Annotated in this window: 50 protein-coding genes (2 of these 50 cut by a window edge); 18 read left to right on the top strand and 32 right to left on the bottom strand. The window is 73.6% G+C overall.

Annotation, left to right across the window (positions count from 1 at the left end):
• Positions 1-1,238 carry the 3' portion of a hypothetical protein gene (locus tag ABEA42_RS11820; RefSeq protein ID WP_345503530.1) on the top strand. The gene continues 10 nt to the left of window position 1, outside the view, so 1,238 of the gene's 1,248 nt are visible here — the last part of the coding sequence; its start codon lies beyond the left edge, outside the window; it ends in the stop codon at positions 1,236-1,238.
• Between the two features lie 5 nt (positions 1,239-1,243).
• Here ABEA42_RS11820 and ABEA42_RS11825 read toward each other — a convergent pair whose 3' ends face one another.
• The 3 genes from ABEA42_RS11825 to mtrA are packed head-to-tail and all read right to left on the bottom strand — an operon-like array spanning position 1,244 to position 5,477.
• Positions 1,244-3,013: an LpqB family beta-propeller domain-containing protein gene (locus ABEA42_RS11825; RefSeq protein ID WP_345503531.1), complete on the bottom strand. Its 1,770-nt coding sequence runs from the start codon at positions 3,011-3,013 to the stop codon at positions 1,244-1,246.
• Entirely contained in the window at positions 3,010-4,797 is a 1,788-nt protein-coding gene (gene mtrB / locus ABEA42_RS11830; protein ID WP_345503533.1) for an MtrAB system histidine kinase MtrB, read from the bottom strand. Before mtrB ends, ABEA42_RS11825 begins: the two co-directional genes overlap by 4 nt.
• 2 nt (positions 4,798-4,799) lie before the next feature.
• A complete protein-coding gene (gene mtrA, locus ABEA42_RS11835) occupies positions 4,800-5,477 on the bottom strand; it encodes an MtrAB system response regulator MtrA (protein WP_345503535.1) in 678 nt (225 codons plus the stop codon).
• Between the two features lie 233 nt (positions 5,478-5,710).
• On the opposite strand from mtrA, the gene ABEA42_RS11840 reads away from it, so the two are divergent.
• Complete coding sequence (locus ABEA42_RS11840) at positions 5,711-6,211, top strand: TadE/TadG family type IV pilus assembly protein (protein ID WP_345503536.1); 501 nt, start codon at positions 5,711-5,713, stop codon at positions 6,209-6,211.
• Entirely contained in the window at positions 6,202-7,461 is a 1,260-nt protein-coding gene (locus ABEA42_RS11845; RefSeq protein WP_345503537.1) for a pilus assembly protein TadG-related protein, read from the top strand. The genes ABEA42_RS11840 and ABEA42_RS11845 overlap by 10 nt, the downstream gene beginning before the upstream one ends.
• Positions 7,462-7,528: 67 nt before the next feature.
• Here the strand turns inward: ABEA42_RS11845 and ABEA42_RS11850 are convergent, their stop codons facing one another.
• Positions 7,529-9,382, bottom strand: coding sequence for a hypothetical protein (locus ABEA42_RS11850; protein WP_345503539.1), 1,854 nt, complete (start codon positions 9,380-9,382; stop codon positions 7,529-7,531).
• Positions 9,383-9,482: 100 nt separating this feature from the next.
• Complete coding sequence (locus ABEA42_RS11855; RefSeq protein WP_345503540.1) at positions 9,483-11,252, bottom strand: hypothetical protein; 1,770 nt, start codon at positions 11,250-11,252, stop codon at positions 9,483-9,485.
• Between the two features lie 213 nt (positions 11,253-11,465).
• Here ABEA42_RS11855 and ABEA42_RS11860 point away from each other — a divergent pair, with 213 nt between their 5' ends.
• Entirely contained in the window at positions 11,466-11,912 is a 447-nt protein-coding gene (locus tag ABEA42_RS11860; protein WP_345503541.1) for a GtrA family protein, read from the top strand.
• A gap of 79 nt (positions 11,913-11,991) precedes the next feature.
• Here ABEA42_RS11860 and ahcY read toward each other — a convergent pair whose 3' ends face one another.
• The gene (ahcY, locus tag ABEA42_RS11865; RefSeq protein WP_345503542.1) at positions 11,992-13,425 is read right to left on the bottom strand and encodes an adenosylhomocysteinase; all 1,434 of its coding nucleotides are present in this window, start codon (positions 13,423-13,425) and stop codon (positions 11,992-11,994) included.
• Between the two features lie 216 nt (positions 13,426-13,641).
• On the opposite strand from ahcY, the gene ABEA42_RS11870 reads away from it, so the two are divergent.
• Positions 13,642-13,881, top strand: coding sequence for a hypothetical protein (locus ABEA42_RS11870; RefSeq protein WP_345503543.1), 240 nt, complete (start codon positions 13,642-13,644; stop codon positions 13,879-13,881).
• Positions 13,882-13,884: 3 nt separating this feature from the next.
• On the opposite strand, the gene ABEA42_RS11875 is transcribed toward ABEA42_RS11870, so the two are convergent.
• Complete coding sequence (locus tag ABEA42_RS11875) at positions 13,885-15,552, bottom strand: glycosyltransferase family 39 protein (RefSeq protein ID WP_345503545.1); 1,668 nt, start codon at positions 15,550-15,552, stop codon at positions 13,885-13,887.
• A gap of 21 nt (positions 15,553-15,573) precedes the next feature.
• A complete protein-coding gene (locus tag ABEA42_RS11880; RefSeq protein WP_345503547.1) occupies positions 15,574-16,560 on the bottom strand; it encodes a cation diffusion facilitator family transporter in 987 nt (328 codons plus the stop codon).
• A gap of 182 nt (positions 16,561-16,742) precedes the next feature.
• On the opposite strand from ABEA42_RS11880, the gene ABEA42_RS11885 reads away from it, so the two are divergent.
• Genes ABEA42_RS11885 through ABEA42_RS11895 form a run of 3 tightly spaced genes read left to right on the top strand, consistent with a single transcriptional unit; the run spans position 16,743 to position 20,949 of the window.
• Complete coding sequence (locus ABEA42_RS11885) at positions 16,743-18,995, top strand: hypothetical protein (protein ID WP_345503549.1); 2,253 nt, start codon at positions 16,743-16,745, stop codon at positions 18,993-18,995.
• Positions 18,992-20,395: a hypothetical protein gene (locus tag ABEA42_RS11890; RefSeq protein WP_345503550.1), complete on the top strand. Its 1,404-nt coding sequence runs from the start codon at positions 18,992-18,994 to the stop codon at positions 20,393-20,395. The genes ABEA42_RS11885 and ABEA42_RS11890 overlap by 4 nt, the downstream gene beginning before the upstream one ends.
• A 20-nt stretch (positions 20,396-20,415) precedes the next feature.
• A complete protein-coding gene (locus ABEA42_RS11895) occupies positions 20,416-20,949 on the top strand; it encodes a YbaK/EbsC family protein (RefSeq protein WP_345503551.1) in 534 nt (177 codons plus the stop codon).
• 34 nt (positions 20,950-20,983) lie between these two features.
• Here ABEA42_RS11895 and ABEA42_RS11900 read toward each other — a convergent pair whose 3' ends face one another.
• Genes ABEA42_RS11900 through ABEA42_RS11915 form a run of 4 tightly spaced genes read right to left on the bottom strand, consistent with a single transcriptional unit; the run spans position 20,984 to position 24,287 of the window.
• A complete protein-coding gene (locus ABEA42_RS11900) occupies positions 20,984-22,183 on the bottom strand; it encodes an SIS domain-containing protein (RefSeq protein ID WP_345503553.1) in 1,200 nt (399 codons plus the stop codon).
• A gap of 14 nt (positions 22,184-22,197) precedes the next feature.
• Positions 22,198-22,401, bottom strand: coding sequence for a Trm112 family protein (locus ABEA42_RS11905; protein ID WP_345503555.1), 204 nt, complete (start codon positions 22,399-22,401; stop codon positions 22,198-22,200).
• Positions 22,401-23,858 carry a phosphomannomutase/phosphoglucomutase gene (locus tag ABEA42_RS11910; protein ID WP_345503557.1) on the bottom strand — a complete coding sequence of 486 codons (1,458 nt, stop codon included), beginning with the start codon at positions 23,856-23,858 and terminating at the stop codon, positions 22,401-22,403. Before ABEA42_RS11910 ends, ABEA42_RS11905 begins: the two co-directional genes overlap by 1 nt.
• A gap of 18 nt (positions 23,859-23,876) precedes the next feature.
• Entirely contained in the window at positions 23,877-24,287 is a 411-nt protein-coding gene (locus ABEA42_RS11915; protein ID WP_056882561.1) for a DUF3499 domain-containing protein, read from the bottom strand.
• 60 nt (positions 24,288-24,347) lie between these two features.
• On the opposite strand from ABEA42_RS11915, the gene ABEA42_RS11920 reads away from it, so the two are divergent.
• A complete protein-coding gene (locus ABEA42_RS11920) occupies positions 24,348-24,794 on the top strand; it encodes a metallopeptidase family protein (RefSeq protein WP_345503564.1) in 447 nt (148 codons plus the stop codon).
• Positions 24,795-24,835: 41 nt separating this feature from the next.
• On the opposite strand, the gene ABEA42_RS11925 is transcribed toward ABEA42_RS11920, so the two are convergent.
• The 9 genes from ABEA42_RS11925 to ABEA42_RS11965 all read right to left on the bottom strand — a co-directional run bounded on the left by ABEA42_RS11925 (position 24,836) and on the right by ABEA42_RS11965 (position 33,765).
• Positions 24,836-26,326 carry a DUF5719 family protein gene (locus ABEA42_RS11925; protein ID WP_345503566.1) on the bottom strand — a complete coding sequence of 497 codons (1,491 nt, stop codon included), beginning with the start codon at positions 26,324-26,326 and terminating at the stop codon, positions 24,836-24,838.
• Positions 26,323-29,640 carry a glycosyltransferase gene (locus ABEA42_RS11930; RefSeq protein WP_345503568.1) on the bottom strand — a complete coding sequence of 1,106 codons (3,318 nt, stop codon included), beginning with the start codon at positions 29,638-29,640 and terminating at the stop codon, positions 26,323-26,325. Before ABEA42_RS11930 ends, ABEA42_RS11925 begins: the two co-directional genes overlap by 4 nt.
• Positions 29,641-29,673: 33 nt before the next feature.
• A complete protein-coding gene (locus ABEA42_RS11935) occupies positions 29,674-29,889 on the bottom strand; it encodes a WhiB family transcriptional regulator (RefSeq protein ID WP_200949197.1) in 216 nt (71 codons plus the stop codon).
• Positions 29,890-30,106: 217 nt separating this feature from the next.
• A complete protein-coding gene (locus ABEA42_RS11940) occupies positions 30,107-30,337 on the bottom strand; it encodes a ferredoxin (protein ID WP_345503571.1) in 231 nt (76 codons plus the stop codon).
• Complete coding sequence (locus ABEA42_RS11945; protein ID WP_345503573.1) at positions 30,315-31,421, bottom strand: NADH-ubiquinone oxidoreductase-F iron-sulfur binding region domain-containing protein; 1,107 nt, start codon at positions 31,419-31,421, stop codon at positions 30,315-30,317. The genes ABEA42_RS11940 and ABEA42_RS11945 overlap by 23 nt, the downstream gene beginning before the upstream one ends.
• Complete coding sequence (locus tag ABEA42_RS11950; protein WP_345503574.1) at positions 31,418-31,978, bottom strand: hypothetical protein; 561 nt, start codon at positions 31,976-31,978, stop codon at positions 31,418-31,420. The genes ABEA42_RS11945 and ABEA42_RS11950 overlap by 4 nt, the downstream gene beginning before the upstream one ends.
• The gene (locus ABEA42_RS11955) at positions 31,975-33,009 is read right to left on the bottom strand and encodes an FAD:protein FMN transferase (protein WP_345503575.1); all 1,035 of its coding nucleotides are present in this window, start codon (positions 33,007-33,009) and stop codon (positions 31,975-31,977) included. Before ABEA42_RS11955 ends, ABEA42_RS11950 begins: the two co-directional genes overlap by 4 nt.
• A complete protein-coding gene (locus tag ABEA42_RS11960) occupies positions 33,009-33,284 on the bottom strand; it encodes a hypothetical protein (RefSeq protein WP_345503577.1) in 276 nt (91 codons plus the stop codon). Before ABEA42_RS11960 ends, ABEA42_RS11955 begins: the two co-directional genes overlap by 1 nt.
• Before the next feature lie 139 nt (positions 33,285-33,423).
• Entirely contained in the window at positions 33,424-33,765 is a 342-nt protein-coding gene (locus ABEA42_RS11965; RefSeq protein WP_345503579.1) for a hypothetical protein, read from the bottom strand.
• Positions 33,766-33,874: 109 nt separating this feature from the next.
• On the opposite strand from ABEA42_RS11965, the gene cofD reads away from it, so the two are divergent.
• On the top strand, positions 33,875-34,849 hold the full coding sequence (gene cofD, locus ABEA42_RS11970) for a 2-phospho-L-lactate transferase (RefSeq protein WP_345503581.1): 975 nt from the start codon (positions 33,875-33,877) through the stop codon (positions 34,847-34,849).
• Between the two features lie 3 nt (positions 34,850-34,852).
• Entirely contained in the window at positions 34,853-35,908 is a 1,056-nt protein-coding gene (gene cofE, locus ABEA42_RS11975) for a coenzyme F420-0:L-glutamate ligase (RefSeq protein WP_345503583.1), read from the top strand.
• A gap of 42 nt (positions 35,909-35,950) precedes the next feature.
• Here cofE and ABEA42_RS11980 read toward each other — a convergent pair whose 3' ends face one another.
• A complete protein-coding gene (locus ABEA42_RS11980; protein WP_345503585.1) occupies positions 35,951-36,895 on the bottom strand; it encodes a DNA-3-methyladenine glycosylase family protein in 945 nt (314 codons plus the stop codon).
• Between the two features lie 88 nt (positions 36,896-36,983).
• Between ABEA42_RS11980 and ABEA42_RS11985 the strand changes: the two genes are divergently transcribed.
• A complete protein-coding gene (locus tag ABEA42_RS11985) occupies positions 36,984-37,685 on the top strand; it encodes a DUF3105 domain-containing protein (protein WP_345503587.1) in 702 nt (233 codons plus the stop codon).
• A 144-nt stretch (positions 37,686-37,829) separates the two neighbouring features.
• On the opposite strand, the gene ABEA42_RS11990 is transcribed toward ABEA42_RS11985, so the two are convergent.
• The 5 genes from ABEA42_RS11990 to ABEA42_RS12010 form a co-directional block, all read right to left on the bottom strand.
• On the bottom strand, positions 37,830-38,696 hold the full coding sequence (locus ABEA42_RS11990; RefSeq protein WP_345503588.1) for a class I SAM-dependent methyltransferase: 867 nt from the start codon (positions 38,694-38,696) through the stop codon (positions 37,830-37,832).
• A gap of 10 nt (positions 38,697-38,706) precedes the next feature.
• Positions 38,707-39,687, bottom strand: a complete 981-nt coding sequence (locus tag ABEA42_RS11995) for a lysylphosphatidylglycerol synthase transmembrane domain-containing protein (RefSeq protein ID WP_345503590.1) — start codon at positions 39,685-39,687, stop codon at positions 38,707-38,709.
• Positions 39,687-41,645, bottom strand: a complete 1,959-nt coding sequence (locus ABEA42_RS12000; protein WP_345503592.1) for a glycosyltransferase family 4 protein — start codon at positions 41,643-41,645, stop codon at positions 39,687-39,689. Before ABEA42_RS12000 ends, ABEA42_RS11995 begins: the two co-directional genes overlap by 1 nt.
• 79 nt (positions 41,646-41,724) lie before the next feature.
• Positions 41,725-42,804: a glycosyltransferase family 2 protein gene (locus ABEA42_RS12005; protein ID WP_345503594.1), complete on the bottom strand. Its 1,080-nt coding sequence runs from the start codon at positions 42,802-42,804 to the stop codon at positions 41,725-41,727.
• A 143-nt stretch (positions 42,805-42,947) separates the two neighbouring features.
• Positions 42,948-43,910, bottom strand: a complete 963-nt coding sequence (locus tag ABEA42_RS12010) for a type IV toxin-antitoxin system AbiEi family antitoxin domain-containing protein (RefSeq protein ID WP_345503595.1) — start codon at positions 43,908-43,910, stop codon at positions 42,948-42,950.
• 230 nt (positions 43,911-44,140) lie between these two features.
• On the opposite strand from ABEA42_RS12010, the gene ABEA42_RS12015 reads away from it, so the two are divergent.
• A complete protein-coding gene (locus ABEA42_RS12015) occupies positions 44,141-44,932 on the top strand; it encodes an inositol monophosphatase family protein (protein ID WP_345503596.1) in 792 nt (263 codons plus the stop codon).
• 310 nt (positions 44,933-45,242) lie between these two features.
• Here ABEA42_RS12015 and ABEA42_RS12020 read toward each other — a convergent pair whose 3' ends face one another.
• Positions 45,243-47,360, bottom strand: coding sequence for a hypothetical protein (locus ABEA42_RS12020; protein ID WP_345503597.1), 2,118 nt, complete (start codon positions 47,358-47,360; stop codon positions 45,243-45,245).
• A 34-nt stretch (positions 47,361-47,394) separates the two neighbouring features.
• Between ABEA42_RS12020 and ABEA42_RS12025 the strand changes: the two genes are divergently transcribed.
• Positions 47,395-48,132 carry a TIGR03089 family protein gene (locus ABEA42_RS12025; RefSeq protein ID WP_345503599.1) on the top strand — a complete coding sequence of 246 codons (738 nt, stop codon included), beginning with the start codon at positions 47,395-47,397 and terminating at the stop codon, positions 48,130-48,132.
• Here the strand turns inward: ABEA42_RS12025 and ABEA42_RS12030 are convergent.
• Positions 48,129-49,781 carry a peptidoglycan-binding domain-containing protein gene (locus ABEA42_RS12030; RefSeq protein WP_345503601.1) on the bottom strand — a complete coding sequence of 551 codons (1,653 nt, stop codon included), beginning with the start codon at positions 49,779-49,781 and terminating at the stop codon, positions 48,129-48,131. The genes ABEA42_RS12025 and ABEA42_RS12030 overlap by 4 nt on opposite strands.
• Positions 49,782-50,067: 286 nt before the next feature.
• Between ABEA42_RS12030 and ABEA42_RS12035 the strand changes: the two genes are divergently transcribed.
• Together ABEA42_RS12035 and ABEA42_RS12040 are read left to right on the top strand one after the other, a co-directional pair.
• A complete protein-coding gene (locus tag ABEA42_RS12035; RefSeq protein WP_345503602.1) occupies positions 50,068-50,853 on the top strand; it encodes a CoA transferase subunit A in 786 nt (261 codons plus the stop codon).
• A gap of 3 nt (positions 50,854-50,856) precedes the next feature.
• Positions 50,857-51,495: a CoA transferase subunit B gene (locus ABEA42_RS12040; protein ID WP_345503604.1), complete on the top strand. Its 639-nt coding sequence runs from the start codon at positions 50,857-50,859 to the stop codon at positions 51,493-51,495.
• Between the two features lie 81 nt (positions 51,496-51,576).
• On the opposite strand, the gene ABEA42_RS12045 is transcribed toward ABEA42_RS12040, so the two are convergent.
• The gene (locus ABEA42_RS12045; RefSeq protein WP_345503605.1) at positions 51,577-53,712 is read right to left on the bottom strand and encodes a SpoIID/LytB domain-containing protein; all 2,136 of its coding nucleotides are present in this window, start codon (positions 53,710-53,712) and stop codon (positions 51,577-51,579) included.
• 320 nt (positions 53,713-54,032) lie between these two features.
• Here ABEA42_RS12045 and ABEA42_RS12050 point away from each other — a divergent pair, with 320 nt between their 5' ends.
• The gene (locus tag ABEA42_RS12050; protein WP_345503606.1) at positions 54,033-54,698 is read left to right on the top strand and encodes a glycosyltransferase family 2 protein; all 666 of its coding nucleotides are present in this window, start codon (positions 54,033-54,035) and stop codon (positions 54,696-54,698) included.
• Complete coding sequence (locus tag ABEA42_RS12055) at positions 54,695-55,087, top strand: DUF2304 domain-containing protein (protein ID WP_345503607.1); 393 nt, start codon at positions 54,695-54,697, stop codon at positions 55,085-55,087. The genes ABEA42_RS12050 and ABEA42_RS12055 overlap by 4 nt, the downstream gene beginning before the upstream one ends.
• On the opposite strand, the gene ABEA42_RS12060 is transcribed toward ABEA42_RS12055, so the two are convergent.
• Both ABEA42_RS12060 and ABEA42_RS12065 read right to left on the bottom strand, forming a co-directional pair.
• Positions 55,037-55,441, bottom strand: coding sequence for an adenylyltransferase/cytidyltransferase family protein (locus tag ABEA42_RS12060; protein ID WP_345503609.1), 405 nt, complete (start codon positions 55,439-55,441; stop codon positions 55,037-55,039). The genes ABEA42_RS12055 and ABEA42_RS12060 overlap by 51 nt on opposite strands.
• Positions 55,442-55,532: 91 nt before the next feature.
• On the bottom strand, positions 55,533-56,277 hold the 3' portion of the coding sequence (locus tag ABEA42_RS12065) for a glycosyltransferase family protein (RefSeq protein WP_345503610.1). It continues 248 nt past the right edge of the window; 745 of the gene's 993 nt are visible here — the last part of the coding sequence; its start codon lies beyond the right edge, outside the window; the stop codon is at positions 55,533-55,535.

A 56,277-nucleotide genomic window follows, 5' to 3' on the forward strand; every position in this document is an offset into this window, starting at 1 on the left:
GACCCGCGACCGTCCGTGACCGGTTCGCCACCTCGGCGCGGCACTACGGCGCACCGCTGGCGATCTACGCCCTGAGCCGCGTCGTCACGACGGTGTTCATCCTCGTGGCGGCCCCCGGGCGCACCGTCCGGATGGAGAAGCTGGTCGGCTACCACTCCACCGTGCCCGCGCGGCTGCCGGCCGACTACGGGTCGGTCGTCACCTCGTGGGACGGCCAGTGGTACTGGGACATCGTCCTGCACGGCTACCCCAGCACGGTCGTCGACACCAGCGGCCACGCGGTCCAGTCCTCGCTGGCGTTCTTCCCCCTCTACCCCGCCCTGGTCAAGGCGGTCATGGCCGTCACCGGTCTCGGGTTCGAGGTGGCGGCTCCCACACTGAGCCTGGTCCTCGGCGCCGCCGCCGTCCTCGTGGTGTTCCGGCTCCTCGAGGTCACCGTCGACCGTGGTCGCGCGCTCGCCTGCACCGCCCTGCTCTGCTGCTTCCCTGCCACCGCGGTGCTGCAGTCGGCCTACACCGAGAGCCTGGGCCTGCTGCTCGTGGCCACGACGCTGTTGCTGCTGGTGCGGCGCCGCTACCTCTGGTGCCTGGTGCCGGTCGTGCTGCTCGGCCTGACCCGCAACATCACGGTGGTGCTCGCCCCCGTCGTGGCGCTGCACTGGCTGGTCGCGGTGCGGCAGCAGCGGCGCGACGACTCGCAGGCGCCCGCACCCGTCCAGCACGGGCGGCTGGCCCTGCTGGTCGTCGCGTGCGTCGCCGCGACGGCGGAGTGGCCACTCCTGGCCGGCCTGCTGACCGGTGACGCGCGGGCCTACTTCCGGACCCTCGCCGTGTGGCCGGGCTACACGCAGTCACCGCTGCACCCTCCGTGGCTCAGTGCCGCAGGAGGGCTCGGTGTCGGGGGCTGGGTCGGGGTGGCCGTCCTCGTGCTGGCGTTCGCGGCCCTGCTCGGTGGCCGCACCCAACGCGCCTGGGGACCGGAGCTGTGGGGCTGGACGGTCGTCTACCCGGCCTACATCTTCCTGGCGTCGGGGGTCACGAGCAGCCTGATCCGCTACCTCATGCTGGCGTTCCCGTTCGGCCTGGTGCTCATGCCGCCCGCCACCACCGCTGCGGACCGCAGGTCGCGTCTGTGGGTCGTCGGCGTCTTCTGCGTGCTCGAGCTAGTCGGCCAGTACGTCTGGGTCGACCAGTTCCTCGTCTTCAGCGGCCCCGAGGGCGGGTTCGGCTACCCCTGACGGGGCTAGCGGGCAGCGACGAGGAGGTCGCTGCCCTCGCCCACGGGTTGCCAGCGGCTGCCGGCCCGAATGAGCACCTGCCCGGCGTCGGTGGTGACGATGAGGCCGCGCTCGCCGTTGATCGTGGTGATGGTGCGGGCACCGGCGATCTCCGGACCGGCGGCGACCTGGCCACCGAGCGGCACGGTCCAGGGGCGGATGACCTGGCCGGAGTTCTTTCGCCCCAGCGCGACCAGGGTGGCGTCGTCGACCCAGACCACGTCGCGGACCAGGGTCAGCGTCGGCGCCAGGGTGAGGGGCGGGGCCAGGCTCAGGGGCAGGTCGTTGGTGCCACGCACCACGCCGGCGACGTCGACGCGGGGCGCGTTGCCCTCGGCGTCGGTGCTGACGACGGCGACGCGCTGCCCGTCCGGGGAGACCCGCAGGCTGACCACGCGCCGGTCGGCGAGCCACCCGACGGAGACGGTCTGCGGCACTGCCTTGGCGGTCGAGGCCGGGTCGCCACGGGTGTCGAGGGTCCAGATGCGGGTGGCGCCCTTGTCGCGACCGGCGACCCAGAGCAGCTCGTGCAGGTCGTAGGTCGGCCGGGTCAGCAAGGACCCGAAGGTGAGCAGCTGCACCTGCGTCTTGCCGCGCCACCGGGCCAGCTGGGTGCGGTCACCGCCCACGGCGGCGACCTCCTTCCCGTCGGCCGACAGGGCGGGGTACGCCCACCCGGCCTGCAGCGACGGCAGCGAGACGGTGCTGGGCGGCGGTGGCCGCTCCCCGGGGTCGCCGACCTCGTCCGGGTCGACGGGGACCAGCGTCGAGCCGATGCGCAGCAACGGCTTGGCGGTGGGGTCGCTCGTGGAAGGGAACCCGAGGGCCGACAGCGAGCGCAGCGGGCCGTCGGCCCCCGGCACCTGCAGGGCGGCGCCCTCGAGCTGCAGGGCGACCTGGCTGACCCCGGGCGCCTGCGTGACCGTCGCGAGGAACTGCGCACCGAGGTTCTGGCGCTGGGCGGGGTCGGTCGCGAGCTGGGTGGCGGTGAGGTCGACGGTCGCGGTGCCGGAGTCGATGGTCACCGAGTCGACGGCCAGCCGCGTGCCGGGCGGCACGTCGGTGCGGACCGCGCCGCGCAGGTATTCGGGCACGCCGGCGATGAGCGACCGCGCCAGTCGGGTGGCGAGGCCGGTCCCGAGGGGGAACCACCGGACGTCGGGCACGAGGCGCCGCTGCGTCGTGGAGAGGAAGTAGATGCGGTAGGGGTCGTAGAGGCGGTCGAAGTCGGACTCGCTCAGCCAGGTGCCGAACTGGTCCGGCAGGGCGGTGATGCGCCACTCCCCGCCGCTGCGCTGCACGCCGAACGTCACCTCGTCGGTCGAGTTGGCGGGCAGCTCCTGGTAGCGGCCGTTGCCGTCGACCCGGGCGGTCGCGGTAGCCGTGGCGGTGACGGTGCCGGCTCCGGTCTGCCTGACGCGCAGCTCGGAGTCGTTGGAGAAGATGACCACCGAGGTGTCGGGGCGCCAGCCCGTCGCGGGACCGCTGGTGAGGTACGAGCGCGCCACCTGGTACTGGTCGTCGCTGGCTGCCGCGGCGCGGATGAAGCCACTGACGACCTGCTCGGGCGACGAGCCGGGGGCGATCGGGTTCGCCTCTACGCGGACCTCGTTCTCCTGCACCGACCCGACGTCGAGCCCCGGCTGGATCGGGGCACTGGTGGACAGGCCGCCTCCGCAGGCGGACAGCACGGTCGCGACGCAGCCGGCGACCGCGACGGCGTACCGCGCCCTCACCGTGCGCTCCCGGGGAGGGTGGGCGCCTGCTCCGGTGCGGCCGGGGTGGCGCCTCCCAGCGCGACGGGCCGGCCGGGCCCGTCGCGGCGAGCGGGCGGGTTCGCGGACGTGGGTGCCGTCGCATGGCTGGGGGCGTCGTCCGGGCGTAGTGGAAGGGGCGAGTCGCCAATGGTCCCGCCGGCGCGCCGGGGCAGCGTCAGCCGGAAGCAGGAACCCTGGCCCGGCTCCCCCCACGCTTGGAGCCAGCCGTCGTGCAGGCGGGCGTCCTCCAGCGAGATGGCGAGGCCCAGGCCGGTGCCGCCGGTCGTGCGCGCGCGGGCCGGGTCGGCGCGCCAGAACCGGTTGAAGACCAGGGCGGCCTCGCCGGGCCGCAGCCCCACACCGTGGTCGCGGACGGTGACGGCGACCGCGGTGTCGTTGGTGGCCAGGTGGATCTCGACGGGCCTGCCCTCGCCGTGCTCGACGGCGTTGACGATGAGGTTGCGCAGGATCCGCTCGACGCGGCGGGGGTCCATGTCGGCCTGGCAGGGGCCGTCCGCCGTCACGGTGATCGTGCTCCCCCAGCGTTCGGCCAGCGGCTGGGCCGAGTGCACGGCCCGCGCGACGGTGTCGCGCAGGTCGATGAGGTCGACGTCGAGCGCGGCCGCACCGGCGTCGAACCGGCTGATCTCGAGCAGGTCGGCCAGCAGCTCCTCGAACCGGTCGAGCTCGTTGTGCAGCAGCTCCGCCGACCGCGAGACCGTGGGGTCGAAGTCGCGGCGGGAGTCGTGGATCAGGTCGGCCGCCATGCGGATGGTCGTCAGCGGGGTCCGCAGCTCGTGGGAGACGTCCGAGACGAACCGCTGCTGCACCCGGGACAGCCCCTCGAGCTGGCGGATCTGGGTCTGCAGGCTGTCTGCCATCTCGTTGAACGACTTGGCCAGCCGGGCCAGGTCGTCCTCGCCCCGGGCCCGCATCCGCTCGTTGAGCCGGCCGGAGGAGAGCCGCTCGGCGACCACGGCCGCCCGCCGCACCGGGTTCACGACCTGGCGCGTCACGACGTACGCGATGGCACCGACGAGGGCGACGAGGGCGAAGCCACCGATCGCGAAGGTGCGGGTGATGAGGTTGAGGGTGGCCTGCTCGCGCTGCATCGGGAACACGACGTACAGGTCGTACTTGCCGGCCACCGGGAGCTCCACCTGCGAGCCCACGAGGACCGCCGGGACCTGCTGCTCGGTCTGGGGGTCGGTGATGCCGATGAGGGTGACCTGCTGGCGCCGCGGGTCGGCCCTGATGGCCTGGCGCATCTCGGCCGGGATGCTCGAGAGCCCGACCTCACCGCTGAGGACGGTCTGCACGGTCTGGACCGAGGTGTTGCCGAGGCTGCGAGCGAACACGAGGTAGCGCTCGTTGTCGCCCCCGGGAGCCGCGACGCTCTTGATGGTCTGCTGGGCCAGCAGGTTGAGGGCGGGCTGGCTGCTCTGGTCGCTCTCGTCGAACCGGTCCTGCACCTGGCTGGTGAGCCGCGAGGTCTCGAGCTGGGCCGTCGTGATGCGGTCCTGCTCGAGCCCGTCGGAGATCGAGGAGTAGAGGTAGGAGCCGAGGCCGAGGACGACGAGCAGCCCGAGGAGCATGGTGGTGCTGACCACCCGCACCTGCAGCGACGAGCGCCACGCGTGCACGAGCCACCTCAGCGCGGTGGTGAGCCGTTGCCGCAGGGAGCGGAGCAGGCGGCGTACCGCGCGCAGCACCTCCTTGCGGTCGGCAGGCCACCGCGGGGAGGACGTGCCCGGGGTGGACATCGTCAGCTCGGACCGGCCTTGTAGCCGACGCCGCGGACGGTGACGACGATCTCCGGGTGCTCGGGGTCGTGCTCGATCTTGGAGCGCAGGCGCTGCACGTGGACGTTGACCAGGCGGGTGTCGCCGGCGTGGCGGTAGCCCCACACCTGCTCGAGGAGGACCTCCCGGGTGAAGACCTGCCACGGCTTGCGGGCCAGGGCGACGAGGAGGTCGAACTCCAGGGGCGTGAGCGACAGCGCCTCGCCGCCGCGCTTCACCGAGTGGCCGGCCACGTCGATGACGAGGTCGCCGATCTCGAGGCGCTCGGGCTCGGGCTCGTCACCCCGGCGCAGGCGGGCACGGATGCGGGCGATGAGCTCCTGCGGCTTGAACGGCTTCACGACGTAGTCGTCGGCGCCGGACTCGAGCCCGACCACCACGTCGACGGTGTCGGTCCGGGCGGTGAGCATGACGATCGGGACCCCGGACTCGGCACGGATCCGGCGGCACACCTCCATGCCGTCGAGGCCGGGAAGCATCACGTCGAGCAGCACGAGGTCGGGCTTGGCGTCACGGAAGGCGCCGAGGGCGTTGCTGCCGTCGGCGACGTGCGAGACCTCGAGGCCCTCGTTGCGCAGGACGATGCCCAGCATCTCCGCCAGCGCCAGATCGTCGTCGACGATGAGCACGCGACCCTTCACCTGCGTCAGCCCTCTCCCTGCAGTGCGTAAAGATTCCCTCACGAATCATCACACACCCTTGCGGTCCGGTCCGGGACCTACGGCAAGAAGGCGCAGGGAAACGATGGCCGTCCGACGCACGGCTTCGACCGTTTGGACGATTTCGGGTGCGCACCCCCACGTCCAAACTGTGGGGGCGGACGCCCAGACCGAGGGCGTCCACGGGAACGCAGGGAGACTCGCACGTGACTGCCATGAGGCATCGGCTCGGCCACGGACACCGTGAAGGCGGTGCGTCAGCCGTCGAGTTCGCACTCATCGTGCCTGTCCTGTTCCTCCTGCTGTTCGGGATCATCGACTACGGCTTCCTGTTCTTCGACGCCATCGGCCTGCGCCAGGGCGCCCGAGAGGCCGCGCGTCAGGCCGTGGTCCAGCAGTTCGACCCGGCCTGCACGACCGGCACCTCCATGGACAAGATCGCCTGCGCCACCAAGCGGGCCACCGACAACACCCTGGGCGCGTCGTCGGTGCGGGTGCAGGTGCTCACGCCCGACGGGTGGGTCCAGGGGGGACGTCTCGTGGTGTGCGCCCAGGTGAAGGAGACCAGCCTCACCGGCTACACGCCCTTCCCCTCCAAGCCGCTGCAGACCCGCACCATCATGTCCATCGAGGTCAACACGCCCGTGCCCTCACCGCTCACCTACACCGCTGATGCCGCCCCGAGCGGCGGGGACTGGAGTTCCTCATGGTGCTGAACCCTCGGGCAGTGCTGGCTCGGGCCCGCCGCGACGAGCAGGGGGCCGTGACCGTCGTGGTCGCGCTCATGATGATCGTGCTGGTCATGTGTGCCGCGCTCGTGGTCGACCTCGGCAACGCCAAGGACATGCGCCGCCAGTCGCAGAACGCGTCCGACGCGTCGGCGCTCGCGGCCGCGAACATGCTCATCCCGATCTCCAACAACTGCACCGTGGCGTCGGGGCAGACGCCGCCGTGCTTCAAGGACGCGGTGGACGCCGCAAAGAGCTTCGCAGCGTCCAACTTCAACGTGGCCAGCACCGACTGGGACTCCTGCACCGACGCCTCTGCCCTGACGTACGTGCCCACCGGCAGCACGCCGTGCATCTCGTTCGACAACGCGTCCTCGCCGACCACCGTGCGAGTCAAGGCCCCCACCAAGAACATCGGCACGTTCTTCGGCGGGGTGACCGGCAACCAGACCATCGCCGTGGGCAGCCTGGCCCACGCCACCGTCGCCAAAACCGTCAAGTGCAGCCTGTGCTTCCTCGGCAACGTCGACGCCGGCAACGGTGACTTCTCCGTGAGCGGTGGCGCCATCGCCGTCAACGGCAACGTCGCGACCGGGCCCCAGAGCTACTGGACCTCGGTCTCGAACGGTGTCGTGGGGACCGTCTCCGGCGCCGTCCACCCGACGCCCCCGTTCGTCCAGATCCCCGCCTTCGGCGACCCGCTCGCGGGCCAGATCGCGCTTCCCCTCGCCCTGCCGGTCCAGACCCCGAAGACCGACCCCTGTACGCAGGGGCCCGGCATCTACGGAGACGTCACCCTCAACAACGGTCCCTGCCCCCTCCTGCCGGGGCTCTACTACGTCACCGGCACCTGGGGCGCCAAGAACAACACCGTGCTGACGTCGCCCACCGGTGGTGTGACGCTCTACGCGATGAGTCCCAACGGCCTGCTCGACCTCAAGAACGGCCTGGTCAACATCACCCCCATGACCACCGGCCCGACCGCCGGGTTCTCCATCGTCTACGACCCCACGAACACGAACGTGCTGACGCTGCAGGGCAACGGCCTCACCTCGATCACCGGCAAGGTCTACGCGCCCTCATCGGTCCTCGACTTCAACGGTGGTTCCTGCTTCGGCTTCTCGGGTGGACCGATCGTCCTCGGCGGCGCGACGACGAACGGCACCACCAGCTGCGTCGTGGTGAACAACGCCGTCGACGCCACCGTCTACCGCGGCAAGGAGTCCCTCACCCGCTGAGCCGGGCTGGTCACTACGCTCCACCGGCCGTCGCCTCCCCACCCGGGTGGCGACGGCCTCCGCTGGTTCAGGGGTGGACGACCACCGGCGCAGTCACGCAGGAGTACCGCGCGGCCACCTCGGCCGGTGAGGCGAGGCTGAGCACGGTGGCCGGCTCGTGGCCCGCGAAGAGCGAGCACTCCTCCCCCACCGGGGCGGGGTACTGGATCGTGCGGTCCAGGGGCGTCGACACCCGGTAGAAGTCGAGCAGGACACGGGTGACGGTGTCCTGGATGGGGCTGCCGCCGAGCCACACGACGCGGGCCTCGACGGCCTGCGGTGCCGTGGCGGCGTCGAGCACGGTGTCGCCGTCGACGTGGTCCCACGGCCCCGCGACGGCCATCGCCGGGAACACCCAGCTGAGGCCGAGCGCACCGGCCAGCCCGGCCCCGCCGACCACCCGCAGCGCCGCGCCGCCCGCCACCCGGGCGCGCAGACGCGAGGCCGTCAGCACCGACATGGGCACGGCGAGCGGCAGGCCGAGCAGGCAACCCTGCCAGAGCATCTTGCGCGGGTAGTAGTGGGTCACGGGGACCCCGGCGTGCAGGGCGACGAGCACCGCGAGGAACGTCGTGCCCAGGCTCATCAGCGCGATGACGGGGAGAAGCGGGTCGCGGCGGCGCAGCACCAGCACCGCGACGACGCCGGCGAGGGTGAACGGCAGCCAGCCACTGAGAGCCGGCGCGGGTACCCCCTGGATGGACGCGCGGTCGAAGCCGATCCGCTGGGTCACGGCGAACAGGCTGGGCGAGGCGAGGAGCACGCCCACGCCGTACGTCACCGCGAGCAGGCCCCACCTGCGGCGCGAGCGGGGTTCGGGGCGCACGTGGGCCCAGCCGGTCGCGAGCACGGCGAGGGCCGCGGCGGGGAGGACGAGCTGCCACGTGTGTGCCACGAGGACCCCGGCCGCTGCGGTGACGACGACCGCGGTGCGGCTCCCGGGCCGCTGCAGCACCTCCACCACCGTCACGGCGAGCAGCACCGCGCAGAAGATCGCGGTCTCGAAGCCCAGGACCATGTAGTTGCCGAAGAACGTCGGCCACAGGGTCGCGCTGCCCGCGAGGACCCCGGCGAATGCCCTCCCCCGCGGCCCCAGGCCGAGACGACGCGCCGTGAGGTCGGCGGCGACGCCGATGGCCACGGCGAGGACGGCGAACGCGAACCAGAGCCCCGTCGACATCACCGAGACGAGCGAGCGCAGCCCCGGGCCGTCGATCGACCCGCCCTCGGCGGACCACGCCGTCACGAGGAGCGTGTGCCACGCGCGGGGCGAGCTCTGCACGGCGTACTCGAGGTTGCCCCGCCAGCCCTCCTCGGCCGCGAGCCACAGGTGCCGGATGTTGTCCCCGCCGAGGAACCACTCGACGCGGCGCCCCTCGGGGAGCAGCTGGTAGACCAGCCCGTACGCGGCCAGCACCCCGCCCGGCACGAACGCCCAGCGACCGGCCAGCGGCTCCGTCGGACGGGTACCGAGCCGTGTGTCCGCGTCCGCGTCAACCACGGTCGCAGCGCGGGCGAGGAGAAACCCGGTGGCGGCCAGGGCCAGCCCAGCGAGCGCCAGCAGGCCCCGCACGACCAGCGCCGAGCCGAACAGCCGCCAGCCCAGCACCGACGCCAGCTGGGCCACCGCGACCAGGGCAACGGTCACCAGCGTCAGCGAGGCGGGGAGGTTCTGGGGCAACCGACGCCAGCTGCGACCCAGGCAGGCGGCGCCCGCGACGACGAGCAGGGCGAGGGCAGGCAGCGCCAGGCCCGCGAGGGCAGCTGCTGCGGCGACCGCCCCGGGCAGCACCAGCGCCGCGCCCGCCGTCTCGAGGACGCCGCGTCGGGTGCCGGGGTCGGGCGCGCGCAGGCTGGTCTGGGCCGCACCGGTCGGACTCACCCGGTGATCCTCCCGCAGGAACGGTGCGCCGTGGCCGGTCCCGCCCCACCTGTGACGGCGTTTCGTCCGTTCGGGTGACCCCGTCGCGTGCCGGGAGGCATCAGCAACCCATCCGCTGCGGGACGCTCGACGTGGGCCGGAGCAGCTGTATCTCCCAGGTGCCCCTCGCTTGGCGGGAGGTGAAGCGGGCCATGACCTCGTAGTCGTCGGCGAACGAGACCCTGCCCCGCGTCAGCGCGGGGGTGATCCCGGTGCCCATGCTGGGTGCCGTCACGACCCACGCCCGGGCACGCTCCCCGCAGGAGGCCGAGTCCAGCGACACGCGCGCCGCGGCAAGGCTGTCCGGGAGGTCTGCGTACAGGTGCGCGCGGCCGATCGGGCGCCCACCCGCGAGGAACGCGTAGCCGGCGCCCACGCCGGTGAGGTCCACGACAGGCGTGTCCGGCCCGAGACCGCCTCGCCGTGCCGCGTCATGGATGAGCTGCGCGGCCGTGGCGTCGTCCGGGCGCAGGAGCAGCGTGCCGCCCCCGACCTGCGCCGGGCGCAGCGTGGCGGACAGGTCACCACCGGGCAGCCCGTTGGTCTGCTCCGCGACGGTCATCGTCAGCGTCAAGGCCGCCGCGAGGGTCATCGCCCGGCGGAACCCCGCCCGATCCGCGGCCGCCCCCTCCCGCGGAAAGGTCACCACCGCCAGGGCCACCACCCAGAAGACCGCGGTCAGGGGCATGCCCACCGTGAACGACACGTTCGACCCCACCGCGCTGACCCAGGGCAGCACGAGCAGGAGCCCCAGGTACGCCGCCTCACCCGGCACCGCGCGCCCGACAAGGCCACGGCTCCTCGCCCGGTGCGCCAGGTGGACGGCAACCACCACCGGGACCACCAGCCCGACGGAAAAGACCTGCCACCCCAGCCCCATGCCGCCCAGCCACCGGCCGGCCAGAAGGCACGCGGCGACGGTCACCGCGACCATCGCCGCGGCGTACCCGAGCTCGAACGCCGCGTGCCTGCGCCGTCCCGCCTGCGCACCCCACGCACGCGCGACGACGAGCGGCAGCACGAACAACGGCCCGAGCACCACGAGGCCCTCGAGCCGCAGGTTCGTCAGCCCGAGCATCATCGCGACACCGGAGTGGTTGCCGAGCCGGCTCGACCCGTCGGCGCCCCTAGACAGGTAGTCGAGGGCCGCGGCCGGGGACAGCTGCGCCACCGCGAGCGTCAGGACGGCCGCGACGAGGCCGGAGACCACGGTCGCAGCGACGAGACGACGAGAGACCAGCCGGGCCCCGGCGACCACGACCAGCAGCACGACCACCAGGGCGGCGGCGGACGTCGGCTTGCCGACGAAGGTGACCCAGCCGCCCGAGCCGAGGCAGGCTCCCCCCACCACCGCGTGGCCACGCAGGGCCCGGGCCACGCCGACCGCGACGGCCATGAGCCCCACCAGGGCGACCGAGCGGTAGGCAGGCACCGCGACGTCGAAGGAGAAGACGAACAGCGACGCGGCGGCCGCGACCGCCACGGCCAGGACCACGTGCGACCTGCGCAGGACCACGCCACCGGCCGCGAGCAGGGCGAGGGACTCACGGCAGAGCACCGCCGCGGCCACGGCCACGATCGCGAACCCCGCCAGGCGCAGGGCAGCGACGTCCCGGCCCACGAGCTCGTACAGCGGGTGCACGACGAACGCGAAGAGGTAGACGTCACCGGCCGGCCGAGTCGCCTGCGGGTTGTCGACCATCCGCAACAGGTAGCTCTCGTCGACGGGGTCGAGGCCACGGTTCGCGACGAACGCCATGACGAGGGCGACACACGAACTCAGCGCCAGGGGGACGGCTCGGGCAGCTGCCATCGCAGCGCGCACGCCCATGAGATCCCCCCAGCCCGTTGCGCCCGTCGCGGCAACCGGCCGCAGACTACCTCCGGTGCCGCCCGCTCCCCGCGGACGCGGCTGGTGGGAGTCGTCCGTTCGGCGGACCGTCGGTGGGCTGTTCTGGTGGAACGACCCGGAGCCCCCGCACACCGGCCGACCGCGTCCCTAGGCTCCGGGCGAGGACAGGTCCGAGCGCGCGAAGGGGACGCCATGGCAGCCACACCACTGCTGACCGAGGTCGCCACGCCGCGCACCCTGGCCCGCCGCCTCGACCCCACCATCGTGCGGTTCGCCTGTGTGGGCGTGGGCAGTACCGTCGTGCACCTGGGCCTCTTCGCCGCCCTCCTGCACCTGCTGCCCACCAGCCAGGCCGCGAACCTCGGCGCACTGCTGGTCGCCACCGTCGCCAACACCGCGGCCAACCGCCGCTTCACCTTCGGCGTCACCGGCACGACTGCCGCGGCCCGGCAGCACGTCCAGTCGCTGGCCCTGTTCGCCCTGACGTGGGCCCTGTCGGCCGGCGCCCTCTGGCTCCTGCACGCCTGGACCTCGCAGCCCCCCACGCTGGTGCAGACGCTGGTCGTCGGCGGCTCGATGGTCGGCTCGACCGTGGTCCGCTACGTCGCGATGCGCACCTGGATCTTCGCCTCCCGCTGACACGGCGATGCCGCCCGCCCCGAGGGGCGAGCGGCATCGGTGGTGCTGGTGCCGTGAGGCGTACCGGTGAGGCTGGACCTCAGTAGCGGTAGTGCTCCGACTTGTACGGGCCGGCGACGTCGACGCCGATGTACTCGGCCTGGGCCTTGGTCAGCTCGGTGAGCTTGGCGCCCAGGGCGTCGAGGTGCAGGCGGGCGACCTTCTCGTCGAGGTGCTTGGGCAGCACGTAAACCTGCTTGTCGTACTCGTCGTTCTTCGTGAACAGCTCGATCTGGGCGATCGTCTGGTTGGCGAAGGAGTTCGACATCACGAAGCTCGGGTGGCCCGTGGCGTTGCCGAGGTTCATCAGGCGACCCTCGGACAGCACGATGATCGAGTTGCCGTTGTCGAAGGTCCACTCGTGGACCTGCGGCTTGATCTGCGTCTTGGTCACGCCGGGGACGCGGGCGAGGCCGGCCATGTCGATCTCGTTGTCGAAGTGGCCGATGTTGGACACGATCGCCTTGTTCTTCATCTTCACCATGTGCTCGGCGGTGATGATGTTGAAGTTGCCGGTCGTCGTCACGAAGATGTCGGCGATGTCGAGGACGTCCTCGAGGCGGGCGACCTGGTAGCCCTCCATCGCGGCCTGCAGAGCGCAGATCGGGTCGATCTCGGTGACGATGACACGGGCGCCCTGGCCGGCCAGCGCGGCGGCGCAGCCCTTGCCCACATCGCCGAAGCCGGCGACGACGGCGACCTTGCCACCGATGAGGACGTCGGTCGCACGGTTGAGGCCGTCGATGACCGAGTGGCGCACGCCGTACTTGTTGTCGAACTTGGACTTGGTGACCGAGTCGTTGACGTTGATCGCCGGGAAGAGCAGGTCGCCGGAGGCGGCGAGCTCGTAGAGGCGCAGCACACCGGTCGTGGTCTCCTCGGTGACGCCCTTGATCTGCTCGGCGACCTTGGTCCACTTGGTGGGGTCGGCCTTGAGCGTCTTGCGGACGAGCTCCTTGAAGACGCCGACCTCCTCGGAGTCCTCCTCGTCGGTCGCGGGCACCGCACCGGCGAGCTCCCACGCGCGACCCTTGTGGACGAGCATCGTGGCGTCGCCACCGTCGTCGAGGATCATGTTGGCGCCCTCGCCACCGGGCCAGGTCAGGATCTGCTCGGTGCACTCCCAGTACTCCTCGAGCGTCTCACCCTTCCAGGCGAAGACGGGGACACCCTGCGGGTCCTCCGGGGTGCCCTTGCCGACGACGACCGCAGCGGCCGCCTCGTCCTGGGTGGAGTAGATGTTGCAGGAGGCCCAACGGACCTCGGCACCGAGCGCGGTGAGCGTCTCGATGAGCACGGCCGTCTGCACGGTCATGTGCAGCGAGCCGGCGACGCGGGCGCCCTTGAGCGGCTGGGCCGCCCCGAACTCCTCGCGCAGGGACATCAGGCCGGGCATCTCGTGCTCGGCGAGGCGGATCTGGTGACGGCCGGCCTCGTGGAGGCTCAGGTCGGCAACCTTGTAGTCAAAGGACATGGAAGAACTCCTGAAGTTGACTTGCTGGTTTGCGGACCCGGCGCAGCCCATCTGGGCGAACATCGAAGGAGCGGGTTATCACCCACGCCGGCGACCGCCCAGTCTACCGGCTGCCACGTGCAGCACCACATCCGTCGTGCGCGTGCCGCGGGCGTGCAGTAGGAAGGTGTGGTCAGGACCACAGGCACCCAGGACCATCGACGGAGAGGCAGCACCATGACCGAGCCCAGCAGCGGTGTACCCAGCGAGATCGCGGACTCCGAGGTGGACCGGGACGAGACCGCCGCGGACGACACCCAGCAGGAGGAGCGGGTCGAGCTGGACGTCGACGAGGAGAAGATGGAGGCGTGGGACGAGGTGAAGTCCGACTACCAGGTCGACCCCGACAACCAGGAGGACCGCCTGCCCCGCTCCGCCGAGGAAGGCGTGGACGAGGGGAAGTCCTTCGAGGGCTGACCGTTACTGCACCTTGTAGAGCGTCAGGATGCCGTGGCTGGTCGTGTACTCGACCTTCCAGGAGGAGGGCGGCCCGTCGGGGTGCTTTGCCGTCCACGGCTTGAGGGCGCTGGAGCAGAACCCGCACGTCTTGGAGTTCTTCTGCCACAGCACGACGTAGTCACCGGCCTGCGGCTGCGGGCCGCCGGTGATGCTGCGGGCCTGGCCCGGGAACTCCTTGGCGCCGCCGAAGAACGGCCGCTGGTAGGCCTCGAAGATCCGCACCGTCTCCCAGTCGGAGAAGATCCGCCCGCCCTGGAAGTCGCGCCGGTCGAGCTCGCTGCGCAGTTCCTCCAACGCGGCGCCACCGGCCGGGGCGAACGCCGGGTTGGCGGACGCGTACTGCACCGCGAACGCCACCGGGCCCCAGCAGAGCGCGACCGCGAGCGCGGCCCCCAACACCGTGACCAGGCCCCTGGAGGCGCGACGCAGCGGCGAGTGGCGGGCAACCCACTGCACGGTCACCGCGACCAGGCCTGCGCTCGCGAGGGCCATCGCCGGCACGAACGGGATCCAGTAGCGCTCGACGTGGAGCAGGCCGCGGGGGTGGGCCGGGTCGAGGGCTCCGCCGGCGAGGACGGTGAGTCCGTAGGCGAGCAGGAACCACAGGCTCATGAGGCGCACCGCGTGGTTGCGGACGAACAGTCCGACGAGCGTGAGTGCTCCCATGATCACCATCCACAGCCCGCCCTCGCCCTGCAGCGCCCGGTCCGGGATGTAGGTGACGTAGAAGCTGCGAGGCTGGTTGAGGACGGCGGCGTTCTTGACCTCGCCGGTGGCGGTCTCCGCCAGGCTCACGTCGAGCCCGGTCAGGACGTGGAACTTCAGCAGCGGGTCCTCGTAGGCCACCCAGCTGATGAGGACGTCGAGGGCCGCCCAGCCGGCGATGGGCAGGACCACGAGGCCGATGGTGCGCAGCAGGTGGCGACGCTGCACGAGGATGACGGCGATCAGCGGCCAGACCAGCATCGAGGTCTCGCGCACCTCGAAGCCCCAGCCGAGCAGGAAGCCGGTGGCCAGCAGCCAGGGCCACGCGCGACGGGCGTTGGCCTGCTGGTCGCGCGCGGCGAGGGCGCAGAGGATGGCGCCGACGAAGATGGCCATCGACATGATGTCGGGGTAGCCGCGGGACAGGTTGTAGAAGACGACCCGGTTGGAGATGAGCAGAGCCACCGCGGCGAGTCCCGCCACCGGCCCCCAGAAGCGGCGGCCGAGCAGGTAGACGCCGGCAGCCATCAGCCCGGAGGACAGGATCGGCCAGAAGTAGTAGGTGGCCTGGGCGTTCCCGAACAGCCAGACGGTGGGGATGTTGGCCAGGACGATGCCGTAGCGCGTGTAGCCCAGGGCCACCCACCCGTCGCTGGGGAAGTACATCGCCGAGCGCACGTAGTGCCACGGGTCGGTGGGCACGATGATCGAGCGGTAGACGTAGGCCAGCGCGATGACCGCGAGCCCGATGACGGCGGCCTCGAGCAGGTGCAGACCGCGGAACGGCCGTCCGCTCAGCCAGTGGCGCCCGGGCGCAGTCTTCTCGGCGACGGACGGCTGCTCGTCCTTCGGCTGCGCGACGGCGGTCCCTCCGTCCGGGGAGGTCGATCCGGTGGCGCGACGTGCAGGGACCTCCGTGGACATGGGGACCAGACTAACTGCTGGCTACTGCTCCCCCGACGTGCTGCTCGGCGCGGCGGCCGGTGCGCTCGCGGCGGCGGCCGGGCCGAGGTCGATGTCGGGCTCGAGGTACATCACCAGGGTCATGTCGGGCTCGGTGGCGCGGGCTGCCGCCTCGGCCTGGTTGATCGCGTCGGCGATGGCAGCCGCGTCGGAGCCGGGGGCCACCGCGAGCTTGGCCGCGACGAGCAGCTCCTCCGGTCCGAGGTGCATGGTCTTGGCGTGGATGACGCGCTCGATGCCGTCGGGTGAGGCCAGCGCCTCCTCGATGCGACGGCGGGCTGCGGGGTTGGCGGACTCGCCGATGAGCAGCGACTTCATCTCGATGGCGAGGACGATCGCCACGGAGACGAGCAGGAGGCCGATCGCGCCCGTGCCGAACGCGTCCCAGACACCACTGCCGGTGATGAGGGTGAGGGAGACCCCGATGAGGGCGGACACGAGGCCGACGAGGGCGGCGAAGTCCTCGAGCAGGATGACGGGGAGCTCGGGTGCCTTCGCCGACCGGATGAACTCCTTCCACGACCGCTTGCCGCGGGAGTGGTTGCTCTCCTGGATGGCCGTGCGGAAGGAGAAGCCCTCCATCACGATCGCCGCGACCAGCACGGCGACGGGCAGCCACTGCCAGCTCGTGATGGCGCCGCCGTGGAGCCGGCTCTCGTGGTACTTGTGGTACGCCTCGTACAGGGCGAAGAGGCCACCGATGCTGAAGAGCACGATGCTCACGATGAACGCGTAGACGTAGCGCTCGCGGCCGAAGCCGAACGGGTGCTCGGGTGTCGCCTCCTGCTTGGCCTTCTTGCCACCGAGGAGCAGCAGGCCCTGGTTGCCGGAGTCGGCCAGCGAGTGCACCGACTCGGCCAGCATCGAGCTGGACCCCGACAGCAGGAACGCGATGAACTTCGTGACCGCGATCCCCAGATTGGCGGCCAGCGCCGCCAGGATCGCCCTGGTCCCACCCTCGGTTGACATGGCGGACAGCGTATAGGCGGCGTCGGGAGGGTGCCGTGTCGTCCCTCCGGTCGTCGCTCCGGTCGTCTCTCCGGTCGTCTCTCCGGTCGTCCCTCGGTCGTCCCCGCCGGCTGCGTCGTCCCTTCGGCCGAAACTGCGCGCCGGGGACCGGCACCCCGCGCCGGCTCCCCCATACTCCTCTGGTGACCTCGCCGCGGATCCGTGCGTTCGCGGGCTCCGCCGCGGGCCCGGTGCTGACGGCGGTCCTGTCCTTCCTCGCCGCCGCGCAGGCGCTGCGGCTCTGGCAGTGGCGACCGGGCACCCCCCTGTCCCTGTCAGGTGACGCCCCCCAGGTCCTCGTGCAGGTGGGCGCGATCCTGCGCAGCGACTGGTACCGCGTCAACGACCACGTGGGCGCCCCGTTCGGCCTCAACCAGGCGTGGTTCTCCACGGCGGACGTCCTCAACTTCGCAGGCATCAAGGCGCTGGGGCTGTTCACCGACTCGGCAGCCACCGCGAGTGCTGTCTTCTTCGTCCTCGGCTTCCCCGCCGCGGCCCTTGCCGCCTACTGGCTGGCCCGGCAGCTCGGCGCGACCCGGCCGGCCGCCGTCGTCACGGGCGTCCTGTTCTCCGTCATCCCCGGGCACCAGGAGTGGTTCGCGCACCTGTGGCTGGCGGCGTACTGGACCGTGCCGCTCGCCGTGTGGCTGGTCGTCCGGGTCGCCCGGGGCGAGGCGCTGCTTCCCCCGCGGTCCGACCTGCGTGCCGGCGGCGCGGTCGCCCGCAGGGCCCGGTGGGCGGTGGCGCGGACGGCCGCGATCCTGCTCGTCGTCGGCCTCTCCGACGTCTACTACGTGGCCTTCACCCTCATCCTGCTCGCGGTGGTGCTCGTGTTCCGCCTCGGCACCGGGAGCCGGGCGGTCGCCCTGGTGCCGGGGGCTCTCGCCGCGGCGGTGCTCGGCCTCCTCTGCGGCGGGTCCCTCTTCGCCGCCACGCGCGGACGGGCGGGCGACCTCGTCACCGGGGCGCTGCCGGCGCAACGCGTCATCGGCGAGTCCGAGACCTACGCCGGCAAGATCATCGAGCTGGTGCTCCCCTGGTACGAGCACCGCGCCGCCCCCCTGCGCTTCCTCTCCTTCGCGTACGGCGTGGCCGCGCCGCCCAGCGTGGAACGGCCGGCGCTCGGAGTGGTCGCCCTCGCCGGGGTCGTCGCCATCCTGTGGGTCGCCCTGGCGTCGCTGGCGTTCGGCCGGCGGTCCAACGGCCTGTGGGGGCTGCTCGCCGTCCTCACCCTCGTCTCGCTCGCCTTCTACACCCGCGCCGGGCTCGGCTCGGTCGTCGCCCTGTTCTTCACCCCGCAGATCCGCACGTGGTCCCGGTTCGTCGTGCTCATCGCGCTCTTCGGGCTCCTGGCCGTCGGCCTGTGGCTGAGCCGCCTCGGGCGCAGGCACGGTCGCCGCACCGCCTGGGTCGTCGCCGCGGTCGTCCTCGCGCTGGGCGTCCTCGACCAGACCAACCCCGGGGTGGCACCGCGATACGACCGGCTCGCCCGGCAGCAGGCCGAGCTCACCGCGTTCACCCACGACCTGGCCGACCACGTCGGGCGCAGCTGCCCCGTCTTCCAGCTGCCCGTGCTCGCCTACCCGGAGGAGACGCCGCCCGGCTCGATGGGCGACTACGACCTCCTGCTGCCCAGCATCGCCTCCCCCGCATCCCTGGGGTGGAGCTACGGCGCGATCCGCGGCACCAACCGCGCCGACTGGCAGCTCGCGCTCCCGGTCGCCGACCACCAGCGGCTCGTCGAGGACCTCGCCGCGGCCGGGTTCTGCGCCGTCGAGGTCGACCGCGACGGCTACACCGGGTCCAACGACCCCACCGCCGCGCTCCAGGAGCGCCTCGGTGCGCCGGTCGCCACCGCAGCGCGCGAACACCTCGTCGCCTACGACCTGCGCCCGACGGGGGCGGCGCTCAGTGCCTCCCTCGGCGAGGACGGCCTTGCCCGACGCCGTGATGCGGTGCTGCAGCCGGTCGTCGTGAGCCTCGCCGGCTCCCTCGTCGAGCTCACCTCCGGCCGGCCGTCGCAGTGGACCGGCCCGGCAGCCGTCATCACCGCCAGCAACCTCGGCAACGCCCCGGTGCAGGTCCAGGTGAGCCTCGAGGTCGCCGGCAACGGCGACGCCCAGCGCACGGTGACCATCACCGCGCCCGGCACACCCACCCGTACCGTCACCGTCACCCAGGACCAGCCGCGGACGGTCACGGTGCCCCTCACCCTCCCCCGCGGGCGCACCGAGCTCCGGCTCGAGGCGACCGGCGGCGTCACCGCCATCAGCGGCAGCCAGGGCCGCGACCAGGCGTCGCTCAAGGTGTCGGACCTGCGGGTCGAGACCGCCTCCGGCGTCAACGCGGCGAGCCTGCAGGAGTTCGCCGCAGCCTCGCCGCCGTCGCTGCGATGAGGGACGGGGAGGCGCCGGGCGTCCTGCGCTGGGGGCCGCTCGTCGCCTTCGTGCTGCTCCTGCTCGCCCTCGCGCGTCACGCCGGGTCGGGCATCAGCGACCCAGACGCGTTGTGGCACGTCCTCGCGGGTGAGCACGTGTGGCGCACCCACGACCTGGCCGGCCCCGACCCGTACGCGAGCTTCACGACCCAGCCGTGGGTGCTCAACCAGTGGCTCCCGGAGCTGGCCATGTCCGGGGCCGCGCACCTCGGCGGCCTGCCTGCCCTGGCCTGGCTGGCGACCGCGGGGCAGCTGGCGGTGTGCGTCTCCCTCCTCGCCCTCTGTCGGGGGGTCGCCGGCCCGCTGGCGGCAGCCCTGGTCGCCGGTGCCGCAGTGCTCGGGACCGCAGACAGCCTGAGCCCGCGACCGCAGCTCGTGGGGTTCGTCCTTCTGGCTGTCGTCGTCGGGGCCTGGCTGCGCACCGCGCGCGACCTGCGGCCGCGGTGGTGGCTGGTCGGCGTGACGTGGCTGTGGGCCAGCTGCCACGGGACGTGGGTCGTCGGGCTCTCGGTGGGCGCTGCGGTGGTGGTCGGGCTCGCGCTCGAGCGAAGGGCCCCCCACGGGACCCTGCTGCGCCTGGCGGCGGTCGTCGCGGCGAGCCTGGCGGCCACCGCCCTGACCCCTCTCGGCCTGCGCCTCTACGACAGCTTCGCGACGGTGCGGGCGGTCAGCCCCTACATCCTCGAGTGGCGCCGCCCCACGCTCGACAGCCCCTCGGTGCTGGTCACGCTCGCCCTCGTGCTGCTCGTCCCGACCCTCTGGTTCGTCGCCCGGTCCCGGCCACGGTGGGTCGAGGTGCTCCTCTGGCTCCTCGCCGTCGCCTGGGGTGCGTCGGCGATGCGGACCGTCGGCATCGGTGCGATCGTCGTCGCCCCGCTCGCCGCCCAGGCGCTCGACCGCGCCCTGGCCCGTCCCCGTCCGCGTGCCAGCAGCCGCGAACGCGCCCTCGTCGGGGCTGGCCTGGTCGCCGCCCTCGGCCTCGCCGCCGTGCTCGCGGCCAACGGGCCCGACGACCCCCAGGGAGTGCCGTCGCGGCTCGACGGGTCGCTGTCGGCCCTGCCGACCGGCACGGTCGTGTGGAACAGCGACCTGCTCGGCGGCTGGCTGATGTACAGCCACCCCGGTCTGCGCCACACGGCCGACACCAGGGCCGAGATCTACGGCCCCGCCCGCGCACGGACCTACCTGCGGGTGCTCGGCGCCCGGCCCGGCTGGGAGCGCGACTTCGACGCGTACGGTGCGCGCGCCGCCCTCGTGGAGCGCGAGGCCCCCCTCGTGGCCGCGCTGCAGGCCCGGGGCTGGAGCAGCCGCGGTGCCGACGCGGGGTACGTCCTGCTCGAAGCGGGACCGGCCCGGTAGCAGTGGGTAGCCTCACTCGCGTGAACCGCGCAGAAGGCACCCTCAGCTGGTCCCCCGCCGCCGACCACCCCGAGCACCTGGCCCCGGCCGTCGTGAGTTCGCTGCCCCTCGCCCCCAGCGCGCGGGTCGCGGTCATCGACCCGACGCTGGCCGACACCGCGGCGTTCTGCGAGGCCTACGACAGCGCGCCGGAGCACTCGGCCAACTGCGTGGTGGTCGCTGGCAAGCGCAACGGGGAGCTGCGCTACGCAGCGGTCGTCGTGCTGGCCTCCTCCCGCGCCGACGTCAACGGCGTGGTCCGGCGCCACCTCGACGTCAGGAAGATCAGCTTCGCGCCGCAGGAGGACGCCGTGGCGCTCACCGGCATGGAGTTCGGCGGCATCACGCCGGTCGGCCTCCCCGACGGGTGGCCGGTCCTGGTCGACGAGGCGGTCGTGGCTGCTGGCCAGGTCGTCATCGGAAGCGGCATCCGCGCCAGCAAGCTCGTCGTCGACGCCTCAGAGCTCGCGGCGCTGCCCACGGCCGAGGTGCTCGCCCTGGCCCAAGGCTCCTGAGGGTCCTTGAGCTCCTGAGGGTCGATAGGGGGCGTCAGCGGCCGGTGCGGTGACGCAGGTCCGAGACGTGCGGAGACACGGCCGGGTCGAGGCCGAGCCCGAGCGCGAGGTAGGTGGCCGCGAAGTCGGTGGTGGCGAGCTGACCGGCGAGGCGGGTCAGGGGGTGCCCGGGCTGGGCCGTGACCTCGCTGACCCTGGCCCCGGCCTCGCGTGCGGCCTCGGCGACGGCGTCGGCCACGGCAGCTGACTCGGCGGCCTCACGGGTCATCGGGTCCGGGGCGGCGTCGCGCAGCATGAGCAGGCCCAGCCGCGGCGAGACCGGCCCGTCGAGGAACGGGTCGGCGAAGATGTCCGCGCCGCCCCCGGGACCGGACCCGCCCCGGGCGGCTGCCGCGGCGCCGTACGCGGTGGTGAAGGGTCCGTCGAGGCAGGCGACGATCTGGGCGGCGTCGTCCGGGAGCTCGCCGTGGATGGCCGGTATGCGGGCGGTCCGGGCGAGCATCGACGCGGCGCGGCCGGCCGCGACACCGTTGAGGGGGCCGTCGCCGAGGACCACCGGCACGCCCTCGGCGAGGTCGGTGGCGAGCACCTTCGCCGGGTTGACGAACGACTCCGACGACGGGCGGCAGGCCTCGGCGACCTCGTCGAGGCGGTCGGCGGTCTCGAGGAGCACCCGCTCCCCCACGTCGACGATGCCGAGGCCCCCGGCGGCCAGCAGCACGGGGGCGAGCAACGACCAGAGCGCCGTGCGCGAGGTCGTGCGCCCACGGCCGATGTCGATGTGCACCCCGCGCGCCTGCGCCGCGACGTCGGCGAGGGGAGAGTCCGCGGCCCCGACGGTGAGCAGCGAGGCGCCGCGCCGGGCCGCCTCCGCCGCGAGCGCGAGCGGTCCTGCGGCGCGGCCGGACTGGGACACGGCGATGACGAGGTCGAGCGGGCCGACCCACCCGGGCAGGGGCACGTTGCGACGCACGCTGACGGGCACCGGCGACCCCGGCTCGGCCAGCAGGTCCAGGACGTCGCACACCACGGCCGAACCGCCCAGCGACGCGACGAGCACCGAGCGGGGCCGCTCCCCGCCCGCCACGCGGTCGATCCCGCCCTCCGCGGACAGGTCGATGGCCTCACGGACCTGTGCGCCCGCCGTGGCGAGGCCGCGCAGGGTCTGGTGGCTGTCGAGGGCGGCGATGGCGTCCTCGCTGTCGATGCGCGCCTCGTCGAGGTAGGGAGCCATCGGACGCCGCCGGGTCAGGCCGGCTTGCGGGCTTCGTCGACGAGCAGGACGGGGACGCCGTCGTCGATGCGGTACTGCAGCCCGCACTCGGCGCTGGTGCAGTGCAGCTCCGGACCGGTCGCACCCGTGGCGTCCGCGAGCTCAGAGCGACAGGCAGGGCAGCGCAGGATCTCGCGCAGCCATGGCTCGATCGGGGCTCCTGTGGTCTGCTCGGCCATCAGCCTTCTCCTCTCACCAGGGCGAGGACATCGTCCCGCACCCGTTCCATGGTGGCCACGTCCGCGGCCTCGACGTTGAGCCGCAGCAGCGGCTCGGTGTTGGACGCCCGCAGGTTGAGCCACCACATCCGGTCGCCGGTCGCGTCGGCCCCCTCGGCCGCCGCATGGGTCGCGGTCAGCCCGTCGAGCTCGTCGAACTCGGCGTTCTGCGCGGCAGCCCACTCGCGCACCGTGGCGGTGGCGGCAGCGGCATCGGTGACGGTCGAGTTGATCTCGCCGGACGCGGCATACCGGCTGTAGGCGGCGGTGAGCCGGCTCAGCGGCTCACCCTGCTCGCCGAGGGCGGCGAGGACGTGCATCGCGGCCAGCATGCCGGTGTCGGCGAACCAGAAGTCGCGGAAGTAGTAGTGGGCGCTGTGCTCGCCGCCGAAGACCGCGTCCTCGCGCGCCATCTCGGCCTTGATGAACGAGTGGCCCACGCGCGTGCGCACGCCGCGGGCGCCCTGCTCGGCGATGATCTCCGGGACGGCGGCGGAGGAGATGACGTTGTAGACGATGGCCACATCGGAGGCCTTCGTGCCAGCGGCCACCTCGCGCGCGACCTCACGGGTGGCGACCAGAGCCGTCACGGCGCTGGGGCTCACCGGCTCGCCCCGCTCGTCGATGACGAAGCAGCGGTCGGCGTCACCGTCGAACGCCAGGCCGATGTCGGCGCCGTGCTCGACGACCGCAGCCTGCAGGTCGCGCAGGTTCTCCGGTTCGAGGGGGTTGGCCTCGTGGTTGGGGAAGGTGCCGTCGAGCTCGAAGTAGAGCGGGACGACCTCGAGCGGCAGCTCCGGCAGGCCGGCCCCGGTCCCGAGCACCGCCGGCACGGTGTGGCCACCCATGCCGTTGCCCGCGTCGACGACGACCTTGAGCGGGCGGCTGCCGGACAGGTCGACCAGCCCGCGGAGGAACTCGGCGTAGTCGGCGAGCAGGTCGCGCTCGACGACCTCACCCTGCCTGGTGCCCGACGGCCCGGCGCTGGTCCCGGTGTCGAGCAGCCCCTGCGCGAGGTCGCGGACCGTGGCCAGCCCCGAGTCCTGCCCGACGGGGCGTGCGCCCGCGCGGCAGAGCTTGATCCCGTTGTACTGCGCGGGGTTGTGGCTGGCGGTGAACATCGCCCCGGGCAGGTCGAGGGCGCCGCTGGCGTAGTAGAGGCCGTCGGTGCTGCACAGGCCGATGAGGGTGGCGTCGAGGCCGTGGGCGGTCACGCCGGACGCGAACGCCCGGGACAGCTCCGGCGAGGACGGGCGCATGTCGTGCCCGATGACCACGCCGGTGGCTCCCTCGGGCAGGACGACCGCCTGGGCGAAGGCCGAGCCGAGCGCCCAGGCCACGTCGACGTTGAGCTGCTCGGGGACCAGTCCCCTGACGTCGTAGGCCTTGACGAAGTCGGCGAGGTGGGGCGTGGGCACGCCGCAACCCTAGCCGGGTCAGCTGTCGCGCAGGACGCGCAGGTGCCCGCGTCGGCCGGTCTCGACGGCGCCCGAGGCACCCTCGTCGTCGGCGCGCACGGTGGTGTGCCCGGTGGGGTGTCCGGCAGTGCGTGCCAGCGGCTGCTCGCCCAGGCGGGGGCGTCCCGCCTCGCGGACCGCGTTGGCCAGGGCGAGCAGGTCGTCGTGCGACGGCTCGGGCTCGACGTACTCCCCCGACAGGCGCACGATCTCCCACCCGCGCGGGGCGGTGAGACCCTCGGCGTGGTCGAGGCACAGGTCGTACGTGTGCGGCTCGGCGAAGGTGGCGAGGGGGCCGACGACCGCGGTCTGGTCGGCGTAGACGTAGGTGAGCGTCGCGATGGCGGCCTTCGGGCACGCGGTGCGGGAGCACCTTCTGGACAGACTCACGACCGGGACTCTATGCGACGACCAGGCGGCCGCGGACCCGGCACGCCGTAGGGTGGTCGTGTGACTTCGCCCGGCTCCCCCGCCGCCCGCCGCGGACCGCGCCGGGACCGCCGCGGCCGGGGTGTCCGCGGGCCGCTCGCGTGGCCGGCCGTCCCCGCGATGGTGACCCGGCGCCAGCAGTTCGACGACCTCGTGCTCGACAGCGCCGCCCGTCTCGAGAGCAGGCTGGGGCCGCGGTTCGAGCAGGTCGAGTTCGCGGTCGAGGACGTGCCGACGACCGACCCCGCGCCGTGGGAGCGCGACGGGGTGCCGCTGGGGCGCGCATTCCCCTCGCACGGGCGCCAGCCCGCACGGGTCGTCATCTACCGCAGGCCGATCGAGGCCCGCGCCCAGGACCAGCGGGAGCTCACCGCCATCGTCGGCGATGTCGTGGTGGAGCAGGTGGCGGCGTTGTTCGGCATGGCGCCCGGCGACCTCGACCCCCGCTACGACACCGGCGAGGACTGACCGCCCGGTCCCCACTCCCGGCGAGCACCCCGCCGACGGAGCTAGTGGCGGACCTCGCGCAGCGAGACGCTGGTGGTCCGCAACGCGGCGTCGAGCAGTGGCGTCGAGGTGATGAGGGTGCCGTCGGCGACGGAGATCGCCGAGATGACTCCCCCGTGCACCTGGCCCTTGCCCGAGACCTGGCGCACCCAGACCGAGGTCGTGCCGGCGAGGTTGAGCGTCGCGGAGCTGTCCTTGGCGACGGTCACGCGCTGGGTCTTCGCGGTGCCGGACGCGTCGACGGTGACCACCTCCACCACGGCCGAGTCACCGGTGGCACTGAGGCCGAGACCGCGGGCCAGCGGCTTGGGTGAGCCTGACGGGTCCATGAGCGGCAGCCCGGCCACACCGGTGAGCGCAGGGGTCGAGGACGACCAGGCGAAGTCGCTCGGCGCACCAGGGTTGCCACGGGCGACCATCGCGGCCGCCACGACGGGCACGTCGGCTCGCACCTGGATCCCGACGGTGCCGAACGGCAGCCTGGACAGGTCGATGTCGCGCACCTGCCCACCGTCGAGGCGGGTGACGCTCCCGGTCGGGAGGGCCCGCGGGCCGGTGGCGGTGAGCACCCTGGCCTGGACCACGGCCTCGGCGTCGCCGGGCACGGCGACCCGCAGCACGGCGGGGCCGGCGACCTGGACGGCCGGGATGACCTGGTCACGCGACGGAGGTGCGGTCGGGACCGCGTCGTCGGAGCCGGCCGGGCGGGTGCCGTCGAGCCACGAGTCGTTGACGGCCGCTGCCACGACGCCACCCTCGGCGACGACGTGCAGGGCCGGCGAGGCGACGTCGCCCGAGATCGAGTCGACGAGGAAGGAGGTGCGGCCCCGGGCCGGGACGACGATGCCCTTGCCCTGCGGCGAGGCGAGCTTGCCATCGGGTCCGTGGAGGGTGAGGTCGACGGTGACCGCGTTGCCGCCCGGGTTGGTCAGGACCAGCCGCTCCTGGCGTCCGGGGGCACCGCCGCCGGCGAGGACCCAGAAGTCGGACCCGGCCTGCGTGCAGGTGCTCGAGACCAGCGCCCGGTGGTCGCCCGAGGGCACGAGCCACGACTGGGCTGCCGCGAGTCCGGGGGCCATCGACTGCGACGCCTCGGCGAGGACGCCCGCGCGCCCGGCGACATCGGCGGCAGCGGTGTCCCCGCGGAGGGTGGCCTTGTCCTTGGCCGTGCCGCCCGGCACGGCGGTGAGGGCGACGCTGCCCGGGGCCGAGACCGGGGTGACGCCGGCGAGCGCCGCCGTGGGGGCGGCGGCTGCGGCGACGCGTACCCCGAGCGGGACGTCGTCGACGCCGGGTACGCCGCGCAGCTCGGGGCCGGGGCACACGACGGTCGACCCGCGTACCGGGTCCGTGGAGCCGCTGACGCGCGAGTCGTCCGCCGCCTTCGCACCGAGGGCGATGGCGCCCTGGCTCTGCGTGGCGGCGAGGACGAGGCCGGCGCCGGCTGCGGCCACGAGCACCGTCCGGGCGATGCCGCTGACGGACACGTTCACGAACGCCTCCTCGAGGCACGGTTGCCGAAGGGGATGGCGAGGAACACCACGAGCAGCAGCGCCAGCCCCTGCGCGTAGCGCCAGGTCGCGTCGGTGGGCAGGACCTCGACGGACACCGTGTGGGCGCCGGCGGGCACGGGGTATGCGGTGCCGGCGTCAGCGGGTGCGACGACGTGGCCGTCGACCTCGACGCGCGCGTGCCGGACCCACTCGGCCGGCTCCGCGAGGACGAGGGAGGCGCCACGTGATGCGACGACCGAGGTCACGAGGCGGCTGTGGTCTCCGTCGACGGCCAGGGCCTGGTCGGACCTCGCCGTCACCAGCCGGACCCGTGCGGGGGCGAGCGACCCCTGGCCGGCGGCGGACCCGCCCGGCAGCACGCGCCAGAACGTCACGCCGTCGTGCTCGCCCAGGCGGCCCAGGCCGGCGGTGGCGTCCAGGGCCCGGATCCGCGGGTCGGTGTCGTCGGTGCGCAGGCCCACGAAGCCCACCGCGAGGTCGGACAGGGCCTTGGCGGGGTGGAGCTCTCCCGGTGCGGCGCCCTGCTGGAACAGCTGGCCGACGGCCGTCGCGAGCGCTGTCTGGTCGGGGCGGCCCACGGCGGTGGGTGGCAGTGAGCGCGCGACGTCGGAAGGCTCACGACCCAGCAGGTCGAACGAGAGCCCGGTGCCCTCGGGCCGCAGCAGCAGCATGCGGTTGCCGAGACCACCCTCGGCCTGGTCGACGGCGACCGCGGGTCGGGGGTCGGTCCACGCCCCCAGCGTGTCACCGAGGGTCTTCCACGAGGTCCAGCCCATCCCGGCCACGACGGCGACGACGAGCGCTGCGGCCACGGGCCAGCGGGTCAGCGCCACCCAGCCGCCGCGCGCCTTCGAGACCGCCAGCCCGTCGGCGCCGAGCAGCGCAGCGCCGAGCAGCGACAGGGCGAGCAGCGACAGGCCGGTGCCCGACCAGGCGGTGACGTGGGCACCGGCGATCGGCTCACCCACGGGAACGGTCGCGAGGACCAGCCGTGGGGCGACCAGCGCGTAGCCGAGGCCGAGGAGCCCGGTGAACGAGAGCACGGATGCGGTCCAGCCGCGGCGCCCGGCACGCAGCAGGCCCAGGACCCCGGCCAGCACGACGGGCGCCGACAGCAGCACGGGGTAGGAACCGGGGCCGCCCGGGTGCAGCAGGGCGAGCTGCCACGGCAGCGCCTGGGCGGCGCCCCAGACGGTCAGGCCGGGGCCGGCGAGGAGGAGATCGGGCTTCTCGACGAGGGTCTGCACCCACGGTCCGAGGAGCAGGGCCGGCCCGACGAGCAGGGCCAGGCCGCGCAGGCGTGCCCCACCACGCCCGAGGAGGACCACGAGCACCGCGGCCACGACCGCCACGGGCAGGTAGGCGGGGGCGAAGGCTCCGAGCAGCGCGATCGCGAGCACCGTCGCCGCCGTGACGGTCGTCGACCCGCCGCGCCGCGCGGCCAGCGCGAAGCCGGCGGCCACGAGCGGCAGCAGCATCCCGGTGACGAGGCCGCCGAGGCGACCGGTCGCGACGGCGGACGTGAGCACGGCCGTGCTCCCCCACGCGAGCGCCGCAAGCGCCCGCGGCCAGCGCGAGTGGGTCACCACGCGGGCGCCGAGGTAGGCAGCGAGGGTCGAGACGGGCAGGGCGAGGGTGACGAGCAGCGCGACCGCCGACCCCACCGGCGAGGAGGGCGGCCCCACCACGGGCAGGTGGGTGAGCAGCCAGGCGAGCCCGGCGAGGACCACGAGGTGCGGGCCCTGCTCGACCGACTGGCCGAGCCCCGCTCCGTGCCAGCCGTCGAGCCACAGGTGCCACGCCGACCCCGCGGTGGCCCGGCCGCCGAGCAGCTCACCCCCGGCGACGCCCGACGTGAGGCGCGCGAACACCCCGCCACCCATCGCGCGCGTGGCCGCCAGCGAGGTGACCGTGGCCAGGAGCACGGCGAGCAGGCCCGGGTTGCCGGCCGCACGGGACACCCACGTGGAGCCGAGCACGTGCAGGTCCTGCGCCTCGTCGGCCACCGGACCGGCCTCGACGACCTCGGTGGCCGGCTCGAGGACACGGCCGTCGTCGAAGGCGACCTGGTCGTGGACGAGGTCGCCGGTGTGGCGCAGCACCGTGGAGGCGGGCACGAACAGGCCGACGAGGTCACGGCGGCGTACCCGGCGCGTGCCCCGCGAGCGCCAGCGCGCGCCGAGCACCCGTGCGGGGGTGAGGACGGCACCGAGGTCCGAGAGCTCCGCCCACGCGGCCCGCGGCCTCTTGGCGACGAGCAGGGCGAGGGTGGCGACGAGGCTCGACAGGGCGACCCAGACCGCGAGCGGCGGGAGCGCCCACCACGCACAGCGGGCCAACGCGACGCGCCGGGCCTGGCGGCGCATCCGGGTGCTCGTGTCGCCGGAGCCGGACGGGCTCTCGTCGGCGTCCACCTGCGGGGCTCCGGTGCGCACCGTTGCCTTGGGCACGACCACGACTCGGTGTCCGGCCTGCTGGGCGCGCCACGAGAAGTCGACGTCGCCGCCGAAGTCGCCGAACGCCCGGTCCGGGCCGCGCAGGCCCTCGAACAGGGCGCGCTCGACGAGCATCCCGGTGGCGGGGACCGCCAGGACGTCGGAGCGGCGGTCGTACTGGCCCTGGTCGGGCTCCCCGGGGGCCGGGGACGGGATGACGCGCCCGCTGCGGGTCAGCTGGACGCCGACCGAGCGCAGGGCACCGGGGAGGGTCCAGTCGAGGAGCTTGGGGCCGGCCGCGCCGACCGAGGGCGAGCGGCGTACGGCGTCGAGCAGCCTGGCGAGGGCCGTGGGGGCTGCGGCGCTGTCGCAGGTGAGCACCCACAGGTGCTCGACGGCCGGGGCGCGGTCAGCCGTGACGTCCTGGGAGTTCGCGTGACCGGTTTCGCCGGGGGTGGCGTCCGCGGTGCCGCGGTCGGGCTCGCCGGCCTGGGCGAGGGCTGCGCGGACCGCCTCGGTGACCGTGGTCGTCCCGGGGACGGTGACGTAGGAGGCGTGCGGCACGGCCTCGGCGAGGGCACGGTGGGCCCTGACCACCTCGACGGCGTTGCCGTCCGGGCCGGGGTCGACGACCAGGAGGCGATCGGGGAGCCGCGTCTGCCCGGCCAGGGAGTCCAGGGTCTGCGGCAGTGCGGACGCCGGGCCGCGGAGCACGAGCACCGCGGTGACGGTGGCCGCGACGGCAGTCGCCTCGGCACCTTCCGCGCCCGGGCCGGTGCCCGCGTCGGAGCTGGTGCTGGTGCCGGGGGCGGAGGCCGAACCGGCGTCGGTCGTGCGGTGGGGCGGGGCCAGCGTCATGAGCTCGTCACGAGGGGGTCGCCGGTCCGGCGACTAGACCGCACGCTTCTTGAGCTTGCGGCGCTCCCGCTCGGACAGACCGCCCCAGATGCCGAAGCGCTCGTCGTTCGCCAGGGCGTACTCGAGGCACTCGGAGCGGACCTCGCAGCCCACGCAGACCTTCTTGGCCTCGCGGGTGGAGCCGCCCTTCTCGGGGAAGAACGCCTCGGGGTCCGTCTGGGCGCAGAGCGAGCGCTCCTGCCAGGACATCTCTGTGTCGTCGCCGCCGTCCAGGGCGACCAACTGAAGTTCGTGCACGGCTTCCTCCTCGACCCGGTGCCGTTGTCGCCACCGGCCCGATGACAACAATGGAATTACACGCGTGTCATACGTGGTTCGTCAAGCGGAAGTCTGATATTTGCCCGATCGGATGAACCTTGATAGGGACGCACCGCCCGAGGGCGGCGCCTCCACCATCGAGCGTAGGTCAGCTCCGTCGTCCTTCGTACAGGGCCATGGCCGGGCAGAGGCGCACGGCAGCCGCCCTGGCGCGGTCGCCGTCGTCCACCCCTCCGGCGGCCTCGTCGAGCACGACGGGGTAGCCCCACTCGTCGAGGCGGACGCTCCCCGGGAGCAGGCTGGCGCAGACCCCGTGACCCGTGCAGGCGACCCGGTCGACCCGCAGGGTCGGGAATTCAGTGGGTGAGGACGCGCTCATGGCTGCTCCTGAAGGGGTGGCTCGCGGCGCAGCGGCCGGAGGTGTGGTCGAGGAGGTGGTCGGACAGGACGCGCAGCGCCGAGGTGGCCAGGCCGGCCACGCCGTCGGGGAACCGGCACGCACCGCGGCCGGTGACCGAGGCGGTGCGGCGCAGGAGCCGCTCGCGCGCGGCCACGGGTGAGGAGCCGGCGGCCAGCTCGCGCCAGTCGGCGGCGATCGCCGGCAGCCCGAACATGCAGGGGCCGCACTGCCCGGCGCTCTCCCCCGCGGCGTGGTCGAACCAGCGGGCCAGCTCGGCCACGGGGCAGCCGTCGGGGTCGAGGACGTGGACCACACCCGAACCGGGCCGGCCCCCGTACGCACGCAGCCCCTCGGTCGACCACGTGGCCGCGGCAGCCTCGGCGCGGGCGAGCAGGACGCCGCCGAGGCCGCCGACGATGACCGGGCCGCTGCGGTCGAGGTCGCCACCGGCCGCCGCCACGATGTCGCGCAGCGAGACCCCCGTGCTGGTGGCGATGACCCCGGGCCGGGAGACGTCCCCGCCGACGCCGACCAGGCGCGGCCCCGGCTCGCCCGGCAGGCCCTGCGCCCGGAACCACTGCGGCCCGTGCTCCACGACCTGCGCGACGCGCCACAGCGTCTCGGCGTTCAGCACCACGGTCGGGCTGATGCGCCGCCCGTCGCTGTCCGCGCCGCCCATGACGAACGGCTGCCGCTTGGTCATCGGCCGCGCCAGTCCCCCCTGGGCCAGCGAGATGAGGGACGTCTCCTCGGAGGAGACGTACCGGGCGGGCGCCGACAGGACGTCGAGGCCCGCGGCGCGCAGCCTGGCCTCGGTCGCCGACCCGCGGTGGGCGGCGTACCGGACGCGTCGCCCACCGACGAGCGTGGCGCCGCGGACGAGCGCCGGGAGGTGGTGCTCCACGACGTACGCGTCCTTGACCGCGCCGATCTCGCCGTCACAGGCGTTGACGATGAGCGCGGCGCCGTGCTCGTGGGCGGCGCGCACCTTGGTCGCGGTGCTGAACGCGGCACCCCCACGGCCGGTGAGCCCGGACTGCTCGAGGAGCTCTGCGAGGTTCATGACCACTCCTGGGTGAGGATCGCCTGGCGGCGCTCCTGGTCGGCGTGGCGGGCCACGGCGCGCCACGTGAGGGCGAGGCCGCCGACGGCGGCGCAGGCGACGGGTACGAGTCGCAGCAGGGGCTCGTTCGCGGTGCCCATGGCGTAGCCGTGGACGAGGGCGAGCGGCCACAGGGCGAACGCCGTGAGGTGCACGGCCTTCCACGCGCGGCGGGAGAGGCGGTGCCGCAGTAGCGACGTCGCGACGACGGCGAGCACGATGTCGAAGGCGAGCGTGCCGAGCCCCACCCACAGGGGCTGGTAGCCGGCGGTGAACGGGACGAACGCCGAGATCCAGTCGATGCTGACGTAGGTCTCCAGCACCGCCGTGCCGATGTGGGCCAGCAGGAAGGCAGACGTGCCGAGGGCCAGCGACCGGTGCAGGCCCACGACGACGGTCTGGCTCAGGGCGCGGCTGCGGCGGCCGGCGGTGAGCGCCCCGAGGACGAGCACCGCGGTCAGCAGGACGATGCTCGCCATGCCGGTCGCCCGGGACACGAACCACAGGAGCTCGTTCATGCCGCGCTCCTGCCGCTCGCGCCCGGCCGGGGCCAGCCGGGCGTGGTGACGACGGCGCCACCTCCGGCCGGGTCGAGCCGCGCCGGTATGCCGCGGGCAGCCAGCCACGCGGGCGCCTCGAGGCCGAGGACCACGGCGGCCGTGGACGCGGCGTTGGCCTCCACCGCGGTCGCCGCGGCACAGGTGACCTGCTCCCAGACCACGGGCGCGGTGCGACCGGTCCGGGGGTCGACGATGTGGTGGCGGGTGCCGCCGCGGTGGGTCCACGTGCGTCGCCCCGTCGAGGAGGTGGCGAACGCCTGCCCGTGGCTCGCCACGACCTGGCGCACCTCACCCGCGGTCCCCTCCACGGCGACCTGCCAGCCGTCGGCGGGCAGCTCGCCCGACACGGCGAGGTCGCCGCCGAGGTTGACGAGGAAGCCGCCGTCGAGCGACGCGGCCAGCCGGGCGGCGATGGCGTCGGCGGCCCACGCCTTGGCGCTGGCCCCGAGGTCGAGGACGGTGCCGGCCGGCACGCGCACCCGGCGGAGCGACTCGTCGAGGTCGACGCTGCGCCAGCCCGGCACGACCGGGGCGTGCTCCTCGGTCCGGCTGTCGGTGGTCCGGCCGTCGGTGGTCCGGCCGTCGGTGGTCCGGCCGTCGGGGCCAGCGGTGCGGGCGCGGACGACGGCGAGGTCGTCGTCGTAGCCGGAGGCGATGACCGCTCCCCCGACCGTGGGGTCGACCAGGCCGTCGGTCAGCCGCGCCGAGCGCAGGGCCGCCGCGAGGCTGGCAGCGAAGACGGGCGACACCAGCGCGGTGGCGTCGCGACCGGCGTGCTGGCGGGCGAGGGCGCTGACCTCGGAGTCGGGCCGGAACCGTGAGACGGCCGCGTCGAGCTCGGCGAGGTGGTCGCGGGCGACCGAGATGGCCGCGCCCAGGGTCTCGGGCCGGGTGACGATCAGGTGGTGGTGGGTGCCGATGGCCTCGAACGACGCAGAGGCCGTGAACACGTGCTGCCCCACCCGCGTGGTGTCGGTGTGCACGGCCATCACGACCCGCTCGTGCTGCTCTGGGCCGACCCGGTGCCCGAGGAGACGCCGGAGACTGCGCTGAACCCGCTCGAGGCGGAGGAGCCGGAGCTGCTGGAACCCGAGCTGGAGCCAGAGCTCGAGCTGCCGGAGGTCGATCCGGTCGAGCTGGCGGTCGTGGTGCCCTGGTCCTGCGCGAGGTGGATGCCGACGGCACCCGCGCCGAGCGTCGAGGCCAGCAGGACGCCGGCCGTCCAGCGACGGGCCAGGCTCAGGGGATTGCGGGGGGTGCTCATCGGGTCGGTCCCTTCTCGTGGGTTGTTGTCCTGCTTCGACACTCGCGTCGCCCCCTGTGCGGTTCCTGTGCGACGCCTACGGACCCCCTCCGGAACGGATGTGTGTCTCCTGTGAAGCGGCAGTGCGCCCTCGCCAGGCTCACGAACCGCCGCTGCCGGACTGCGGCGCCCCACCACCGGGCTGGACCGGCGCCACCGGCTGGAACCCCTGCGCCGGGGCAGGCGCCTGCTGGGTCGTCGCGCGGTGGTGCGAGGGCCTGGAGCGGGCCCTGGACGGCGCCTGCGCCTGGGGTTCCGGCTGGGGCACCTGCTCGCCCCGGACCGCCCGGTCGTCGGGGACCTTCGTGGCCGCAGCCGCGCTGGCGTGGTCGCCGGCCAGGTGCACGGCCACCACCCCGGAGCCCACTGCCGCGGCCAGCAGGGACCCGGCGGTCGTGCGCCGGATCGTGGTGAGGACGCGCTGGGGGTCTCGTGATCTCATACCCCGACGGTGCGGCGGCCACCTGTCAGCAGGCTGTGGCCGGGCTGGGGGGTTGCCCGCGGGCCTCCCCCGCGGACGGGCGCGGGGGCGGGCTGGAAGACTGCACGCCATGCGCATCACGGCACTGGCCGGCGGCGTCGGAGGCGCACGCTTCCTGCGCGGCCTCCGCACCCACCTCGACCGCACCCCCGGGCTCGACGACACCGAGCTCACCGTCATCGGCAACACCGGCGACGACATCAGCCTGTTCGGCCTGCGGGTCTGCCCGGACCTCGACACGCTCATGTACACGTTGGGCGGCGGCATCCACGAGGGGCAGGGCTGGGGCCGCGCGGACGAGAGCCACCGCGTGCAGGGTGAGCTCGCGGCGTACGGCGCCGTGCCCCAGTGGTTCGGGCTCGGCGACCTCGACCTCGGCACGCACGTCGTGCGCTCCCAGTGGCTCGGGCAGGGGGTGACCCTGTCCGAGGTCACGGAGCGGCTGTCCCGGCGGTGGGGGTTGGCCGACCACCGGGTCCGGCTGCTGCCCATGTCCGACTCCCCCGTCGAGACCCACGTGGTCGTCGAGGACGAGGAGGGACAGCGCGCCATCCACTTCCAGGAGTGGTGGGTGCGGCACCAGGCCGCGATCCCGGCCCAGCGCTTCGTCGCCGTCGGCATGGACCGCGCCACCCCGGCCCCCGGGGTCCTCGACGCCATCCGGCAGGCCGACGTCGTCCTCCTGCCGCCGAGCAACCCGGTCGTCTCGATCGGCATCATCCTCGGGGTGCCGGGGGTGCGGGATGCCTTGCGCGGCACCGCTGCCCCCGTCGTGGGGGTCTCCCCGCTCATCGGCGGCCTGCCCGTGCGCGGCCACGCCGACGCCTGCCTCTCCGCGATCGGCGTGGAGGCCACGGCGTCCGCGGTCGCCGGGCTCTACGAGGACTTCCTCGACGGGTGGCTGGTGTCCGAGGAGGACGCCGAAGGGGTGCGCCTGCCGCGCGCCACGGTCCAGGGGCGACCGCTGCTCATGACCGACCGCGACGCCGCCGCCGACATCGCTGGCGCCGCCCTCGACCTCGCCCTCCAGCTCGCGAGGCGCTGACCGGTGAGCGGCCTGACGCTGCTGCCGGTCACGGGTGTCCCCGAGGTCGGCACCGACGACGACCTCGCCGTGCTGTTGCTCGCAGGGCTGCGCACCTCCGGTGTCGAGCTCGCCGACGGCGACGTCCTCGTCGTCTCCAGCAAGGTCGTCTCCAAGTCGCTGGGGCTGTGGGCTGACGGCGCCGACCACAGCGCCGCGGTCGCCGCCCAGACGGTGCGGGTCGTCGCCGAGCGGCGATCCGGCGACCGGGTCACCAGGGTCGTCCAGGCGGTCGCCGGACCGGTGATGGCTGCGGCCGGGGTGGACTCGTCCAACACCGGTGGCCGCGACGACGTGCTGCTCCTCCCCGCGGACCCCGACGCCGAGGCCCGTCGCCTGCGGCTCGCCCTCCTGGAGGCCACCGGGCTGCGACGGCTGGGGGTGGTGCTCAGTGACACCGCCGGCCGGCCGTGGCGAGCAGGCCAGACCGACTTCGCGCTCGGTGCCAGTGGCCTCGAGGTCCTCGACGACCTGCGCGGTGGCCACGACGCCGACGGCCGCCCACTGCACGTCACCGCGCGCGCGGTGGCCGACGAGCTCGCCGCCGCCGCCGACCTCGTCAAGGGCAAGACCGACGGCGTCCCCGCTGCGGTCGTCCGCGGTTCGCGGTGGGCGAGCGCCGACGCCGGGCCGGGCGCCCGGGCGCTGCTGCGGCACGGTCCCACCGACTGGTTCGGCCTGGGCAGCGCCGAAGCCGTTCGTGCCTCGCTGGGCACCCTGCCGGGTACGGCTGCCGCCCTCGAGGACGGGATCCCTTCCGTGGCACCGGAACCCGTCGGCGACCGCCTCGGCCGTGCCGTCGCCGTGGCCCTGCGGGGTGCCCCCGAGGCCGGTGTCGACGTCGGCAGCCGCGACGGCACCCACGAGCTGCGGGTCAGCGCCCCCAGTGGCTACGAGCTCGGGGTCGCCGTGACCCGCCTCCAGGTCGCCCTGTGGGGCGAGTCGCTTCAGGCGCAGGCGCCCGAGCAGGTCGAAGGGCTCGAGGCGACACTCAGGGTGACCGAGCTCCCCCGCACCTGACCGCGCGTCCCGTGCACCACCCGCGGGTTCCCCGCGTGCTGCTCAGCGGCGGGTGGGGAGGTGGGTGCGTGGCGCCATCCGCGGCCCCCGACGGGGCCGGAAGTGGCCGTCGAGCTCAAGCAGCCGCTGCACGCGGTACCGGTGCCCGCGGTAGGGCTCGAGCAGCTCGGCGAGGACCTCGTCGTCCCGCGCCTCGCCCAGCAGCGCCCAGGTGATGTTCTTGGCCACGTGGTAGTCGCCGAAGCTCACCGCGTCGGCGTCACCGAGCGCGCGCTGGGCCACCTCCGAGGAGGTCCAGACGCCGATGCCGGGTACGGCGCGCAGCCGGGCCCGCGCCTGGGTGGCCGTGAGCCCGACGCACTCCTCGAGGCGCCCCGCGACCCTGGCCGCCCGGACCACCGTCGACGACCGCGCGCCGTCGACCGAGGCCCCCAGCCACTCCCAGGAGGGGATGGCCGCCCAGGTCGCTGCGTCGGGGGCGACCCACAGGCGTCGCGCCTCCCCGGGACCCGGCGCCCTGCTGCCGAACCGGTGGACGAGCCGCCGGTAGCCGCCGAACGCCTCCTGGCCGGTGACCTTCTGCTCGATGATGCCGGGGACGAGCGCGTGCATGACCAGGCCGGAGCGCGGGACGTGCCACGCGGCGTACCGGCGCCGCGCCCGCTCCACCTGCGGGTGGTGGGCGACGAACCCGCTGTCGTCGTCGGCGTCCCCGAGCAGCTCGGGCACCTGCGCCAGCGCCCACTGCGCGCCGGGCCCCCACGCCGTGGCGACCACCTCGCCGAGGTCGTCGCGCTGCTCCAGCCGCAGGGTCGCCGCCCCCTCGGGCGTCGGCAGGCCGAGCCACCAGCCGTCGCCGCGGTCCGGCTGGAACGTCGGGTCGCCGCCCCCGCGGCGCAGGATCGTGACCAGCAGGCCCACCGAGACCGGTCTCCGGGAGCGCCAGGTGCGACGGTGCTCCGCACTCGTCGGGGGGACCGGGGACATTGGCCCAGTGTCGCGCGTTCGGGTGACAACGACCCAAGGCGGGCCCCGTAGACTCTGCGCGACCCGACCCCGAGCCACCGAGGAACCCGTGAGCAACAAGCGAGCCAGCCAGGACCGCAAGGCGCGCCTGGCCGAGATCCAGAACCAGCAGAAGGCCAAGGAGCGCAAGGTCAAGGCTGGCATCGGCATCGCCCTCGTCGTCCTGCTGCTGGGCCTCGGCGGCGTCGTCGCGTACGCCGTCAACGACGCCAAGTCCGGCCAGCTCCCCAATCTCGGGGTCTCCGTCGCCGCCGCGTCCTGTGACCCGGCGACGACCGACAGCGGCGGCGGCACCGGCGAGCACGTCGGGCCGGGCACCAACAAGCCCGACGAGACGTCGGTGAAGTACGACACCGTCCCGCCCAGCCACGGCCCGCACTTCGCCACCCCCGACGTCAGTGGGCGCGACTTCTACACCGCTGCCGACCGCCCGCCGCTCGAGACCCTCGTGCACAACCTCGAGCACGGCTACACGATCCTCTGGTACGACGGCGCCAAGGTGAAGGACACCGCGCTGCTCAAGGACATCGCCGACAAGGCCGACAAGCTCCCCCAGTCCTCCGGCAAGTTCAAGGTCGTGGAGTGGGACGCCAGCCGTGGCGCCTTCCCGGCCGGCAAGCCGTACGCGCTCGTGCACTGGGCCAAGGACGCCGGCCACCGCCAGATGTGCGGGGGCCTCTCCGGCCAGGCCGTCGTGGACTTCGTGAAGAAGTACCCCGCCAGCGACACCCAGGAGCCCGGCGCCGCCTGACGCCGACTCCACACGTACAGACAGGTGTGCCGCCCGCTCGTTTGCGGGCGGCACACCTGTCTGTCGTGCAGGTTCGGTCGCGGGCCGGTCAGCCGCGGGCGCCAGCGCCGGTCAGCGGCGGGCGCCCACGGCGGTCAGCGCCATTCAGCGGCGGCGGAAGGTCAGCAGGATGAAGGTGTAGTCCTGGCCGACCCGGTCCCAGTGCACCGGCCGCTCGGAGTGCGACAGCGCGTCGGACGTGGCGAGGTCGCCGACGAGCTCCAGGCCCGCGGACTCGGCGGTCGCGACGAGCTCGCGAATGTCCTCGGGCCCGAAGATCTTGACCTCGCTGCCGTACGCCGTGCGGCCCGTGGTGTCGGGGGGCGACTGGTCGTAGTCGGTCGAGACGCACAGGACACCACCCGGACGCAGCACCCGGGCGCTCTCGCGCAGGAACGCCTCGACGGGCACCCCGTGCTCGATCACCGACATGCAGGTGATCGCGTCGAGCGAGCCGTCGGGGAGGCCGGTGGCCGTCACGTCGCCGTGCCGGAAGACGACACCGTCGCGGTGCACCTCGGAGCCGAACTCGAGGTTGATCCCGAGAAGCGAACCCGGCGCGGAGCCGAGGCCGTAGAGCCGCAGCCACGGCAGGACGGGCGAGTACCGCGCGCTGCCGGCGTCCATCACGCGGGCCGAGCGCGAGCCGTCGTCGGCCAGGCGCAGCACGGCGCCGACCGCCCCTAGCGCGTCCCAGTTCTTCGGCAGGTCCCGGTGCAGGGGCAGCCGCAGGTGGCGCCCCTCGGCGACCGCGGCCTCCCAGTCGGCGGCGGTGCGCAGCACGGCCGTCGGGGGGACGGTGGTCGGGACGGGGCGGTTGGCTGCATACCCGCGGCGGGCCTCGGCCCGGCGCTGCAGGGCGACGCGACCCCACAGGACTCGTTCGGCCGCGCGCTTGGCGACGGCGAGCAGGGGTCCCCCGGGCGGTGCGGCCACCTGGCCCGAGGCGGACGCCTCGTCTGGTGTGGTCATGGGCGTCAACCTATCCCGCGGTCGCGTCGTCCACGACGACATGGTCGCGCTCACGTTCCTCGCGCGTGGTGATGAGGTGGTGGCGGCGCGCGTAGGCCCAGCCGAGCAGGGCGAACAGCACGTCGGCCAGCACGGTGAGGAACCGCGACAGCACGACGACCGCCGTGGCCGCCGAGGTCGAGCTGATCGGCGCCAGCATGAGCACGAGCAGCCCCTCGCGCACGCCGACCCCGGCCGGCAGGACGACGCTGAACATCGCCAGGGACGACGCGAGCGCGAATCCCGAGAGCGTCGCGACGAGCAGGGCCGGGAGGTCTGCGCTGGCGCCGGTGGCCCGCAGGAGGACCAGCGCGTGCAGGCCGGAGGACAGCCAGGTGAGGACGAACAGGCCGCTCGCCTTGGCGATTGCGCGCCCGGAGAGCTGCTGCTCGAGGGGTTCGCGGCGCAGCACGCGCAGCACCGTGGCCACGCCCCAGTTGAGCAGGGGCGGGTAGAAGGCCACGCCGAGCACGGGGACGGCGAGCAGGGCCATCCAGCCGGTCGTGGTGGCGTCGCCCCCGGTCAGCAGCAGCGGCACCGCGGGGAGCCCCACGACGAGCCCGCAGATCGCGGCGATGGCGACGGACAGGAACGCCACGACCGCCGAGCGACGGCGAGGGATGTGCAGCCTGGCGCCCATCTCCGCCTGGGCGACGATGCTCCACACGGCACCGGGCAGGTACTTCCCCAGCTGCCCGACGAAGAAGACGCCACCGGCCGGCGCGACGTGCAGCGGTGAACCCAGCTCGGCGAGCAGCACGCGCCACCCCAGCATGGTGAGCACCGGGGGGATGCACGCCAGGGCGGCGGCGAGGACGAAGGTGGGTCCGTCGACCTTGTCGATGTCTGCGGAGACGGCGGCCCAGTTGCGCGCGACGGCGACCGCGACCGCGGCGACCACGAGCAGGGCCAGGGTCGTGCGCAGGATCGTGGAGACCCGTGAGCGGCTCATCAGCGCCTCCTGAGGGTGAGCCTGAGCAGGCCGTACGCGGTGTCCGTGCGGGTGGAGGTGCCGGAGGCCTGGCGCATGCGACCGGTGATGTCGCCGTCGAGGTCCCCGACGAGGACGAACCCGAGGTCGTGGGCCCGCGCGAGGACGGCCCTGACGTCGGCCGGGCCGAGCGCCCCCTCGGCGCTGCCGGGCCCGATGGGCAGGGTGATGCAGAGCAGGCCACCGGACTTCAGCGCCCACGACGCCTGGCTCATCGCCTCGTCGACGTCGTCGGCGTCGCAGCCGCCGGGGTGCAGGCGGACGATGACGTCGAGCGAGGCCGTGTCGACGTCGAGGACCTCGACGGACGAGCGGTGGCCGGTCAGCTCGAGCTCGACGGGCGCGAACCCGATCGCCCGGGCCCACCTCGACAGGGGCGAGCGCGCGCCGGACTCGTCGACGATGACGGCGCTGCGGCGACCGTCGTCGCGGACCCGCACGATCGCGGCGAGGGCGCCCAGGGCTGCCCAGGCGGCGATTCCGTCGCTGCAGCGCGGCAGCCCGAGCGAGCGCGCGAACGCCTTGGCCTCGTCGGCGTCGTGCCCGTCCGCGAGGATGTCCGAGGCACGGACCCAGTCAGGCAGGTCGGCGCGCCCCAGCTCGACCGCAGGCCTCGACGCCGCCACGATGCCGCGCACCGCCGAGGACACCCGGTGCCGCAGGTGCCCGACGACCGCGGCGGGGCCACCGCCGTCGGGGTCGCCGGCGGCGTCCGCGTCGTCCGGGTCCTCCCCCTCGGCCGGTTCGACGGCGGCGAGCGCCTCGATGGTGCCGACGTAGTTGGCCCACGGCCCCGAGAGGTCGGGCGGTCGCACCGCGGCGCGCAGCTGCTCCGTGTAGTCGCGGTCAGCGAGACGTCGCAGCGCCTCCACCAGGGCGTCCAGGTCGCCCGGCGGCACGAGGAGGCCGTCGACGCCGTCGCGCACCTGGCTGCCGAACGTGCCCACGTCGGAGGCGAGGACGGGTAGGCCGTGCTGGCGGCCGAGCAGGGCGTTCTGCGAGGCGGTGGCGCTGCGGTAGGTCAGGGCGAGCACGTCGTGCGACGCCAAGAGCGGCGCGAGGCGGTCAGCAGGCACGTAGCCGCCGTGGACCTCCACCCGGTCCCGCAGCCGCGGGTCGCGGGCCAGCTCCTTGACGCGCTCCCCGCTCGACCCCCACATCTCCCCCGCGACGGTCAGGGTCGGCCCGGGCACCCGGGCCAGCGCCTCCATGAGCAGGTCGACGCCCTTGTACTCGCGCACCATCCCCAGCGCGAGCAGCCGCGGCGGGCCGTCATGGGTGACGCGCTCGACGGGGGCCCCGCCGGGCAGGTGCGGCGGGAGGTCGGTGACCGAGACCCGCGGCGCGTGGAGCTCGTGCGCCAGGCGGGCCTGCGCGTCGCTGTGCACCAGGACCGCGTCCACCCGCTCGAAGAGCTGCTGCATCAGCTCACGGTCGCCGAGGTGGGTCTCGTGGGGCAGCACGTTGTGGGCGATGACGAGGGTGCGCGGCCCGGTGCGGCGCGCGCCGGAGGCGGCCCCGCGGCGTACCGGGCCCGCTGCGCCCGCGCCGCGACGCCCTGCACCGGCGGCACGCAGCAGCGCCAGGTGGGCGGGGACGACGGCCGGGATGACGTGGACGACGACCACGACGTCGAAACCCCGCAGCCGCCGTCCGGTCCGCACCCAGGTGTCGGGACGGGCCCAGCTCAGGGCGCGGACGGTGCGCGGGAACGGCTCCACGTCGGGTGCGCCGCCGGGCACGGCCTGCTCGCCCGGGTAGAGCTTCGAGGGGTACAGGTGCGACCACGACACGAGCGTCACGTCGTGGCCGGCCTCGGCCAGCTCGTGCGCGAGGCTCGTCGTGTGGGCCGCCACCCCACCCTTGTAGGGGTGGGTGGGTCCGACGACGGCGACCTTGAGCGCGGCGATCGGCGTCACCGCAGCTGCCCCCGGTGGTGGGGACCGGCGCCGGTGCTGCGGCTCACGCGAGCCGGCCACGCGGCATACCGCAGCGTCGTCACACGCCCGTGCGCGAACGCACGACGAGGTCGGACAGCAGCGCCAGCGAGCCGATCATGATGCCGCTGACGATGAGCAGCACGGTGCTCGCCGGGAAGTAGAACGGGTGGCGCACCATGTCGACCACGGCCTTGAGGACGCCGATGACCACGAGCCACAGAGCCGGCGGCATGAGCACCTTGAGCGGGTCGAAGTACATGACCATGCGCAGCACCTGGAGGATGTAGCGGTAGGCGTCGCGGACGAAGTGGAACTTGCTGACGCCGGCGCGCTTGGCGTAGCTCGTCGGGACGTACTTGATGTCGTGCTGGTTGGACAGGAACGCCAGCGTGATCGTCGTGACGCAGCTGAAGCCGGGGGGCAGGAGTCGCAGGTAGGGCAGCGACACCTCGCGGCGGAACGCGCGCAGGCCCGAGTTGAGGTCGGGGATCGTCTGGTTGGAGAGCTTCTCGGCGATCTTGCGGATGAGCCACTTGGCCGGGACGCGGGCCCACTTGTGCGTGCCCTCCTCGGTCGTGCGGGCGCCGACGACCTGGTCGTAGGACTCGTCGTCACGCAGGATCCGCACCAGCTCGGGGATGCGCTCGTTCTCGTAGGTCATGTCGGCGTCGGTCCACACCACGATCTCGCCGTGCGCCTGCTGGGTGCCGATGCGGCGCGCGGTGCCGCTGCCACCGTTGCGGCGGAACGGCATCACGCGGATGTTGGCGTAACGGGTGGCGGCGTCGCGCAGCACCTCGAGGGTGTCGTCGGTCGAGGCGTCGTCGATGCAGAGCAGCTCGTAGGTGAACTCGCTGGAGTTCATCGCGGCCGTGATGCGGTCGATCTCCTGCAGGACGTGCTCACCCTCGTTGAAGCACGGCAGCACGATGGTGACGTACGGCTTGTCCGCGTCGTGCGCGCTCTGGGGCGTCGCGGCCGTGCTCGGCAGGTACGCCGCGTCGGCCGGGTGCACCGCCAGCGGCCCGTCCGGGGTGGCGACCGGACCGCTCGGCGCGGTCGGGATCTTCTGGGTCTCCGGCGTCGACGCGGGGGCTGCGACGGGAACGGCCGGACCGGTGCTGGTGTGCTCGCTCATCTCGGCGCCGAGCCTACCCGCCACCCGCCGCGCCGCCGCACAGGCGACGAGCGAGACCGCCCCGCGCGCCGCGGCCTCGTCCTCTCCGGAGTCTTTGAGGGATCCGACGGGTCCTGGTCCGTCGGATCCCTCAAAGAGCCGGCTCAGACGGTGCAGCCCACCCGCCGACACCGCCGTGGGCGCCCGTGCCACCCACGGCTGACGAGGATCGCAGCGATCTCGGAGGCGGTCGAACAGGGGTCGGTGACCACGTCGCCGAAGAAGACACGGGTGGTCAGCCGTGCCGTCGACAGCAGCTGTCGGTCGCGCCGGCCGTCCCGCACCCGGTCCGCCCACCGCTCGTGCCCCAGCCGGCCGTCCACCTCGACGATGAGCCGTTGCTCGACGTACTCGTTGTCGTGCCAGCGGTGACGACCGACCCGCGACGGTGACTGGCGTAGCGCGCGAGGCAACCCGTGGGCGCGCTCCACGTCACGGATGTAGAGGAGCTCGGCACCGCTCTGCCCGCCGTCCTCGACGTCACGCAGGCCGGCCCGCAGGATGCGTGAGTGCCGGTGCCCTCCGCGTGCAGAGATCTCGGCGAGGAGCTCGCGAGGAGTGACGACCTCCTTCTGGACGGCCTTCGCGACGATCGACAACGCGTCCAGGGGTGTGCCGTCCGTGGCGATGTCCAGGATGGTGGCGCGGACGGTCGTCCGCCACGGGAAGGCGCGCTCGTCGACGAGGTCCTCCCAGCGCATGGACCGCCGCACCTGCAGGCCCGGCTGGGCGGTCACGCTGCGTCGTTGTGGCACGACCAGGTGGACCACCGGTGGAGGAGAGGGCACCAGTCCCCACGCGTAGGCAGCGCTGGGGCCTCGGAGCGCAGCGTCCGCCGCCGGCGCTCCCGACACCGCGTACAGGAGGGCCGCCGTCGCCGTGGCCTCCCAGTCGCGGCGCCCCGGCCGTGTCTGGAAGACGCCCTCGTGCACGCGCAGCCACCGACCCGAGGTGACGCGCCAGGCCAAGGCGTCACGCGACATACCCGCATGCAGGCACTGGCGCCGCGTGAGCAGCCCCTGCTGCGCGTCCGCGAGCCTGCGCAGCATCCCCCAGTCGACCGGCACACGTCCACGGTCGCGCCAGAGGGGCCGAAGGCCGTCGAGTTGTCCACAGGCAGCCCGTTGCGGACGCTGCCCACACCCGCCCCGTACATCGGTCTTTGAGGGATCCGACGGGCCAGGACACGTCAGATCCCTCAAAGACGCGAGGTATGTGGCGCGAGGTATGTGGCGCGGGGTATGAGGCGCGGGGTGCTGGTTTCGCCTGCGGGGACCACGTGTGGAACGGTGGGCACGTGGACACGGACCAGGTGCTCGAGCTGATGAAGGCCGTCGCGGCGGAGGTCATCACGCCGCGGTTCCGATCGCTCGCCGACGGTGAGGTGATGGAGAAGAACCCCGGCGACCTCGTCACCATCGCCGACCAGGAGTCCGAGGAGATCCTCACCCGCGAGCTCGCGGCGGCGTACCCGGACGCGTTCGTGCTCGGCGAGGAGCGCACGGCGACCGACCCGACGGCCATCGCGCAGTTCGTCGCTGCCGACCACGCGTTCACGGTCGACCCCGTCGACGGCACCAAGAACTTCGTCCACGGTTCGCCCGACCACGCGGTCATGGTGAGCGAGGTCAAGCAGGGGGTCACCGTCCGCGGCTGGATCTGGCAGCCCGAGCACGAGGTCGCCTGGGTCACCGAGAAGGACGCCGGCGTCTACCGCAACGGCGAGCGCGTGACACGCGAGCCCGTCGCCGACGACGCCGAGCCCCACGGCGTCACGTCGATCTGGCCGCTGCGTGGTCACAGCCTCGGGGACCTGCCGGCCCTGACCGGCTCATGGGTCTGCTGCGGCGTCGACTACCCGCGGCTCATCGAGGGCGCGACCGACTACATCCTGTACGCGCGCAACAGCCCCTGGGACCACTCCCCCGGCGCGCTCATGGTGCGCGAGGCCGGCGGCATCGTGGGCCACCCGGACGGCACCCCCTACGCGCCCACCGCCCTCACCCCCGGCATCATCGTGGCCGCCGACCGGGGCACGTACTCCGCCGTGCGTCGCCTCGCCGTCGACGCCTTCGCCCGCCGCAGCTAGCAGGCACCGCACCTGAACCCGCGCGAAAGCTGCTGGGGCGGAGGGGGGTGCAGCCCGGTACCGGCCCAGTGGCCGAAAGTTGCGCAGGCAGGCCCTGACTCGCGGCCCGGAACCGGCCCAGTGGCCGAAAGTTGCTGGGGTAGAAGAAGATTCGGGACGCGCTACCGGCCCAGTGGCCGAAAGTTGCTGGGGTAGAGGGGGTTCGCGGCCCGGTACCGGCCGAGTGGCCGAAAGTTGCGCAGGCAGGCGCGGACTAGCGGCCCGGTACCGGCCCAGTGGCCGAAAGTTCCGGGGCGGTCGGGACCAACGGTCAGGGCGTCGGCGTCCCCAGCCAGACCTGGACGGGGAGCTCCACGAGGTGGTCGGGGCGCCGCTCGAGCAGCCGGGCGTCCTCCTGCACCCGCCGGTCGGTGCCGACCACCGCGTGGGCGAGCCCCAGCTGGGTGAGCGCGTCGGTGGAGTCGGCCGCGAGCAGGACCAGGCGGCCGCCCCGCGCGTCCACTGCCGTGGCGACCTGCGCGACGGCCGCCTTCAACCGAGCGGGGTCGTTCCGCAGGGCCGAGGTCGTCGACAGGGCCGGCACGCCGCAGTAGCCGCGGAGCACCTGCGGCCACTCGTTGGCGGCCCTGCTGTCGACCATCAGCGCGACGTCCCCCGGGTGGAGCTGGGCGCACACCTCGTCGACGGCCGACAGCTCGCCGAGCTCGACCCGTTCGTCGAGGTGGGGGCGCGTCGCCAGGGCGCTGGGCACGAGCAGCGCTGCGGCGAGGCCGATGCTCACCACGACGTTGACCGCGTAGGGCAGGCGGCGGGTCGACCACCGAGAGGCCACCGCGGCAGCGGCGACGACGAGCAACACCACGGTCGGCAGGGCGATGACCAGCCGCCGGTCGGCCCACGGGTGGTCGGGGGTGATGCCGGGGCGGTAGAGGGTCAGCAGCGTCGACCCGGCGGCGACGACGGCAGGGCCGGCCCACGACGGGAGCTCGCGCCCCTCGACCCACGCCGAAGCCGCTCGGTGGGCGAGGACGGCGAGCGCGACCAGGGCGATCACCAGGGCTGCGGGACCCACCCACCACGCCATCCAGACCACGGACTGCTCGGCGTAGGTCCGGCCGCCGTCGACGGGCAGGCCCTGTCGCGCCTGGAGGCCTGCCACGACGCGCGAGCCGGGGTCGGCGGCCGACTGCCGGACCGTCTGCCACAGGGGTCGGGAGGCCAGGACCACCCCCACGAGGACGAAGAACCCGGCCAGCGCCCGCGGCAGCCACGCCTGCACCAGGGACCCGGCCGACCAGCCGCGCCTGGCGCCGGCCACGACGAGCACGGCGGCGGCCAGCACGGCGACGCCCAGCGCCACCAGGGGCAGCAACGAACCGGCGATGCTGCCGAGGTACTCGCTCGAGGTCAGCCAGGTGAGCCCGAACGCCACCACCGCCGAGACGGCCGTGGCCCAGCCGAGCACCCGCGCGTGGGCCTGCTTCTGGACGACGGCCAGCGCCACGACCGGGATCACGAGGATCGCCTCGCGCAGGGCGTCGACCCGGATGAGCACGGCGCCACCCATGAGGATCCCGGCGGCGAGGGCCGCGGACCGGGCGACGGGGGCGTCGCCGACGCGGGCACTGCGGGCGGCCAGGGCCAGTGCGGCGAGCCCGCCCGCGAGCACCGGCAGGGCCACCGGCTCGGAGTACGTGGCCCGCGCGACGTGCACGAGCGGGAAGACCACCGCGGTGCCGAGGGCCGCGAGCGGGCCCCACCGCGGTCCGGTGAGCAGCGACGCGAGCAGGCCGATGGACAGCACGGCGAGCCCCCAGAGCAGGGCCGGGGCCCAGAAGAGGGCCGTCGCGCCGCCCAGCCACCACGCGACGGAGTACCACGCCGACGTGCCCACCGGGAACTGCGGCTGGATGGTCGGGTGCTGCGGCGAGCCGGTGGAGTAGAAGGCCGGGCTGGCCAGGGTGATGCCGTCGATGCGCAGGACCCCGGCGCCGCCGACCGACTCCGCGGCCACCTGCACCGGGCGGGCGTGGCCGGAGGCGAGCTGGACCGAGGACTGCAGGTAGGACCCCGAGTCGCGGCGCGGCAGCACCTGCTCGGAGTGGGTCAGCCCGGCCCAGACCGTGGAGCCCACGGCGAGCGTGAGCAGCAGGGCCGTCGACCACACCGGCAGCGGCCGGACCGGGAGCCGACCGACGAGGACGGCCGCGACGAGCGCCAGCACGACCAGGACGGGCAGGGCGACCCACGGCTGCCACCAGCCGAGCAGCGAGAGCACCGCCGCCGCGGTCGCCCCCAGCACCAGCCACAGGGCCGAGCCCACGACGAGCCGGGTGACGAGCCAGCCGCTCCACGCCTCACCGCGCAGGAGCGGGAGGTCGCCGGTGTCGGGGGTGTACGGGTAGCTGCGGGGCTCGCGGCTGGTCACGGGGCGCAACGCTATCGGCCCCTACTGTGGGCCCATGCCCAACCCGCCCGACGTCCTCGCCTCCATGCTCCGCTCCGACCCCGCCCGTCCACGGGTCACCTTCTACGAGGACACCGACGGGCCGACCCGTGGCGAGCGCATCGAGCTCAGCGCCAAGGTGCTCGCCAACTGGGTCAACAAGGCGGCCAACGCGCTGCAGGACGAGTTCGACGTGGCGCCGGGCTCACGGGTGCGGCTCGCGCTGCCGCCCCACTGGCGCTCGCTGTACTGGGCCCTGGCCGTGTGGTCGGTGGGCGGCACCGTGGTGGCCGACCGCTCCCCCGACAGCACCTCCGACCGCTCCTCCAGCGCGCAGGGCGTCGACCTCGTCGTCACCGACGACCCCGCACTCGCGGCCGCCTCGTCACCCGCCGTCCTCGTCACCCTGGCGGCGCTGGCGCGGCAGGCGGCCGTCCCCACCGGCGGTGCCATGGACGAGGCGCGCGAGCTGTCGACGCACGGCGACCAGTTCGTGGCGTGGGAGGAGCCGGCCGACGACGACGTGGCGCTCGAGTTCGACGGCACCACCACGCCGTACGCGCAGGTCGTGACCGACCTCGGCGCGCCCGGGGGCACGCGGGCCCACCTGCGTGGCACCGACCTCGCCACCGTCCTCACCCGGGCGCTGGCCGCCTGGGCAGGTGACGGGTCGGTCGTCCTCTCCCGGGGCGACCTGTCCGCGGAGGAGTCCGTCCGCCGCGAGGCCGTCGAGGGCGTGACGCTCACCCCCTAGCGCCGGCGCAGCTCCGCCTCGACCGCCTTCCACGTCACGGTGGCCACCGTCCCGGTGCGCGCGAGCTTCGCGCGGCCCTGCAGGGCCTTGACGGCCGCGGCGGTCGCCGGGCCGAAGCTCCCGTCCGCCGTGATGCGCAGCGCCTTCTGGAGCGCGGTCACCGCGGCTCCGCTCGAGCCCTGGCGCAGCACGGTCGAGTACCACGCACGCAACGGGTAGTCCCGGTTCTCGAGTGCGGCCCACACCCGGGTGTCGGTGACCCCGGTCGCCTTCTGGCCGTGCGCCTTCTGGAACGCCGCGACCGCGGCTGCGGTGCGCGCCCCGTACGCCCCGTCGACGGCGAGCCCGCCGAGCGCACGCTGGAGCGTCTTCACCGCCGTGCCCTTCGAGCCGGTCCGCAGGACCGTGGACATGAGCGGGGTGTACGGCGTCGACACCCGGGCGGGCGTCGAGCGGGAGGGCGCGCTCGGGGCGGCCGTGCCACCCATGAGCGCCGCCCAGGTGCTGGGGCCGACGACGCCGTTGGCGGGCAGGTTGCGGCGGGTCTGGAACGCCTTGACGGCGGTCTCGGTCTGCGGCCCGAACGCCCCGTCCGCGGTGACCTTCAGGGCCTTCTGCAGCGCCACGACCGCGGCACCCGTGGAGCCACGACGGATGGTCGTGCGGGCGTACGGCGCGAGCGGGCTGGTGGAGGTCGCCCCCGGAGCAGGCGTCGGGGTCGGTGCGGGCTTCGGTGTGGGCGCAGGCGTGGGCGCAGGCGCAGCCGCAGGGGTGGGAGCCGTCCCGCGGGCGGGCACGAGGCGCAGGGCGACCATCCGCGCCCAGGTGGCGGGGTCGAGCACCCCGGTCACCTTGACCTTGTTGGCCGACTGCCAGGTCCGCAGCGCTGCTGCCGTCCTCGGGCCGAACACCCCGTCCGGCGTGGCGCCGATGACCTTCTGCGCGAGGGCCACGTCCGGTCCGGTCGAGCCCTGGGCGAGGGTGGGGTAGGTCGTGGGCGTCGCGGGGGTGCCCGGTGCGCCCGGGGTGGTCGAGCTGGGTGTGGGGGCGGACGGGCCGGGGCTCACCGTCGTGAGCGCCTTGCCGGTCCACCACGACGTGCGGCCGTAGGCGCCGTCCCAGGAGAACGAGAAGTGGATGTGGTCGGTGTGCGGCGCCGAGCCGGTGTAGGGCGCCCAACCGCGGCCGGGGTCGTAGGCACGCCACATCTTCTTGTTCCAGATGATGTACATGATCCCGAACCGCCGGGCCATCGCACCGGGACGGCCCTGGGCGTCGGGAGCGGACAGCCACGCCGTCACCGAGTCTGCGACGGCCTTTTCGTTCGGCTTGTCGACGCTGAGCATCCAGTCCCAGGCGCGGCCCTCGGAGTGCTCGGTGACGCCGCTGTTGCAGTTGCGGATGATCCCGTAGGAGGCCGTTCCCAGCCCGTAGTAGCCGGACAGCAGCTTCGCGAACGCGGTGACGCCGGGCTTGGCGACCGGGTCGCACAGCCGCTGCGCCTGGTAGGGCGAGGCGACGTCGAGCGCCGACGGGAGCGCCTTGCTCGGCGGCTTGGGGAGCGTCGCCGCCTGGGCACCGGTCATGGCCATCGGCACGGTGAGGACGGGGATGCTCAGCACACCGAGGGCTCGGGCGGCACGCGACACAGCAGCCTCCAGGGGGACGGCGCCCCGCGGTGGCGGGGCGAGGTAGGGCGGGGTCGGACTCCTGCCCCAGGGGTCACTCCAGGAGCAGGCAGAGCATTTGTCCCACCAGTCACCACCCGCCACAAGCGGAAGGGGCGAACTACAACCGTGGAGTTCCGCGGCCCCTCCCCCGTCCGGCCGATGGACCCTGCGCGACCCCGGCATGTGGGGCGGGCACGCGGTACCGGCGCAACGGTGGGGAGGGACCACGCACGGGCGTCCCGAGCCGGCGGCTAGAGTCCCGGCCATGGACAAAGTCGTCTCCTCCGCAGCCGAGGCCATCGACGGGATCGTCGACGGCTCCTCCCTGGCGGTGGGCGGTTTCGGGCTCTGCGGGGTCCCGAGCGTGCTCATCTCCGCGATCCACGACTCGGGGGTGAGCGGCCTCGAAGCGGTGTCCAACAACTGCGGCGTCGACGAGTGGGGGCTCGGCATCCTGCTGCGCGACAAGCGGATCGCCCGGATGGTCTCCTCCTACGTCGGGGAGAACAAGGAGTTCGCGCGCCAGTACCTCGCCGGCGAGCTCGAGGTCGAGCTGACGCCGCAGGGCACCCTGGCCGAGCGGCTGCGGGCCGGCGGCTCTGGCATCCCGGCCTTCTACACCGTGACCGGCGCGGGCACCCAGGTCGCCGAGGGCGGCCTGCCGTGGCGCTACGCCGCCGACGGCTCGGTCGCCAAGGCCTCCCCCGCCAAGGAGAGCAAGGTCTTCGAGGTCGACGGCCAGGAGAAGGAGTTCATCCTCGAGCGGGCCATCGTCACCGACTTCGGGCTGGTGCGCGCCTGGAAGGGCGACCGGCACGGCAACCTCGTCTTCCGCAAGAGCTCACGCAACTTCAACCCCCTCGCCGCGATGGCCGGCCGGGTCACGGTCGCCGAGGTCGAGGAGCTCGTGAAGCCCGGCGAGCTCGACCCCGACACCGTCCACCTGCCCGGCATCTACGTCCACCGGGTCCTGCCCCTCACCCCCGAGCAGGCCGCCGACAAGCGGATCGAGCGCCACACGACCCGTCCCCGCCCGACCCAGGAGGCCTGAGCCATGGCACTGACCCGTGAGCAGATGGCGGCCCGCGCCGCCCGCGAGCTGACCGACGGCTCCTACGTCAACCTGGGCATCGGCCTGCCGACCCTGGTCCCCAACTACGTCCCGGACGACGTCGAGATCGTGCTCCAGTCCGAGAACGGCATCCTCGGCGTCGGCGCCTACCCCTACGAGGGCGAGGAGGACCCCGACCTCATCAACGCCGGCAAGGAGACCGTCACGCTGCGCCGCGGCGCCTCGTTCTTCGACTCGGCCCAAAGCTTCGGCATGATCCGCGGCGGCAAGGTCGACGCCGCGATCCTCGGGGCCATGCAGGTATCGGCCAAGGGCGACATCGCCAACTGGATGATCCCCGGCAAGATGGTCAAGGGCATGGGCGGCGCGATGGACCTCGTCCACGGAGCCAAGAAGGTCATCGTCCTCATGGAGCACAACGCCAAGGACGGCTCCTACAAGATCGTCGACGAGTGCTCGCTGCCCTACACCGGCCGCGGCGTCGTCCAGCGCATCATCACCGACCTGTGCGTCTTCGACGTCACCGACGACGGCCTCGTACTGCGTGAGCTCGCCGAGGGCGTCACCGAGGACGAGGTGCGCGAGAAGACCGAGCCGGCGTTCACGACCGACCTCGTCTGAGGTCCGGCCCCACAGCGCCACACGACGTACGCACGCGAAGGGCCCCGCACCTCATGGTGCGGGGCCCTTCGTCGTCGGGGGTCAGCGCAGCAGGGTGTAGAGGCCCGTCCAGCCGCTGCTCACCTTGAACCGCGACCCGACCCCGCCCTTGCCGTTGCCCGGCACGACCCACAGCACCCCGGCGGAGTCACGGCCGTAGATGTCGGCGTGCCCGTCACGCCCGGCGTCACCGACCGAGAAGAGGGCGTCGTAGGTGTTCCACCCGCCCGAGACGACGGTGCGCGAGCCGAAGCCGCCCACACCGTTGCCCGGGTAGAGGTAGAGCGTGCCGTCGGAGGAGCGGGCGAGCACGTCGGGACGGCGATCGCCGTTGAAGTCGCCGGCACTGAACACCTGGGTGAAGGCACCCCAGCCGCTGCTGCCGACCTTGGTGCTGCCCTTGACGCCCCCGACGCAGTTGCCGCTGTGCAGCCACAGGGTCCCGTCGTCCGCGCGCCGGGACATGATGTCGGTGCAGCCGTCGCCGTCGAAGTCGCCGACCGGGAACGCCAGGTTGTACGCCTGCCAGCCGGAGGCGACCTTCGACCCGCTGGAGATGCCGCCGCCGCTCTTGCCGGGGTAGACGTACAGCGAGCCGTCGGGCCACACCGCCATCACGTCGGCGAGCTTGTCGGCGTTCCAGGTGCCGGCGGTGAACGTGAGCCGCATGACCCGCCAGTCCGAGCCGTTGATCGCCGTCGCCGAGGTCACCGTCCCGTCGCCCTTGCCCTTGTAGAGCCACAGGGCTCCCTTGCTCCCGTGGACGGCGACCACGTCGCCGAGCCCGTCGCCGGACAGGTCGCGCGGGAACGAGGGCGAGGAGACGGTCTGGTCGGGCTTGAACCACTCCGACTTGAGCCCGAACCTCGCCTGGAAGGTGAAGCCCGAGATCGTCACCGACCCCGAGCTGCCCGTGACCACCATGGTCCGGACCCGGCCGCCCCAGTCGCCGTGGCCGTCACGGGCGGTGATGGCCAGCTGCTGGAAGCTCCCGATGGAGGGCCACTGCCGCTCGATGCCGGCGACCGTGACCGAGGTGCGCCAGGTGTGGTTGGGGTTGGCCGAGACGCCGTCGTACGGGTCCTGCTTGGCGACGAGGTAGGGCTTGCCACCGTCGGAGCTCCAGCCGCCGTTCGAGGAGCTGAACTCGGTGAAGGCCGTCGCCCCGTTGTAGGTGAGCACCGTCCCGCCGGTGGCCGTGACCGCGCTGTTGGTCGACGCGTACTCGTAGGTGGTCGTGCTGCCGCCCGAGGTGCGCTGGTAGCCGCTGAACACCTGGCACGCCGTCGTGGGGCAGGTGTCGTAGAAGGCGGCGTTCTGCGGGTGCTCGCGGCCGTAGTTGGCGTAGCTGCGCGCAGCGACGGCCTGGGCGCCGAGCGCGGCGGGCGACCACGACGCCGGCATCTCGCTGGGGACGACGCTGCGCAGGTAGGAGTCCATGGGCAGGGCGACCACGGGGACGAGGCTCTCGGCGCCGGGTGCGCCGATGAGGGTGCCGCGGACCTCGCCGCGGTAGGTGTAGCTGCCGCTGCTGTTGAGCGCCTTGATGAGACCCGTCGTGGGGTTGGTGATGTTGATCTGCGGGCCGGTGGCCACCTGCGGCGACGTGCGGACCTCACCGGTCGACAGGACGTACTGCAGCACGGGTTTGCTGGCCACGCCCGGCTGGAGGACGGGACGCACGACCCTCCACTCGGTGATGGCGATCTTGTCCCACGTCGTGGTGTTCAGCGCGAAGGAGCCGGCCTGGGAGTAGGAGCTGCCGAAGGAGGCGCGCAGGCCGTCGGCTGCCGCGACCCGGGTGGTGTTGCCCAGGTGGGCGGTGACGTTGACGCGGATGACCGGGTCACCGATCGAGGACCGCACGGTGTTGGGGTAGTAGAAGTCGACGATCTGCTGCCAGGTCAGGCCCTGGAGCGCCGCACCGTACGCGCCGTACTGGGACATGCCGTGGCCGTGGCCCCAGCCGTGTCCGGTGAGGTTGATCGTGCCCGAGGGGGGTCTGGGGTAGACCTCGTCGGCCTGGGCCGGCAGCGCCGTGACGGCGCCGGCAGAGCCGACCACGGTCGCCGCGGCCCCGACCGCCGCCCACCGGCGCGACCAGCGCGCGGGGCGGCGCTGCGTACGGCTGGTGTCGCCCGGCCCGCGGCGCGTCCTCAGTGTGCTCACCCACGACATGACGTGCTCCTTGGTCCCGGCGTGCCCTCGGCCGGCGGTCGAGACCACCGGGTGGGCGCCGACGTGTCGCCCGAGGTGGTCGCTGTGTCCATGATGACCCGGCGCTCGCGGCCGGTGTAGGGGTCGGCGACGGCGGTGCCGCCGGTGGTCTGCGAGGGGCTGGCGTCCTCTCCTGGGAAACGGACACCAGCCACAGGGGCCCACCATGCCCCACCGACCACTCGGGTGTCAGGGGGTTGGCAGGAGTGTCGACCGATTTGTGACCTCCTCCCGACCCATAGACTGATGCGCGGTCTGCCAGGCGAGTCGGAGGAGTACGAGTGCAGGACACATGGTTCGTGATCCCGCTGTTCAACGAGGAACAGGTGATCGCTGACGTCGTGCGCGACGTGCGCCGGACGTTTCCCAATGTGGTCTGCGTCGACGACGGCAGCTCCGACGGCTCGGCGGCTGCGGCCGACGCGGCCGGCGCGGTCGTGGTGCGCCACCCGGTCAACCTCGGGCAGGGCGCAGCGCTGCAGACCGGCTTCGAGTACGCGCTGTCCGACCCCGGCATGCGCTGGGTCGTCACCTTCGACGCCGACGGCCAGCACCAGGTCTCCGACGTGCTGGAGATGCTCGAGAAGGCCCGCGCCGAGCACCTAGACGTGGTCTTCGGCTCCCGGTTCCTCGACCAGCGCACCCAGGCGGGCGCGCTCAAGAAGCTGGTGCTGCGGATGGCCGTGGCCTACACCAACCTCACCACCAAGACTCGCCTCACCGACGCCCACAACGGCCTGCGCGTCATCTCACGTGACGTGGTGTCACGGCTGTCGATCACCCAGAACCGGATGGCCCACGCCTCCGAGCTCGTCGCGCAGATCGGTGCGCTCGACATCCGCTACGGCGAGAGCCCGGTCCACGTCCTCTACACCGACTACTCACGTTCCAAGGGCCAGTCGCTCTGGAACGCCGTCAACATCCTCGTGGAGCTGATCCTGCGATGAAGATCGTGCTCATCCAGATCCTGCTGATCCTGGTCGTCATCGCGGTGGTGGCCCGGCTCTTCCGCTCGCGCGGGGCGCGGGCCCAGGCGATCCGGCGGCTCGGGCTGCTGCTCTTCGCCGCCTTCGCGGTGGTGTCGATCCTCTTCCCCTCGGTCTGGAACCGGATCGCCCAGCTCGTCGGCGTCGGGCGCGGCACCGACATGGTGCTCTACGCCCTCGTGGTCGCGTTCCTCAGCTTCACGGTGACGACCTACCTGCGCTTCCGCGACCTCGAGACCCGCTACACCAAGCTGGCCCGCCGGCTGGCGCTGGACGAGGCGGCCCTGCAGTACCCCGGGTCAGGGGGCGATCTTGGCGATGTGCTCGATGAGCCCGGTGGTCGAGACTGACGGCGTGCGCGGCAGGTAGACGACCTCGCACACGTCCGACACCCAGTCGAACTTGCCTGCCCAGTCGTCTCCCATGACCAGCACCGACGCGCCGTGCTCGAGGATGTAGTCGCGCTTCTTCTCCAGCGACTCCTCGACGAACACCTCGTCGACGACCTTGAGGCTGCTGACGATCTCCACGCGCTCGTCCTGGTCGAACACCGGGGCCCGGCCCTTCTTGGCCATGTTGAGCTCGTCCGCGGACACACCCACCACGAGCCGGTCGCCGTACTCGGCGGCCCGCTTGAGGACGCGGATGTGGCCGACGTGCAGCACGTCGAACGTGCCGAAGGTGATGACGGTGCGACTGCTCAACGGGACTCCTCGGGTGCCGTCCGGCAGGGTGCCGGCGGTGGCGCGGGCCGCGCGGCGGGTCGCGCGGCGTCCCGCAGAGGCTACCGCCCGGTCACCCGCGCGAGCGCACGGTGGCCAGCGAGGCCCGGGCGGCGTCGAGCATCGACCGCTCCGCCAGGCCGCGGCCGTCGCTGGGCCGGCCTCCCCCACTGACGGCTGCAGCGAGGTCGGCGGGGTCCAAGGAGCTCAGCTCGACCCCGACGGGGCGCGGCGAGGTGTCCCCTGCCACGACGCGGGCACCCTCGGCCAGGGCCTCGCGGACGATGACCGAGTCGCCGTCCCACGCCGTCGGTCGAAGGAAGACGGCGCTGGAGGCGAGCACGTCGCGGACCTCCTGCGGTGAGGCGTCGAACGTGACGTCGACCCACTCCTGACCCTCGACGGACGCCCTCAGGGCGGCGAGCTCCTCGCCGTCGCGGCCGTAGGCGAGGACGCGCAGGGTGGCGTCCGGCCACGGCCCCGCGCGCAGCAGGCGGACCGCCTCGACCGCGAGGTCGGCGTGGTAGTGGGCCAGCCCGGCGTTGGTGGCCACCGCCAGCGCGTGCGGCTCACGCGCAGGCGCCGCGGCCGCGCGGGGCACGGGCACGAAGGGTGTGACGACGCGGACCCTCGAGCGCAGCCCGGCCGGCAGCACCGCCCTGATCTCGTCGTTGACGGCCCAGATCTCGTCGTAGGCGTGCAGGGCCAGCCGCAGGGCGAGCCCGGCCACGACGCCCATCCGGCGCACCTGCCCGGCGGTGGACCCCGAGTGCAGCACCACGACGGTGCGCCCGGGCACCAGGGCGAGGACCGGGGCG

The sequence above is a fragment of the Pedococcus ginsenosidimutans genome (assembly GCF_039544395.1).
Classification (GTDB): domain Bacteria; phylum Actinomycetota; class Actinomycetes; order Actinomycetales; family Dermatophilaceae; genus Pedococcus; species Pedococcus ginsenosidimutans.

What these genes read in the sequence shown, in the direction of transcription:
- mtrB (WP_345503533.1), bottom strand. Translation starts at nt 4,797, where the DNA reads ATGTCCACCCCGGGCACGTCCTCCCCGCGGTGGCCTGCCGACCGCAAG.
- ABEA42_RS11840 (WP_345503536.1), top strand. Translation starts at nt 5,711, where the DNA reads ATGAGGCATCGGCTCGGCCACGGACACCGTGAAGGCGGTGCGTCAGCC.
- ABEA42_RS11845 (WP_345503537.1), top strand. Translation starts at nt 6,202, where the DNA reads ATGGTGCTGAACCCTCGGGCAGTGCTGGCTCGGGCCCGCCGCGACGAG.
- ABEA42_RS11855 (WP_345503540.1), bottom strand. Translation starts at nt 11,252, where the DNA reads ATGGGCGTGCGCGCTGCGATGGCAGCTGCCCGAGCCGTCCCCCTGGCG.
- ABEA42_RS11860 (WP_345503541.1), top strand. Translation starts at nt 11,466, where the DNA reads ATGGCAGCCACACCACTGCTGACCGAGGTCGCCACGCCGCGCACCCTG.
- ahcY (WP_345503542.1), bottom strand. Translation starts at nt 13,425, where the DNA reads ATGTCCTTTGACTACAAGGTTGCCGACCTGAGCCTCCACGAGGCCGGC.
- ABEA42_RS11870 (WP_345503543.1), top strand. Translation starts at nt 13,642, where the DNA reads ATGACCGAGCCCAGCAGCGGTGTACCCAGCGAGATCGCGGACTCCGAG.
- ABEA42_RS11875 (WP_345503545.1), bottom strand. Translation starts at nt 15,552, where the DNA reads ATGTCCACGGAGGTCCCTGCACGTCGCGCCACCGGATCGACCTCCCCG.
- ABEA42_RS11880 (WP_345503547.1), bottom strand. Translation starts at nt 16,560, where the DNA reads ATGTCAACCGAGGGTGGGACCAGGGCGATCCTGGCGGCGCTGGCCGCC.
- ABEA42_RS11890 (WP_345503550.1), top strand. Translation starts at nt 18,992, where the DNA reads ATGAGGGACGGGGAGGCGCCGGGCGTCCTGCGCTGGGGGCCGCTCGTC.
- ABEA42_RS11900 (WP_345503553.1), bottom strand. Translation starts at nt 22,183, where the DNA reads ATGGCTCCCTACCTCGACGAGGCGCGCATCGACAGCGAGGACGCCATC.
- ABEA42_RS11905 (WP_345503555.1), bottom strand. Translation starts at nt 22,401, where the DNA reads ATGGCCGAGCAGACCACAGGAGCCCCGATCGAGCCATGGCTGCGCGAG.
- ABEA42_RS11930 (WP_345503568.1), bottom strand. Translation starts at nt 29,640, where the DNA reads ATGACGCTGGCCCCGCCCCACCGCACGACCGACGCCGGTTCGGCCTCC.
- ABEA42_RS11935 (WP_200949197.1), bottom strand. Translation starts at nt 29,889, where the DNA reads ATGTCCTGGCAGGAGCGCTCGCTCTGCGCCCAGACGGACCCCGAGGCG.
- ABEA42_RS11940 (WP_345503571.1), bottom strand. Translation starts at nt 30,337, where the DNA reads ATGAGCGCGTCCTCACCCACTGAATTCCCGACCCTGCGGGTCGACCGG.
- ABEA42_RS11945 (WP_345503573.1), bottom strand. Translation starts at nt 31,421, where the DNA reads ATGAACCTCGCAGAGCTCCTCGAGCAGTCCGGGCTCACCGGCCGTGGG.
- ABEA42_RS11950 (WP_345503574.1), bottom strand. Translation starts at nt 31,978, where the DNA reads ATGAACGAGCTCCTGTGGTTCGTGTCCCGGGCGACCGGCATGGCGAGC.
- ABEA42_RS11955 (WP_345503575.1), bottom strand. Translation starts at nt 33,009, where the DNA reads ATGGCCGTGCACACCGACACCACGCGGGTGGGGCAGCACGTGTTCACG.
- ABEA42_RS11960 (WP_345503577.1), bottom strand. Translation starts at nt 33,284, where the DNA reads ATGAGCACCCCCCGCAATCCCCTGAGCCTGGCCCGTCGCTGGACGGCC.
- ABEA42_RS11965 (WP_345503579.1), bottom strand. Translation starts at nt 33,765, where the DNA reads ATGAGATCACGAGACCCCCAGCGCGTCCTCACCACGATCCGGCGCACG.
- cofD (WP_345503581.1), top strand. Translation starts at nt 33,875, where the DNA reads ATGCGCATCACGGCACTGGCCGGCGGCGTCGGAGGCGCACGCTTCCTG.
- ABEA42_RS11980 (WP_345503585.1), bottom strand. Translation starts at nt 36,895, where the DNA reads ATGTCCCCGGTCCCCCCGACGAGTGCGGAGCACCGTCGCACCTGGCGC.
- ABEA42_RS11990 (WP_345503588.1), bottom strand. Translation starts at nt 38,696, where the DNA reads ATGACCACACCAGACGAGGCGTCCGCCTCGGGCCAGGTGGCCGCACCG.
- ABEA42_RS11995 (WP_345503590.1), bottom strand. Translation starts at nt 39,687, where the DNA reads ATGAGCCGCTCACGGGTCTCCACGATCCTGCGCACGACCCTGGCCCTG.
- ABEA42_RS12005 (WP_345503594.1), bottom strand. Translation starts at nt 42,804, where the DNA reads ATGAGCGAGCACACCAGCACCGGTCCGGCCGTTCCCGTCGCAGCCCCC.
- ABEA42_RS12025 (WP_345503599.1), top strand. Translation starts at nt 47,395, where the DNA reads ATGCCCAACCCGCCCGACGTCCTCGCCTCCATGCTCCGCTCCGACCCC.
- ABEA42_RS12035 (WP_345503602.1), top strand. Translation starts at nt 50,068, where the DNA reads ATGGACAAAGTCGTCTCCTCCGCAGCCGAGGCCATCGACGGGATCGTC.
- ABEA42_RS12040 (WP_345503604.1), top strand. Translation starts at nt 50,857, where the DNA reads ATGGCACTGACCCGTGAGCAGATGGCGGCCCGCGCCGCCCGCGAGCTG.
- ABEA42_RS12045 (WP_345503605.1), bottom strand. Translation starts at nt 53,712, where the DNA reads ATGTCGTGGGTGAGCACACTGAGGACGCGCCGCGGGCCGGGCGACACC.
- ABEA42_RS12055 (WP_345503607.1), top strand. Translation starts at nt 54,695, where the DNA reads ATGAAGATCGTGCTCATCCAGATCCTGCTGATCCTGGTCGTCATCGCG.